This window comes from Streptococcus sp. A23, assembly GCF_043674155.1.
GTDB classification, from domain to species: Bacteria; Bacillota; Bacilli; order Lactobacillales; family Streptococcaceae; genus Streptococcus; species Streptococcus suis_V.
The window spans coordinates 57,672-114,860 of sequence record NZ_JBIMJP010000004.1 but is presented as its reverse complement, the minus strand read 5'-3'; the positions used below and the strand labels follow the sequence as shown (position 1 = coordinate 114,860).

Genomic DNA, 57,189 nt, shown 5'->3' with positions numbered 1-57,189 from the left:
CAAAGGACTGGTTGCTTGATGTTTTTTCCTGCACCCGGTCCTCTTTTTTCAAAGAATAGACTTCTGGCAAATCTGCTAAAATATAGCTTTCTTGGCGCAAACGGTCAGCTAGATTGGCCAGAAGATCGCCAGTCACTTCCTTGTGAGGAGTAGGATGGACAGTTGGAACTTTTTTAGGCTTGCTTCCGATAAAATCATCCTTCAAATAGCTAGCTGAACGTTTCTTTTTAATATCTTCTTTGGCTACTTCCCTGGCTAACTGCCCCTGGGTCTTCCGCTCCGCATGCTGGACCGGTCTGTGAAGATTTCGGTCCCGTCTGGAATAATGCGACCTCTTGGTAGCAAATAAAGGGGGCAAGAGCTCGTCTTCCGTCTGCTCTGGAACAGGCTTCACCGCTGGTTCCTGACTGCCACTGACTTCAAACACCTTGTCCTGATAAGGTCCCTTAATATTTGAAATCAAATCGCTCTCCTCATAGAGAAGCATCTGAGGGCTGGCCTCAATCAGGGGCTCATTGTCTGAAATGATGGGAAATCGAGTTTCTTCTCTTATCATAGCACATTCCTTTCAACTACTCATTATATCATAAAGGCACAGGGTTTTACCACACAAGAGGAAGTCTGCTTCAGATTGTCAGCCTTATTCTGTGATACCAAGAATGTCACGAATATCTTCAACCGTCAGACTTGAGCGACTTTCTTCGCCGTCCAGCACCGTCTTGACTAGATTTTTCTTACTTTCCTGCAGGGCAAGGATTTTTTCTTCAATCGTTCCCCTAGTAATCAATCGATAGCATTCGACCGTTTCTGTCTGCCCCATTCGGTGGGCCCGACTAATGGCCTGGGATTCCACCGCAGGATTCCACCAGAGGTCAACCAAAATGACTGTATCGGCACCGGTCAGGTTGAGCCCCACGCCACCTGCCTTGAGGGAAATGAGGAAGGCATCGCGGCTACCTGCGTTAAAGGCCTGGGTCATTTCTTGGCGCTGACTAGCAGGGGTCGAGCCGGTCAATTTGTAAGAGGTCAGGCCCAACTCATCCAGCTGCTGCTCAATCTTATCCAGCATTGTTCTAAACTGTGAAAAAATCAATACCCGATGCTCACCCTCTTTAAGCTGTTGCAGGAGCTCGCTCAGGCTATTGAGCTTACCACTTTCTCTGGTAAAATCATCCATAAAGAGGCTGGGAGTGTCACAAATTTGGCGGAGACGGGTAATGCCTGATAGGATTTCAATCTTATTGCGGTTAATCTGGGCATCATCTGCTCCCAACACCTTGGACTGCATTTGCTGGAGTTGCCCCAGATAGATGACCTTTTGCTCATCTGTCAATTCATTTAGGACATTGACCTCAATCAAATCTGGCAATTCATCCAGAACCTCTTCCTTATGCCGTCTGAGGACAAAGGGCTGGATCATACGGGCAATTTCCTGGGAAGTCATCTTGCTAAATTCCTGCTTACCTGGCAGGAGGCCTGGTAGGACAATCTGGAAAATAGACCAAAGCTCAGTCAGGTGATTTTCAATAGGCGTACCAGACAGGGCAAAACAATTCCCTACCTCAAACTCTCTCAGAAGCTGGGCAATTTTTGACTGGGAATTTTTCATGACCTGGGCTTCATCCAAAATCAAATAATCAAATTGCTCTTCTTTATAGAGGTCAAAATCCTGTCTGAAGGATGGGTAGGAAGTCACATAGACCTGATGGTCCTCATTGATAAGCTTTTCCCGGTGGTCCTTATTGCCATAGACCACTGCCACTTCCAAGTCCGGCGCAAATTTGGCACATTCTTCCTGCCAGTTATAAATCAAACTAGATGGAGCCAAAATCAAAACCTTGGAACTTGACTTCAGATGGCCTGACAGGAAGGCAATAGTTTGCAGGGTCTTCCCTAGACCCATATCATCTGCCAGAATGCCCCCGAAACCATAATGGTTGAGCATGGAAAGCCATTTGACGCCTGTCTCTTGGTAATCCCGTAGTTGCTGATTAAGGGGCTGTTGGGGAAGAGGAAAGGTATCTGGTGCCGCCAAATGAGCCGCCATGGTTTGAAATTCTTCCGAAAAATGAACCTGGTCCAAGCCTGACAATTGCTGAGCCAATCGGAAACCATTCAAGGCATCCAAATGAAGGGTCTGCCCCTTTCCAAATTTAGCTCGGAGATTGGTCAGAGTCTGGCTGATGCGCAAGGCCTCTTCGTCGAAGACCAGCAACTTGCCACTTGGGCTGGTATAGTGGTCCTCCTGGTTTAAGAGGGCCTGGATGGCCTGATCCACCTCGGATTGATCAATGCCTGTCAAGTCAAAGGAAATGTCCAACAAGGAACCATTTTTCACGATTTCAAGACTTGGCTTGGCCTGAATAAGATTATTTTCTAACTGCTGGTCCAGGTAAACCTTACCCATTTTTTCCAACAGGGCTAGATGTTCCTTGTAGAAGGTATACCATTCGGTCTGGACCAAGGGCTGGCGGTAGGCCAGGAATTTCCCATGAAAGCCTGCTAGCTTGATCGCCTGGTGGACAGCTTCCAGATGTTGAAAATGACTTGTAAAAGGTAGTAAGTCCAGCTCCTCTTGCGAGGCAACCTTGCGACCTGAAAAATCCAAGACCAGCTGCAGGGTCAAGCGACCACTTGCCTCCATGCCCAGATGGAATTCCGGCTGAAAATCCTCAATGGCAAAGCGTTTGGGTGCCTTGACTTTCCCCAATTTTTGCAGTTCCAATAAACTAAGGGCCAATTTGCCCTGATCTTGAAAATCCACTTGAACCTTGCGTAGGCCTGATTCAGTCGGAACCAGATCATTGATCCGCATCAGCAGATTTTCCTGCTGGTGATTCAGGCTATAGATAGTACCATGTTTGAGTAGGTAACTTCCATAAAAGAGCTGGCGGACAGGCTCTTCATGAATCACCATTTCAATCATATCCATATGAACCGTTACTTCAAAACAAAAGAGACCGTCTTCTGGCGTTAGGTGTTTAATGGTCAACTGTGAGTAGCTGGTCTGCTGGTGGGTCAGTTGAAATTCATCCAAGTCCCCCAGTAATTCCAGCCCCTCCTCAAAGTGAGACTTGGGCAGGCGAAAATGACGACCGAAATGAACCAAGACTTCCGAGTCCAGGCGGGCTTTTTCAGGCACCAGGACCCATAAAAATTCCAGAAGAGCCTGACTTGCCGGGTCAAAATGATCAAAGGACACATGCTCAAAGTATTTTTTACCGATTTGATACTGGCCATTGGTTTTGACCACCTTCAAAAAGGCCCCAATATCGCGAATAATATAGTAACGCTGGTCTGGCAAACGACCGATTTTGAGGGTCCAGTCAATCTGGCGGTCATAGGCCAATAACTGCCCCTCCACCGCCAATTGGTATTGGATACCCAAATCAAGCGGAAGCGGTAAAATTTCATCCAAAAACAAGCCGTCAAAGTAGGTTCGCCTAGCGGTCTCCTTCTGATGGCTGCCCTCCTCCTTGAGGGTCTGACCAGCCTTATCATTCTTCAAAAAATACTCCGTAGCAGCCAAATGCTGGCAGTAGCCCTTGTTTTGAAATAGCAGACAGCTACAATTAAGCTCACTATCGTCATCGCTATAGGAAAACAACTCCCCGGCAATTTCCAGCGTCATCTTTCCCAGCTCGCTCTCAACGACTCTCAACTGACCCGATTCGTATAAATCAATTCCTTCCTGGCGAGTCCGCCCCGGCATCATCCTACTCATCCATGCTCCTATTCAACATTCATTCCTAACAAATATTATCTCCCTATTATAGCATAATTGAAACCGAATTTCCCTCCCCAGGCATCAAAAAAACACCAGCTCAAGCTGATGCTTTCTATTTCCTCTTCCAATAATAGTTGGTTGCGCGACACATCCTGACCAGGTATTTGCCCAGTCGCCAAAGCGAAAAGAGCGCAAGCCCAAGGAGGAAGGTAGCAAGAATCATATGGCCCAGATGAAAGTCTTTCAGCAGCTTAGCTAGGCTAAAGAAACTGATAAAAGCAAGCAAGCCGACCAGGACCAGATGAAACAAGATTCCGAGCCAGCCCAACCAGTAACGACTGCCAAAGGGCGCCTGTTTTTCTGGCTCAAAAACTGGCAATTCCAAGAGCCACCCTCCAATTAATTCTGCTAAAAACTGCATAGCTAGTCCTTTCGTCACCCGTCATGGCAAAAGAGAGAAGGTTGCCCTCCTCTCCTATTCGTTTATATAAGAAACAGTATTTACAAGTAAGGTAGATTTAGATGAGAGATAGTTTTTTTTACAAATCAAGACCGTTTTTTGATGGAATACTGACTGTATTTCGAGAAAAACGAACGATGAGTGGCAGAAAACTAGCCTTAGCTAAAGATACTGAACTGTGAATACAAGTTCTGAGAATTACTGACGCACTTCCAAGAGTCCCAAATCGCCATCTTCACGTTTGTAAAGGACATTGGTAGTACCATCATTGGCATCTGTGTAGATAAAGAAGTCATGTCCAAGCAATTCCAATTGAAGAACCGCCTCTTCCATATCCATTGGTTTCAAGTCTACCTGCTTAGTACGAACTACTTTTACTTCTTCTTCAGCTTGCTCTACCAACTCGTCTGTAAAGACTTGACCAGTAGCCACTTTTTGACGGTGTTTGCGCTCGATTTTTGTCTTATTACGACGGATTTGACGTTCAATCTTGTCTACGACAAGGTCGATTGAGCCATACATTTCTTGTGAAATGTCTTCTGCACGTAGGGTTACACCACCAACAGGGATAGTCACTTCAACCTTAGCACGCTTGTCACGGTAAACCTTCAAGTTTACCTTGGCATTCAACTCTTGGTCTGCACTAAAGTACTTCTCAATCTTAGCAACTTTCTCTTCTACATAGGCACGGAGTGCATCTGTAACTTCAAGGTTTTCTCCACGAATACTGAATTTAATCATATTAGTACCTCTTTCTTGGCTTTCGCCTTTCTTCACTATCATTATAACACATTTATAAAATATTGCAACCGTTTTCTCAACGTGAAAGTGAAAATGTTTTGATTTCTTTCTGACCAGTTTTCATGAAAAGTCCCACAGCAAGCTGGATTGTGGCACCTGTTGTGTAAATATCGTCAACTAAAATTATTTTCTCTGGAAGCTCATCTTCCTCCAACAAATAAAAGACCTGTTCCGCATCAAGACGCTCCTCCCGACTTTTTGAAGACTGTTTCTGGCTATCAATTTTGCCCAAGAGCTCTTTATATGGAAGACCAGCTGCATCAAGTAGCCCCGTCACCTGATTGAAGCCTCGCTCCTCCAACCTCTCTGGACTAAGGGGAATGGGAACCAAGGTATAGTCCGAATAAGCTGACAGGGCTGCCTTGATTTGCTGGGAAAAGATCTGTCTGAGCAGATAGTCCCCTTGAAACTTGTACTTGCTGAAATAATCTGCCATGGCTGGATTGTATTGGAAAATGGCCCTGTGGTCAATGTGTTTGCCCCTGGCCTGCCAGTGCCGACAATCACTGCAGATATCGGAAGTTCCTGACTTATAACACGACGGACAGTGGAGCTCTGCTATTTCCTTAAAAGAAGCCTGACAGCTGGAACAAATCCCTAGCTTCTCCTGCTGGAAAAAGAGGATAGAGCTAAATGTGGTGCGGGTTCGCAGGCTTTCCGCACAGAGTAGGCAGTTAGACATAGCCGGCCTCCTTATTCATAAATTTGATTTCAGCGATTGCTTTTTCAATGGCACGGGTCGAACCCTCATGAAAAAAGAGGAGCAAGCCTGTGGGACGATCCATGGACCGTCCGACTCGACCTCCAATCTGCACCAAACTGGACGACGTATAGAGATAGTGGTTGGCCTGGACTACCATGACATCAACCATGGGAAAGGTCACACCTCGCTCCAGAATCGTTGTTGAAACCAGGATGGTAATGGTGCGGTCGCGAAAACCTTGAACAATCTCCAGTCGATTTTCCGTCTGACTAGAAACAAAACCGATTTTCTCATCAGGAAATTCTCGCTCCAAAATCGCTACAAATTCCTGGCCTTTGGAAATTTCTGGCAGAAAAATCAGCAAGGGAAAACTTGTTTTTCGCTGGTTTCTGATAGCTTTCTTGAGCTTGACAACCAGCTTGTCCTTTTTCAGGCTCTGGTCAAATTGGCTGAACCAGACCTTTTCTGGCACAATCAAGGGATTGCCGTGAAAGCGTCTGGGCAAACTGAGCCGTTCTAATTGGCCGGATTTTACCTTCCTATCCAGCTCATCCGTCGAGGTCGCTGTCAGGAAAACCTGGAGCCCGTCTGCTTTGACGGCATTGTCTACTGCCCGGTAGAGCATGGGATTGTCCGCATAGGGAAAGGCATCCACCTCATCGATTAAGACCAAATCAAAGGCCTGGTAGAACTTGAGCAACTGGTGGGTGGTAGCGACCACAAGCGGCGTCCGAAAATAAGGATCCGACTGGCCATGAAGGAGACTGATGGGAACAGCGAAATCTTGTTGCAGCCGCTTATAAAGCTCGATACAGACATCAATTCTGGGACTGGCCAGACAAACTGCTCCGCCCTGGTCAATGACTTGCGCTACTGCATGGTAAATCATCTCCGTCTTTCCAGCCCCCGTCACGGCATGAACCAAGGTCGGCCGCCTTTTTTCAATATTGGCACAGAGCCCGTTTGAAATCTTCTGCTGCCAATCAGTCAGCTGACCAGACCACTTGAGACAGGCATTTTCTGGGAAATCCTGCTGGGGAAAATAATAGAGTTCCTCATCTGACCGCACCCTGCCTAGCAGGATGCATTCTCGGCAATAGTAGGCCCCGTTTGGCAAACGATGGCGATCCGAAAATGCAGTCGAACAACGAAAACAAACGCCCCCCTCTGTCATGCTAGGTAAGGTCTGAGCTGCTTGGCGCTCTTCAGCCGTCAATTGATACTTGGTAAACAGTCGTCCATAATAATTTTCTAATTCTTTCATCACTTATTTATTCGGAAATTTTTGTCAGTTTTTGGAAAAACGTGTATAATTTTGGTATGAAAGAATTTAAGACCATTAAAGAAGACGGTATTGTCGAAGAAGAGATTAAGAAATCCCGCTTTATTTGCTTTATGAAACGGGTGACAACCGAGGAAGAGGCCAGAGAATTTATCAACGGTATTAAGAAAGAGCACTACAAGGCCAACCATAACTGCTCTGCCTTTATCCTTGGCGAAAATATGGAAATCAAGCGATCATCGGACGACGGCGAGCCTTCTGGTACAGCGGGTGTTCCCATGCTGACAGTGCTGGAAAATCATGAACTGACCAATGTCGCAGCGGTTGTGACCCGCTATTTTGGAGGTATCAAATTGGGTGCCGGTGGGCTGATTCGGGCTTATGCTGGAGCCGTGTCCAAGGCCGTCAAGGAAATCGGCGTTGTTGAAGTCAAGGAGCAAAAAGGCATTTCTATCACCCTTTCCTATGCCCAGTACCAGGAATTTGCCAACTGGCGGGCTGAGTTGGGACTGGAAGAACACGATACCCAATTTACAACGGAAGTTCAAACCATGATCTATGTTGACAAGGAACTGGTTGCGCCGACTCTGACTAGTCTGACCGAATTTTACCATGGCAAGGTCACAAGCCAAGAGACTGAGCCAAGAATTGTCGAAGTTTCTGTTCATTAAAAAAAGCTATCATAACGATAGTTTTTTTATATTATACATTGGCTGGGACTTGGTATATACTAGAAGTAACTATATTTGGAGGTATTAGCAATGGCTATTTATCAATCGATTACAGAACTTGTCGGAAAAACACCGATTATCAAACTCAATAACATTGTCCCTGAAGGTGCTGCGGATGTCTATGTCAAACTGGAGGCCTTCAACCCTGGTTCTTCTGTCAAAGACCGCATTGCTCTGGCAATGATTGAAGATGCTGAAAAGGCCGGCACTATCAAGCCTGGTGATACGATTGTTGAGCCTACAAGCGGAAATACTGGTATCGGTTTGGCTTGGGTTGGAGCTGCAAAAGGTTACAAGGTCATCATCGTCATGCCTGAAACCATGAGCATTGAGCGTCGTAAAATTATCCAAGCCTACGGAGCTGAGCTAGTTCTCACACCAGGTAGCGAGGGGATGAAGGGTGCCATTGCCAAGGCCAATGAAATCGCTGAAGCACAAAATGGCTGGGTACCTTTCCAATTTGCCAACCCGTCCAATCCAAAAGTTCATGAAGATACAACAGGACAAGAAATTTTGGAGGACTTTGGACCAACTGGTCTGGATGCATTTGTGTCAGGCGTGGGTACTGGTGGTACCGTCAGCGGTGTCTCTCATGTCCTTAAGGCAGCCAATCCCGATGTAAAAATTTACGCTGTGGAAGCAGATGAGTCTGCCGTCCTCTCTGGTGAAGCACCTGGTCCGCACAAGATTCAAGGAATTTCAGCTGGCTTCATCCCAGACACCCTGGATACCGCTGCCTACGATAGCATTGTCCGCGTCAAATCAGATGATGCTCTGACAACCGGCCGCGCTATCGGCGGACAGGAAGGTTTCCTGGTCGGTATTTCTTCTGGCGCTGCTATTCATGCTGCGATTGAAGTCGCTAAGGAACTAGGAGCTGGCAAAAAAGTCTTGGCTATCCTGGCTGACAACGGTGAACGCTATCTGTCAACTACCCTCTATGAGTTTGAAAACTAATATACCAAAAGAGCCTGGATTTCCAAGCTCTTTTTACTATTGGAAAGCTAGACTAGCAACTAGTCTAGACCTTTCCTTCTTTCATTTCCTTCAAATACTCCTTGGATTCGGCAATCCAGGTTGGGAGGGCCTTGGCCAGAGGCTCAAAGCCAATCTTATAGCGGTCGTTGGTAAAGCGGTGGTGTCTTGGGATTTTTTGGCGTTCTTCTTCCAAGGTCCGCATAGATAGACTAGCCTTGTGCGAATATTCATCATAGTCAACGACTTGGACCAGAACTTCCTGGCCCATTTTAATAAAATGGTGGATATTATCAACAAAGCCTGTCTTGATTTCAGAAATATGGATAAGCCCAATCTGACCGTTCTCTAATTCAACAAAGGCACCGTAGGGCTGAATGCCCGTCACTTTTCCTTTGACTTTATCACCAATATTCATCTTAGTCCTCGATTTCAATACTTTCGATGACAACATCTTCATGCGGACGGTCTGAACCATCTGTCTCTACAGACGCAATGGTATCCAATACCCTATAAGATTCTTGATCCATCAAATGTCCAAAGACCGTGTGGCGTTGATCCAGGTGCGGTGTTCCCCCATTTTCAGCATAAAGAGCCGCAATTTCCTTAGGCCAGCCACCGCGCTCCAATTCCTTGACATTGTAAGGGAAATTCTGGTTCTGCACGATGAAAAATTGACTGCCATTGGTATTGGGACCTGCATTGGCCATAGAAAGAGCACCACGCAGGTTGAAGGCCTCCATAGAAAATTCATCCTCAAAGGACTCACCGTAGATAGACTCACCGCCCATACCTGTACCAGTCGGGTCGCCACCTTGAATCATGAAATCCTCGATAATACGATGGAAAATAATGCCGTCATAGTAACCATCTTTTGACAGGGCAACAAAGTTCGCCACTGTTTTTGGTGCAATTTCTGGGAAGAGCTTGATGGTCATGCTACCGTGATTGGTCTTGATGCGGGCAACTGGTCCCTCTACATTTTCCAAGTCTAATTGTGGGAAGTATTTTTCTTTTTCTACCAAACCTAATTTCTCCAAGGCATCAAAAATGCCGTCTTCTTCTACTGTTTTTGTAATATAATCTGCATGTTTTTGCAGTTCTGGGTGGGAATGCCCCATGGCAATACTGATGCCAGCATATTGGAAGAGCTCGATGTCATTAAGACCATCGCCAAAGACCAAGACATTTTCTGGTTTGAGACCAAGCTTTTCAACGATTGCGGCTACCCCTGCTGCCTTAGAGGCAGACTTGAGGACAATGTCTGATGAAATGGCATGCCAACGGACACTGCGTAAGTCACTCTGCAATTCCTCCGGTAAGACCACTTCCTGACCTTCCTGCTCAAAGGTCCACATTTGGTAAATATCCTGGCCCTTGTAAAAATCAGGGTCTGTCTCCAGATTATCATAAATGGGGTCAATGGCCTGACTAATCCGCTGGTCACGGAAGGACAGAGTGGCTTTTTCGGCGCTCATAACCCCATAGTCAATCCCCACTTGCTTGGTCCAAGCAATATATTTCTCAATCAAATCCGGTGCAATCGGAGCCTTACGAATGACATTGCCTTTGGCATCTTCTACATAAGAGCCGTTTATCATAGCAAAGTAATCCGGCTGCAAGGCCTGGATTTCTGGCACAACACCATATTTGGCCCGACCAGAGGCAATCCCTATCAAGATGCCTTTTGCTTTCAGTGATGCAAAGACCGTCGGAATAGTGTCCGGAATAAATCCAGTCTCCACCAAGCGCAAGGTATCATCAATATCGAAAAATACCAACTTAATCTTCTTGGCCTTGTATTTTAATTTTGCGTCCATCTATTCTCCCCCACTTTTGTTTTTCATTGAGTATGACTGCCTACCATTATATCACTAATCTTCATCCTGTGCCACCAGTCCATGTTGAAAGGCATAGACGACAGCCTGGGTCCGGTCGCTGACAGCTAGTTTAGACAGGATATTGGAAACATGGGTTTTCACCGTTTTGAGGGAAATGAAGGATTCATCCGCAATCCGCTGATTATCATAGCCCTTGGCAAGCAGGGCCAAAATCTCCCGTTCACGTACGGTCAAATCATCATGCAGGTCTGGATAACGCTTGTGGTGCTCGACCTTCTTCTCCACTTCTGTTTCAATGGCAAATTCCCCACGCGCCACCTTGCGAATGGCAGAGAGAATCTCGTCTGCACTAGAGGTTTTGAGCATATAGCCCTTGGCACCAGCCTCAAGAACTGGATAGATTTTTTCATTGTCCAAATAAGAAGTCAAAATCACAATCTTGACATCCGACCATTCCTTCAAGAGGGCCAGAGTCGCCTCTACCCCTGTCATCTTGGGCATGACCAGGTCCATAACAACCACATCTGGACGCAAATCCAGTGCCTTAGCCAAGCCTTCCTCGCCATCGCTGGCTTCTGCGACAACCTCCACATCAGCCTGTAAATTTAAATAACTTTTCAATCCTAGTCGGACCATCTCGTGGTCATCAACCAGCATCACTCGAATCGTCTTCATCTTCTTTTCCTTTCAGTAGTGGGATACGAATATCAATGGCAACCCCCTTGTTAGGAGCCGTCCGAATCTTGATAGTCCCTGCCATATCTTCCACCCGCTCGCGGATGTTTTGGAGGCCATAGCTGAGCTCCCCATCATCTTCCTGCTGGAAACCAATGCCATCATCTGTCATTTTAAGCTGTAATTCTGTCTCCTTCTGAATCAAGTAGACATCCAGTTGCTTGGCCTTGGCATGGCGCAAGGTATTGGAAATAATCTCCTGGGCAATGCGGAAGAGGTGCTCTTCTATCAGCTTAGGCAATTCTTCCACTTCATGCTGGAAGTGGACCTGGATACTACTCTTGTCGCTGACTTCCCGCAGAATCACATCAAAACCTTCAACCAGGGTCTTACCTTCCAGCTCACTAGGTCGTAAGTGCAGGAGCAAAATCCGCAAATCCCGCTGGGCCGACTCAATCATGTCCTTGACCAAGACCAGCTGCTCTTGCAGGGTTTCTTTCGGTATGGTGGACAGATTTGATGCCAGACCTGATAAAATCATGCTGGTCGCAAAGAGTTCCTGGCTGACCGTATCATGCAGGTCACGGGCAATTCGCTTGCGCTCCCCCTCGACAATTGCTTCCCGTTTGACTAGGTCCTGGTTGTCAATCAATTGGACCTGCCTGGTCAAACTGCGCATTTTCTCAGATAGGTGTAGGAGCAGTTGGTCCTCGTCGCTATCAACCCTAATGGGCTGGTGATTGCTGATTTGCTTAATCTTCATTCTCATGGTCTGCGTGGATAGGAAACTGACCGTCTGAACTAAGATAGATAGAAAGATTGTCAAGAGTATCAGGAGCGAAATCAAGGTCACATAGAGCTGGTCATTGGCCGTCCAAAAGGACATGTCAAATAAGGAATAGCCCAACAAGGGAAGGACTGAGGCAAGGATGACGATAACAATCAGCCCGGCATACCAAATGAGAAAAAATAGCGTTCCTTTCTTCATCATACCCGCACGACCTCCACATCGCCATAGAGGCTATTGATGACAACCTTGACCCGCTTATTGGCAGAAGAATAGTCAGGGGTCGCAATCGAAAAACTCTCATTTCGCAAATCCCAATGTGCATCGCCTAAAAAATAGACACGTCCATACAGACTAGAGGCAGACAGGGATAGCTCGACATCAATAGGAATGATAATTTTAGTCTTACCAAAAGTCTTACGGATAACAACCACATTATCCCGACCAATTAGAACCGTCTGATCCAGGTCAACAACGTCATTGCCAAACAGGCGGATAATATTGATATCCTCAAAACCATACTGGTCCTGGGAATGATCTTTATGACCAAACCACTGGGACTTTTGATGCTGGGATTGAATATGCTGGTCCCCCAGAACTATCTGGGAATACTGGTACTGCTTCTCATAGCGTGAAAAGAAATTAACCAAAATATAGACCACCATCAGCAAAACACCGATAATGAAATAAATATTGAGGAAAAAGACTAAAAATATGAGAGAAAGGGCCGTTGTTAGTAGGGCATTAAGCCCCTTTCTGCCTGTGATATACCAGAATAGAATTAGTATCACTGCGATTAGGAGAAGAGTCCGTGCCGTCTCACTGGCTAGGGTATCAAAAAAGGCCAGCGTAAACAAAATACTCTCTATCAGTATAAAAAATTGGATTTTTTTCATGTAAGGATCCTCTCCCAATATTCTAACAGATTTTAGCAGGATTTGTCTCCTACCCGGGTAGGAATTTTAAGAAAAAAGAGAGGACAATGCCCCTCTTAGTCTGAATTATTTGATGAAGACGTACTAGTCGTCGTTGATTCTTCTGTCGAGCTAGTGCTGCTACTGCTGGACTCTGGTGTCACAGTAGGAATGGATACATAAATTGTGACAGAGTCAGTAATAGGTTGACCTGGCAGAGGACTTTGTCCTACGACCAGATTTCGCTCACTAGTCGAATAACTCGAATCTTCCACGCGCTCAATACTTTTAATTCCCAAAGCTTCCAGCTGTTTTCTAGCATCTGAGTAGGAAGTCGTCAAGATACCAAAATCTGGCATGAGTGGTCGTTGACCTTTTGAAACAATGAGAACCAGGCTAGAACCCTTAGAAACACTGGTATTGGCTGCAGGGTCTGTTCCGATTACCTGACCAGCTTCTAAGTAGTCGCTGTATTCTTCCTTGGTCGAAGAAACCTTCAAACCGACAGCTTCTAGGGCATGGGTAGCATCATTCACACTACGTCCAGATACATCCGGTACATCAACTGGCTCAGCCCCTCTGGAAACAACCAAGACAACGGTTGAACCTTTTGGCTGACTGGTCTCCCATTCTGGCTTAGTCCGAATCACCCGGCCCTGTTTAACCTTCTCGCTATACTCTTCTTCCACTTCCACTTTGAAGCCAAGAGCCTCTAGTTTTTCCTGGGCTTTTGCCAATTCATCACCAGACAAATCAGGAATGTTGACACCTTCTTCCATGGCAATGACAATATTGACACGGGAACCTTCTTTGCGCTTGGAATTAGCAGCAGGTGTTGTCCGAATAACTTGACCTTCTGCGACTTCCGTCGAAGCTTCATTGGTCACCGTACCCACGCGCAATCCGGCTGTCTCAATCTCCTCCGTCGCAACTTCCAAGGTTTGCCCCACAACATTCGGCACTGTCACTGTGGCTGGAGTGTTAAAAAGAATGGCGAAGAAGGCCGCCAAGAGAAGGCCAATAGCAATCATCAACACCTTATAGCGGGTACGAATCCTCTTTTTTGCCTTGGGCTTCTTGGCTGATGACGTCGGCTTAGTTTTTGGAGCAACTGCTACTGGAGCTGGTGAAGACTCCACTGGTGTATCTACTTTTTTCTCTGAAGCAACCTGGGATAATTTAGGCAGGGTTTTTGAATCCACCTTGTTTTCATCCAACACCACCCGCTGCTCATTGCGGCGATTGTAGGACAAGGCTGAAGCCATATCCGTGTACATTTCCGCAATGGACTTGTAGCGGTCTGTCAATTTCTTGGCTGTTGCTTTTAAGACAACATTTTCCAGAGCCTGCGGTACGTTTGGATTGGCCTCGCGGACAGATGGCATGGGCTTTTGAAAATGCTGGAGAGCAATGGTTACAGCGCTATCGCCATCAAAAGGAATTCGTCCTGTCAACATCTCAAAGAGAATGACCCCCATGGCATAAATATCACTTTGCACTGTAGCCTTGGACCCCCGCGCCTGTTCTGGCGAGAGATAGTGAACCGAGCCCAACATCGAATTTGTCTGGGTCAAACTGGTCTCTGCAAAGGCAACCGCAATCCCGAAATCCGTTACCTTGGCCACGCCATCTTGCGTTAGAAGGACGTTCTGAGGTTTCAAATCCCTATGGATAATACCGCGGGTGTGGGCCATACGGATAGCCAGCAAGATTTGCCCCATGATACGGACCGCATCATCATTATCCAAGGGTGAATTTTCCTGGATATAGCGCTTCAAGTCCAGGCCATTAACATATTCCATGGCCAGGTATTGCTGACCATCTTCCTCACCAATATCCGTAATCCGTACGATATTTGGGTGATTGAGATCAGCCATGGCTCTGGCTTCACGCTGAAAACGTTGAACAGCAATTTGATCTGTCTGGTAATTGGTCCGGAGAACTTTTACAGCAACCTCCTCACCATCCAAAATCAGATCCTTTGCCAGGTAGACATCAGCCATTCCTCCTCGGCCTATCTGCCGAATGACCCGATACCGACCGGCAAAAATCTTACCGATTTGGATCATTAGTTAGCCTCCTCCGTGATATGAAGGATGGCAACCGTGATATTGTCCAAACCGCCAGCATTATTAGCGAAACGAACCAGGGTCTCTGCCTTGCTTTCCAACGAAACATCACTCAAGAGGATATCGCGAATATCCTCTGTCGAGACCATATTGGTCAAGCCATCACTGTTGATTAACACGTAATCCCCAACTTCCAAGGTCTTCAAGGCAATATCTGGTTCAACCGGGTCCGCCTGACCAATGGACTGGGTCACAATATTCTTCTGAGGATGGTTCTGCGCCTCTTCTTCTGTCAATTGACCCGCTCGCATAAGAGCTCCAACCAAGGAATGGTCACTGGTCAAGCGTTCATATTCTTCATTATGAACGATACCGATTCTAGAGTCCCCGATATGGGCATAAATCATCTGATTGTCAATAACCACAACCGCTTCTAAGGTTGTTCCCATGCCCTTGTATTCTTCGGTCTGACCCAATTGATAAATCTTTTGATTTTCCTGCTCAATGATGTCAACCATCCATTCACGGACTTCGTTGAGGGTCATAATTTGAGTATCTACCCAGGCAGCACCAAGGTCTGTGGCTGTCATTTCACTAGCAATATGGCCTGCGCGATGACCTCCTAGTCCATCTGCTAGAATAATCAAATCAATTCCTGCTCGGTTGACATAACGATTGACATAATCCTGGTTATTTGATCGTTTTTGTCCAACATCTGTAAGTAATGCAATTTCCATAAGTTTCTTGTTGCTAAGCAACAGCCTCCTTTTCTAGAATCGTCTTCTCAGCTGACCAATGAAAAAGCCATCTGTCTGAAAAAGTTCAGGGGTAATCAGTATCATTCCATCTGTCACAATTGATGATTCTGGATGTGTTAATGCAACTTGTTCAAAATCAGGATGACTGTCTAAAAATTCTCGAAGAACTTCCTGATTTTCTTTTGCAATAATGGTACATGTGCTATAGGTTATTATACCACCTTTTTTAATGGTTTGGCAAACGCTGTCCAGTATCTGCAGCTGTATTTTTTTCAATGCTTCAAAATCCTGACCAGCCTTATTATAGCGAATGTCTGGCTTACGACGGATAAGCCCGATGCCGGAGCAGGGAGCATCCACCAAAATCTTGTCAAAACTATCTGGACCAAAGACTTCATGCACCCGACTGGCATCCAATTTTTGAGTTTCAATCTTATCGGAAAGGCCCAGGCGGTCCGCATTTTCCTGGATAAGAGCCAGCTTGTGGTCATATAAATCCAAGGCCACCACTTTCCCACTATCCAGGTAAGACGCCATGTGGCAGGTCTTACCACCAGGTGCCGCACAAGCATCCAGTACGACTTCATGGCCCTCAAGTTGCAAGGTCGGAGCCACCAGCTGGCTGGTCTCGTCCTGAATGGTCAAAAGACCGGACTTGAAAGCCTCCGTCCCAGCAAAATGTCCATGGGACTTGACTAGGCCAACAGGAGACAAGTGCGACCGCTCCGCTCCCAATGCTGCCTGCAAATCATCCAGACAGCTAGTATCTGTTACACGGACACTAGCCTTATTACGCTGGTGCAGGCTGGCAAAAATCTTCTCCGCCCTCTCATCACCATATTCCGCAACCAAGGTCTGAACCAGCCAGACTGGGACAGAATATTGAACTGACAAACGCTTGTTCTTCCGCTTAATACTAGCTGGGTCAGGCAGGTCCGCCTGGCTGATTTTCCGCAAGATGGCATTGACAAATTTGTCCGTTCCCTTGCTACGCTTGGCTAACTCCACCGCCTCATTGACCACGGCATGGACAGGCAATTTGTCCAAGTAAAGCAGCTGGTACAAGCTCAGCATGAGCAAGTAATAAACCCAGTTGTCCAGCTTGTCCCGGTCATCGATAAAGTGGGCCAGATACCATTCCAGCGTAATTTTTCGTGACACCGTACCATAGACCAATTCCGTAGCCAGCCCCTTGTCCTGGGCTGACAGGTTGGTTCCTTCCAAGGCCTTGTTGAGGGCGATATTGGAGTAGGCTCTCTGTTCAAAGACCTCTGTCAAGACCGCCAGAGCCAGTCCACGCGCTGTTTGCTTACTGTTCACCAAAGACATCTCCTACCTCAATCTCACGGCCAGCCCCATTCAAAAAGTCCGCAATCGTCATCTTGGGCTTGCCCGCTGGCTGAACGGTTTTTAGGGAAATAGCAGAGCTGCCACAGGCGATGACCAGTGTTTTCTTAGTCTTTTCAATGACCTGACCTGGTCTGCCAGACCCTTCCACTTCCAAAGCCTCCTGAATTTTAAAGCGCCCTCCCTGCCAATAGGTATGGGCAACCGGCCAAGGATACATACCACGAATCTGATTAAAAATCTGGCGGGCAGACTTGGCCCAGTCCAAAACTTCCTCCTCAGGCTGAATATTGGGCGAGAAGGTCACCTGTTCAGGGTCTTGTGCCACCGGCTTGATGTCGCCAGCCATATAACCCGGTAAGGTTTTCAAGAGCAGGTCACGACCGACCACCGCTAGTTTTTCAAAAAGGGTGCCGACATTATCTGTCTCTTCAATGGCAATGTTGTCGCTTGAAATCATGTCACCCGCATCCATTTCCTTGACCATTTCCATAATAGTCACTCCGACACGCTCATCTCCGTTGATAAGAGCATAATGAATGGGCGCGCCACCGCGGTACTTGGGCAAGAGCGAGGCATGGACATTGACCGCAAAGTCAACAGAGTCCAGCAGCTTGATCGGTAAAAATTGACCAAAGGCCGCTGTCACAATTCCGTCCGCTCCCAATTCCATAATGTCCGCCATTTCCTGGCTGCCTGATAATTTTTCCGGCTGGTAAACAGGCAAGTCGTACTCCAAGGCCACCTGCTTGACCGGTGTCATTTGGATGGTTTTCTTGCGCCCAACCGCTCGGTCAGGCTGGGTCACCACCGCCAAAACCTCATAGGAGCCCTCTGCCAAAATACCTTTCAAAACAGTCGCTGAAAACTCAGGCGTTCCCATAAAAATCAATTTTGTCATCTCTGCTCCTTCATCCTCTATTTAGTATCCCTTAATTATACCATTTTTATGGATAATTGCCTTAACTGGGACTTGAAATCTATATAGCAAAAAGGCTGGACACACCTGTCCAACCTCATATATTGTACCTCAAGAACAGATACTGTCAATGTTCAAAGAGTATCACATCATATTTTGCGGTTCATTATCAATCACCAGGCGCAAGTCCTGGTTGTCCCGCTCCTGGGTCCAGTCCAAAATCCGATTGAGGACCTGCTCCAGCTGCTCCTCCCGCCGGTACTTGAGAATGATTTGATAATGGTAAAGATTATGGGTACGGGCGATAGGCTTGGGCGTCGGCCCCAAAATCTGAATCTGCTCCGTCAAGTTCTCCCGCAAGAGCTGCACCGTCTCATAGGCCTTTTTGATGACAAGATCCTCCGACTTATGAGAAAAGGTCAAGCCCACCGTGAAATAGTAAGGCGGATAGCCCAGACTTTTCCGAATGCCCATCTCATACTGATAGAAGCCCTCGTAGTCCTGGTTCTTGGCAAAGGCAATGGCATAATGATTGGGATTATAGGTCTGGATAATGACCTCCCCCTCCTTGTCTGCCCGACCTGCTCGACCAGCCACCTGGGTCAATAATTGGAAGGTCCGCTCGGATGACCTGAAGTCTGGCAAATTCAGCGCCGTATCCGCATTGAGCACCCCTACCAAGGTCACATTTGGAAAGTCCAGTCCCTTGGCAATCATCTGGGTCCCCAGCAAGATATCTGCCTCCTGTCGACCAAATTTCTCCAAAAGGGCCTCATGGGCACCTTTTTTCTTGGTCGTGTCCACATCCATCCGAAGGATACGAGCATTCGGCAGCAATTCCTGCAACTCATCATAGGCCTTCTGGGTCCCCGTACCGTAGTAGCGAATGGCCCGACTCTGACAGTTAGGACAGACCTGGGGAATGGGCTTTTGAAAATTGCAATAGTGGCAATTCATAGACCGGCTGTCCATGTGTAGGGTCAAAGAAATATCACAGTTTGGACACTGGTCCACCGTCCCACAATCCCGACACATGACAAAGGAAGAATAGCCACGGCGATTGAGCATGAGGACCACCTGCTCCTTACGAGCCAGCTTTTCCTGGATTTTTTCTATCAAAACCGGCGTAAAATTACTAGCCTCATGCTGGCCGATATAATCTCTGAAATCAATGACCTGGACCTCTGGTATCCTGGCCTGCGGATTGGCTCGCTGATTGAGGACCAGCCTACCGTAAAGACCGCGACTGGCACGGGCACGAGTTTCTAGGCTTGGCGTAGCCGACCCCAAAACCAGGACAGCCTGGTTGTAGTCCGCCCGCAGCTTTGCCACGTCTCTGGCATGGTAGCGAGGATTGGAGTCCTGCTTATAGGTCGCCTCATGCTCCTCATCGATGATAATGGCTCCTAGATTTTTTAAGGGAGCAAAAATCGCCGACCTGGCACCGACCACCACCTGGGCCTCCCCCCGCTCAATCTTACGCCACTCGTCGTACTTCTCCCCGTCTGACAGGCCTGAGTGCAGGATGGCCACCTGCTGGCTGAAACGCGCGATAAAACGATTGGTCATCTGGGGCGTCAGCGAAATCTCCGGCACCAGCATGATAGCCGTCTTACCCATCTTGAGGACCTGGTCAATGACCTGCAGATAGACCTCTGTCTTGCCAGAGCCTGTCACCCCCTGCAGCAGATAGGTCTGGCTCTCCTGGCCGACCTTGGACAGGATTTCCTTGACCGCTATGGCCTGCTCTGGATTGAGGGAAAGCGCCTGGCTGACCCCTACCTTATCAAAGAGAGCTTGGGTCCGCGAGACCTCCTCCTCCCAGACTTCTATATAGGCATTTTCTTGGAAATAGCGGAGCGTATCAGCTGAAAAGTCCTTTTTCAAGCTGGCTAGAGGCTGTTCATCAGTATGTTCCAGTAAGTAGGCCTTCAAAGCCAGCCGTTTCTTGGCACGGGCGGGTATCTCTGCTTGCATGAGCTGGTCCCGATTTACCCGGTACCATTTTTCAGTCTTGATTTGCTTTTTGTCCTTGGCCACATAGTCGACCAAGATTTTGCCTGCCTGGGCAAGCCGCATGATGCGGGCCTGCTCAGACACATCCAGGTCTGAAAAACGGACCTGGTCCCTACCGCCAAACAGGCTTTCCTGCTCTGCTATTTCCAAACCAAGCCCAGGACGGAGAATTTTGTCATAGGTTGAGTTGAGGAGGCTGGGTAGCATAGCCTTGAGCAGGGTGATTTTGTAGGCGAATACCGTCTTGCGCATCTGGTCTGCCAGCCAAAATTGCTCCTTGTTGAGGACTGGCGAATAGTCCAGCACTTCCACAATGGGCTTGATGTCCTGGGTCCCCTCTGGCAATTCCTCAGTCAAGCCGACCACGATGCCCTGAATCAGCCGATTACCCTTTCCAAAGGGCACATGGACTCGGATACCAGGTACAATTCCCGCCTCAAATTCTTCAGACACTAGATAGGTATAGGCTTGGTCCGTCTGCATGAGCGGCACGTCTACGATAATCTGTGCGTACATAGATCCTCCTTTCGTGATGGTTTGGATAGGTTTCACTCTTTTATCAATGGTTCAATAAATACTTCAAAAGACTATCAAATGGAAAAGAAACCCGGATGGTCCCCCAGCCGAGTTTTGAATTTAGATTTTCTCGCCGTCTTCTTTTTCTTTGGCGATTTGTTCTTTGATTTTGCGCTCTTCTTCTTCAGCCAAGCGTTTTGCTTCTTCAGCCTTGCGACGAACAGCCTCACGTTTCGCTTCTGGGTCTGGATGGATGACCACATTGCCTGCCTCGATTTCTTCCAAGGCACGGAGGGTTGATTTTACAGAAGTAAATTCTTGCGTTGGCTTAGCGCCTGCCTCCAATTCGTGAGCACGCTTAGCCTCCAAAATAACCAATGAATACTTAGATGGTACCTTGTCCAACAAGGTATCAATAGACGGTTTTAACATCATAGGACTTATTCTCTTTTCTAACTTAAATATTTTTAATCATGTCGTTGTACTTGCCAATCACACGGTCCACACGGAAATGTTCCGCCTCAATCACGCGCTTGACCAATTCCGCTGCCTTTGGCACCTCATCATTGACAATGGCATAGTCATACTCACGCATGAGAGCAATCTCTTCCTTGGCACGCTCAATCCGCTTGGCAATAACCTCTTCCGAGTCTGTCCCACGACCGACCAAACGGTCTTTGAGCTCTTCCAAATCTGGCGGAGTTAGGAAAATAAAAACTGCATCTGGCACTTTTTTCTTGACCTGGAGGGCACCCTGGACCTCAATCTCAAGAAAGACATCGATTCCCTTGTCCAGGGTTTCATTGACATAGGTCAAGGGTGTACCGTAGTAGTTGCCAACATACTCAGCGTATTCCAGCATTTGTCCCTGACGAATCAACTCCTCAAACTCCTCTCGGCTCCGGAAATGATAATCAACCCCGTCCACCTCACCTGGACGCTGAGCCCGGGTCGTCATAGACACCGAATACTCAAATTTATTACCTGGATGGCTAAAAATTTCCTGCCGAACTGTTCCTTTCCCTACACCAGAAGGACCGGAAAATACGATGAGTAAGCCTCTTTCCTGCATGTTATCTCCTTTAAATCTTTCATTCTAGTGTAGCAAAATTCTCAGCAAATATCAACTGATTTTAAATCTGGAAACCAGATTTTTCCGGCTCTTGAAGAACAACAAAAAGAGCCGAAGCTCCTTCTGTCTTATTTTGCAATGTCAGTTGCTCGCGTCTCACGGATGACCGTAATCTTGATATTTCCTGGATAATCCAGATTATTTTCAATTTTCTCACGGACATCATGAGCCAGAATCGTAATCTTATCATCACTGATTCTATTTGGATGAACGATAATCCGAATCTCACGACCTGCCTGGATAGCATAAGCCTGCTTGATGCCGTCAAAGCTATGGGCAATTTCTTCCAGGTCTTGGAGACGCTTGATATAGGCCTCCATCGATTCACGACGGGAACCTGGACGGGCTGCACTGAGGGCATCCGCTGCAGCAACGATTACTGCAATGGTGCTGGTCGCTTCCACATCACCGTGGTGGCTGGCAACCGTATTGACAACCACTGGATGTTCCTTGTATTTCTTGGTCAATTCTGTACCAATCTCAACGTGGCTACCGTCCACCTCGCGGTCAATCGCCTTACCGACGTCATGCAAGAATCCAGCACGGCGGGCCAAATTAACATTCTCACCCAACTCTGCAGCCAAAATACCTGACAACTTGGCCACCTCAATCGAGTGACGGAGCACATTCTGACCGTAGGAGGTACGGAAATGCAGACGTCCCATAATCTTAATCAAGTCAGGATGCAGGTTAGGAGCGCCTACTTCATAGGCAGCCGCTTCACCATATTCACGGATGCGGTTATCCATCTCAACACGGTATTTCTCCACCAACTCCTCGATACGAGCCGGGTGGATACGACCGTCCTGAAGCAGAGTCTCCATGGTCATCCGCGCGATCTCCCGGCGAATCGGGTCAAAACCGGAAAGGACAACTACCTCAGGCGTATCATCAATGATAACGTCAATCCCTGTCAAGCTTTCAAAGGTACGGATGTTGCGACCTTCGCGACCGATAATTCGGCCCTTCATGGCATCATCCGGCAGATGAACCGAGGTAATAGTTTGTTCCGCAACATATTCACCCGAAATTCGCTGCATGGCCTGCGCTAGAAGGTCTTTGGCCATCTTATCAGACCGCTCTTTGACCTCTCGCTCAGCCTCCTTGATACGGGTTGCAATCTCGTGGGTCAATTTATCACGAGTCGCTGCAAGAATCTGCTCTTTGGCTTCTTCCTGGCTCAGCGAAGCAACGCGTTCCAACTCAAGAGCTTTCTGCTCTTCTAATTTCGCGACTTCTTGCTCACGCTCATCAATATGTTTAGTTTTATCTGTCAGGCTTTGTTCTTTTTGCTCCAAAGCCTTCTCTTTGTTTGTTAAATTATCATCTTTACGATCTAAGCTACTAGCACGTTCAGTCAATCGTGACTCAATTTGCTTTAATTCTTGTCGTTCTGACTTAAATTCATTTGCTACTTCTTCTCGATATTTACGAGCCTCTTCCTTGGCCTCCAAGAGTAATTCTTTTTTCAAGGTTTGGCGATCACGCTCAGCTGTTTTTAAAATAGCTTCAGCTTGATCTTCCGCACGACCACGAACATTACTTGCTTCTTGTTCAGCATTCAAAAGTGTCAATTCTGCAGTTTCTTTTGCAGCTTTCATCTTCAAAGAAATGGCAAAGTAACCAATTACTAAACCAATGAGAGCAGAAATCAAGGTCACTACAAGTGTAATGATATCCATCTTCCTACCTCTTTCAATTTTATTTTGCATTACACAAAATCTGAATCTATTTTACCATAATTTAAACGATTTCACAATTGCAAATTGACAAATATGGTATAATGTTTTCATCAACCCAAATGGAGGAAATTATGACCAAAGAAGTTATTGTAGAAAGTTTTGAACTGGACCACACTATCGTCAAAGCCCCGTATATCCGCTTGATTTCTGAGGAGATTGGACCAAAGGGTGATGTCATCACCAACTTTGATATTCGCCTCATCCAACCCAATGAAAATGCCATGGATACAGCGGGGTTGCACACCATTGAACACCTGCTGGCTAAGCTGATTCGCCAACGGATTGACGGACTCATAGACTGCTCACCTTTCGGTTGCCGAACCGGTTTTCACATGATTATGTGGGGCAAGCAAGATTCTGTCCAAATCGCTGAAGTCATTAAATCTAGTTTGGAAGAAATCGCAGACGGCATTAGCTGGGAAGATGTTCCTGGGACAACCATCGAGTCTTGTGGTAACTACAAGGACCACAGCCTCCATTCTGCCAAAGAATGGGCCAAACTAATCCTTTCTCAGGGCATTTCGATAGATGCCTTTGAACGAAAACCCATTTAAGGAGCTTGGTATGAAGAAAATCCTTCTTGTTGCTCTGGCACTGGCTAGCCTGATGATGCTGTCAGCTTGCGGTAACAAGACATTTTTTGACACCAACTATACCTTCAATTATGCCCAGGTCAAACTTCCCGATGGAAGCATCAAGACTGGTAAGGTCAAAGAGTGGACTGATTACAGCGATGGCGACCAATTGCAAATTCGCTTTGAAGACGGAACGACCTATCTCGTCCATTCCAGCCAGGCAGTTTTGTCTGTAGATGAAATTGAAACCACACCATAACATAAGAAAAAAGCGGTCTCCCGCTTTTTTCTTATGTTCCTAATAATCTAAGGCATCTGCATTTCCACGCGCATTTCCGACAAAGTAACCGGTCTTAGCATTGATAGAAAAGAGATAGGTGCCATCTGGTTTAAACATATTGTAGTAGCCATTACCATTGATGATATTGACCTTCTCCAAGATATACTGATTACCTGTGATATAGCCACGTTTTTGAGATGTTTCGACAATTTTTTCCAAAATACCTGGGTTAAAGGTCCAAGCAGGATTGTTAACGTCATCAATCATGGCTTGGTTATAAGGCACGCGGCTCAAGTGACGTTGCAAGGTCACACCAGGAGGAACTGGAATCCCGAATTGGGATGCTGCATTTTGCACTTCGGCAGGACTTGTTGACGCGCTGGCAAGCGCTGATGCTGCACTTGATTCTGCAGGAGCTGGTGCTGGGGTTCCAGCCTGGGCAGCTGGCGCTGCTTGTTCAGCCGGTGCGACCGCTCCAGCAACAGCCTGTTGGTTTTCCTCTTGTGATCGAGCAAAGTTTACAGCTGAAGTGATCGTCGCATCAACACCGCTGATTCCAGTCGCAACCGCTTCTAGAGTTGCTCCAGCCTTAACAGTCGCCGTGGTATCCAATTCGCCATCAACAAGAATCGGCTTATCAAATTGTTCATTGATGCCGTTGACAGCTGCGATAGCTTTTTCTAATTTATCATAGTTGGCCTTGGCTTCCTTATAAGCATCACTGTCTGGATCAATCTTGTCCAAGAGTGCCTTTAATTCCTCTAATTTACCAAATTCTGAATTCTTCAATTTAGACAAGCTCGAATCCGTAAAGAAGCTCTCGTACAGCTTGGTAAAGTCTGTAAACTCGGATGGAGTTGAGCTTGATGAGGTTGTACTAGAAGACTGTTTGGTCGAACTTGATGACGAAGTGCTAGAAGCTGTCTGACCTGCATTATTTTGGTTCATCCAGAAAAAGAGGGAAGCTAAAATAGCAATCAATGCCGCCAAGAGGGTTCCAAAAATCCAGAATCCTTTTTTCTTGGGCTTTTCTTCGGATCCATCTGTCAAATCAAAATAAGCGACTTCTTCTGCAGGAGTTTTTAGAGGCTCAACAACAGGGCTTGACTCAACTGGCTTCGGTTCTTCTTGTGAATGTGCTGCCACAGCTGCAGCTGCCGTTTCCAACTCATCCGAAGTCAAGCTAGCTGATTCAACCACCGGAATAACAGTCGAATCCTTGATGACAGGGATTGTTCTTGTCTCAAATTTTTGAGATTCAATCTCATCTCGGTGTTGCTTGATGTAGCGGTCTAAAAGGCCATCCGTATCGGTAATGCCAGCCTCAATTTCCTGCTGTTTTTGTGCTGCCTGACCGATGGTCATATCTTTTGCTGCTTCAAAGTCCAGAATCTGCTCGTCCTTAACTGGCTCTGCTTGTGCCTTCTCATGTTTCTTTGACATATCTACCTCACTTTATTTTATGAACGTTTTACTCGTTGACCAAAGAATTGATACAAGTCAACCTTCAGCGTACCATTGTATAATTTCCGTTTTTTATCTGCTTGTTTTCCAAACCGCTGCTCAAATTGCTCGTCGCTGGTCAAGATAAATTTAGACCATGTTTTCAAAGGCTCAAAGGTCTGCCCCATTTCTTGGTAGAGCTTGATAATGGCCTCATCATCCAACAAACGCTCACCGTAAGGTGGGTTTGAAATAATAACACCATTTATCTTGTCTGTATGCAAGTCCTGCAGGCGCATTTGCTTAAAGACAATATCTTGGTCTACTTCGGCCGCAAAGGCATTTTTCTTGGCCATTTCGACCATACGGGCATCGATGTCTGAACCGGCAATGTCCAAGACTAGGTCAGATTTAACCGCTGCCTGCGCATTTTTGCGAGCTTGTGCAACCAGCTCCTCATCAACCCAAGGCCATTCTTCAAAGGCAAAACTGCGTTTGAGCCCCGGAGCCATATTCTTAGCCAACATGGCCGCCTCAATACAGAAAGTGCCCGAACCACAAGTCGGATCAATCAAAGGCTTGTCTGGGTACCAGTTAGACAGCTGTAAAATGGCTGCCGCCATATTTTCCTTAATGGGCGCGCCACCTTTTTCAACGCGGTAGCCACGTTTGAAGAGGCTGGAACCCGTCGTGTCAATCAATACCGTGGCCACATCTTTCAGGATGGAGACTTCAATCTTAAACTCTGCCCCAACTTCCTGCAAGGGAACGCCTTCTGGACGCGAAAAATGCTTTTGCAACTTTTTCACGACAGCCTTTTTAGAAATGGCCTGTACACTCGGCTCATTGTGGAGCATGGATTTGACACATTTGGCTTTTGAAATAGGAAATTTACTGCCCAAGGGTAGATAGTTTTCCCAGTCCAAGGCAAAGACCCCCTGGAAGAGTTCCTCAAAGGTGCGTGCGGGAAAACTCCCCACGATAATTTTAATCCGGTCTGCCGAACGCAACCAAAGGTTGGTTTCAATGATAGATTTGACATCACCTTGGAAACGCACGCGCCCATTTTCAACCTGACAGTCGTAGCCCAGTTCTCGAATTTCACGACCAACGACCGCCTCTAAACCAGCCGCCGCTGTCGCAATCAATTCAAATTGTTTTTTCATCTTTTTCCTCTATAATAAAAGCTAGCAAAGCTAGCCACCTATTATGCAATTTTCTATAAGCCATGTTTTGTTCCAGTGGTACTAGGTCCTACCACCTTCGATAATCATCTGTCTACCGCTTACGCAGTCAGGATTTCTGTTCTACTCTGGGAGTACCGTTCCATCCATCCCATGCCCCGACCAAAGTTTGGGTTGCTAGCTTGAGGGGTTTACCGCGTTCCATTTTTTACGTTTCCATAAAAACTTCGTCACTGTGGCACTTTCAGGCCTACTCTGGCATATCCAAGGACGTAGCCATTTTAACCGCCGTAACGTCAAAGACGTCCCTAGGCTTATTGGTTCGCCTAGCACAAACACTACCAGCATTGCAGCTGGTGCTAGCATGGACTTTCCTCATGGTAGATTACTACCACGCGATTATCCGAAAATTACACATGTCTATCTACTACTCTTGGGCAATCTGTTTACCAAAGACTTCTTTCTCCAGACGATTGATGCGACGGAGAATATCAAAGTTTGTGGCTGAACTCATCCGCTCTGCACGGAAAGCTTCTGGCTCCTCTGCAACAGGGGCTGGTTGACGAGAAGTATTTGCCAGCTGGGCTTTAAGCCTAGCGATCTCGCCCTTCAATTCCTTTACAATGGCTTCATAGGCATCGTAATCCTTCATGATTTCATCAAGAAAATCATTGACCTCGTCTTGATCATAACCACGAAAACCAATCTTAAAATCCTGCTCAAAGATATCCTTTGTCGTCAACTTAATACTCGCCATCTGTCTCATCCTTTTCTTTAAACATCACTACTTCTATTATATTAAAAAAAATAAGGAAAAATCAAGCCAAATCACTCAGAATTAGAAAAATTTTCCGCTACTTCATTTAAATCATCAAAACTCAGTACCTTAACAGTATAATCTTCTTTGTTTACGATTGAAGTATAGAGATATTTCAAGTTTGTTTCATTTTCAGGATCATAGAATAAATAGGCTCCCTCCGTATGGTCCAACAAGAACTGGTTAATCAGCTTAAATTGCCCAGGATTTTCATAGCGAACATAGAGGTATTTAACAAAATCGACCTGCTTAAATCGGGCTAGCTTGACTTGGTTAGCTTCGTTCCAATTCTCTCCATGGCTTTCAAAGGAAAAAATGGTAGCTATCTGAAAGTCATAGCCTTCCTGCCTCAAATCCAACAAAACTTCCAAACACCAATACTCAAAGCCCAGATTTCCAGTCAGAATAAACCACTCTACCCCATCATTTTCTAAAAACTTGATCAGGTCTCTGCGAATAGCCTCTTTGATGATGACTAATTTTGTATCCTTATCTGAAAAAATTCCCAAATCAGTATGACGATAGCCTGTTACTAAAAGGCTCTTGATGTGCATTTCTTGTACTCTTTTCCCTAATTATGGTATAATATGCTGATATTATTTTATCAGTAAGGAGTTCTATGGTCAATTATCCTCATCAGATAAATAGGAAAATCACTAGAACAAAAAAAGATTCTGCAAAGGAAACGGTTAATTTTGCCAATCGTGGGATGTCCTTTGAAGCTGCTATCAATGAGAGCAATGCTTACTACCTTTCCCATGGAATTGCGGTCATTCATAAGAAACCGACCCCTGTCCAGATTGTCAAGGTAGACTACCCAAAACGAAGTCGGGCCAAAATTGTCGAAGCTTATTTCAGACAGGCCTCAACAACGGACTATTCCGGCGTTTTCAAGGGACATTACATTGACTTTGAAGCCAAGGAAACCCGTCAGAAGACCTCCATGCCCATGAAAAACTTTCATGCCCACCAGTTGGAACATATGCAGGAAGTTGTCAAGCAAGGCGGTATCTGCTTTGTCCTTCTACACTTTTCAGAATTAAAAGAATCTTACTTACTCCCGGCAAAAGAGCTGATAGATTACTATCAAGCTGTTCAGGGCAATAAATCCATGCCCTTGCACTATGTTCGCGAGCATGGCTATGCCTTTCAGTTAGGGACCCATCCCAGCGTCCCCTATCTGACTATTGTCGAAGAAAAACTATTAGGTGGTGACTCAGTTGAAAAATCCAACCCTTAAGAAAGCACTCTTGCTTATCACAAACGTCGGAATTATCGCATTCTTAACAACGGTAATTATCGGTGGTCTTGTGACCCTATTCCTTATCTTTACAGCTCCTAAACTGACAGAAGACTCTCTTACTGCGACCGTGTCGAGTAAGATTTATGACAAGGACGGGGCTCTAATTGCGGACTTGGGGGCAGAAAAACGTTCCAATGCTACTACTGCTGAAATTCCGACCGACTTGGTCAACGCTATCGTAGCCATTGAAGACCAGCGTTACTTCAACCACCGCGGTGTAGACGTCATTCGTATCGCTGGCTCCTTCCTCAATAATCTACGAGGAGGACGTCTTCAAGGGGGGTCGACACTGGATCAGCAGTTGATTAAGTTGACCTACTTCTCAACATCTGCCCAGGACCAAAATATTAAGCGGAAAATTCAAGAAGCTTGGTTAGCCTTGCAGCTAGAACGTAGAAATACCAAACAGGAAATATTAACTTACTACATCAATAAAGTAAATATGTCCAATGGGAATTATGGAATGAAGACAGCTGCTAATGCATTCTTTGGTAAGGAACTGAAAGATTTAACTCTTCCTCAATTAGCCTTACTTGCAGGTATGCCCCAGGCTCCTAACCAATACGACCCCTACACTCAGCCAGAAACTGCAAAAGCACGTCGGGACTTGGTTCTAGGAGAAATGTTAGAAGAAAAATACATTACGGCTGAACAGCACGAGCAGGCAGTCCTATCACCGGTGACAGACGGTCTCCAGCCCCTGTCAAATGCACCCGCCTATCCAGCCTACATGGACAACTACCTGAAAGAGGTTATCAATGAAGTCGAAGAAAAAACCGGCTACAATCTCTTAACCACAGGTATGGAGGTCTACACCAACGTTGACTCAGCTGCACAACAGCAATTATGGGATATCTACAATACGGATATGTATGTTGCCTATCCAGATCCAACCTTCCAGGTAGCTTCAACTGTTATCGATGTTACCAACGGACACGTCGTTGCCCAGCTCGGCGGGCGTAATCAAAACAGTAATTCTTCATTAGGTACCAACCAAGCCGTTGAAACCAACCGCGACTTTGGTTCTACTATGAAGCCAATTACAGACTACGCACCTGCTATTGAAGAGGGTATTTATAAATCGACTGCTGACACTATATTGGATGCGCCTTATAATTATCCCGGCACTACCACTCCAGTCAATAACTGGGATAATGCTTACTTCGGCAATGTGACCCTCAAAACAGCCATCCAATCTTCTCGTAATACCACTGCCATCAAGGCACTACAGGCTGTTGGTTTTGAAAATTCATTAAAATTCTTGAACAAGCTCGGTATCGACTACCCAGAAATGTTCTATTCTAATGCTATTTCCAGCAACACAACCAATCCTGATAAAAAATACGGTGCTAGTAGTGAAAAAATGGCCGCAGCCTATGCTGCCTTTGCTAACGGTGGTACCTACTACAAACCACAGTATGTCAACAAGATTGTCTACACCGACGGAACAACTACTGAGTTTGAACCTGAAGGCAGTCGTGCAATGAGCCCTGAAACAGCCTACATGATGGTCGATATGTTGAAGAGCGTATTGACATCTGGCCCAGGTACTAATGCTGCCATCTATGGCATTCCTCAAGCTGGTAAAACCGGTACTTCCAACTACCCAGACGATGAGATGAAGGAAATCATTGCCTCTACTCCTGGAGCAAGTTATAGTAGTATAGTTGTTCCTGACGAGAACTTCGTTGGCTTCTCTACTAAATACTCTATGGCTGTCTGGACAGGATACAGCAATCGTAAGATTCCAGTATTGGATAGTGGCATGCGTGTCGCAACCGATGTCTATCGGAATATGATGACTTATCTAAATCCTGTTGGAACTGCAGATTGGGAAATACCTGACGGTCTCTACCGTTATGGAAACAACGTCTACATAAACGGCTATACTGGTCCAGTTTATAACTACTATAGCTATAGCAGGACAACCAGTGAGACGAGCGAAGAGTCCTCAACGGAACCTACAACTAGTGAGGATACGAGTACTGAAAATTCTAGCGATGCTCAATCAACAGAAACTGGTTCCGAAACAGGCAATTCTTCTGAACAACCAACCACTCCATCTGCTGACTCACAAGGTCAGTAAGACTCAACCTTGAAAGGCAACTATCGCCTTCCAAGGTTTTTCTTTTGTTGAAAATTATGATAAGATAGGACTATGAAACCCGAAGTATTTTACAAGACCTTGGCAGACCAAGGAATCCAATTAACAGACCAGCAGAAAAACCAATTCCACCGCTACTTTGAACTCCTAGTAGAATGGAACGAAAAAATCAACCTGACAGCTATTACCCAGGAAGAGGACGTTTATCTCAAGCACTTTTATGATTCTATTGCACCAATCCTGCAGGGTCATATTCAAAATCAAGCACTCAAACTCTTGGACATCGGGGCTGGTGCAGGTTTTCCTAGCCTGCCCATGAAGATTATCTATCCTGAGCTGGACGTGACCATCATTGACTCCCTCAACAAACGAATCAATTTCCTGAACCTTCTGGCTGAGGAGCTGGGATTGGACAAGGTCCATTTCTACCATGGACGAGCAGAGGATTTTGCCCAGGACAAGCAATTCCGTGCCCAATTTGATATCGTGACCGCTCGTGCAGTAGCCCGCATGCAAATCCTATCAGAATTGACCATCCCCTATCTCAAGCTCAATGGCAAGCTGATTGCCCTCAAAGCATCCAGTGCCGAGGACGAATTGGCCCAGGCCAAAAATGCTCTCAACCTCTTGTTCGCAAAGGTCTTGGAGAATCATGATTATGAGCTGCCCAATGGCGACCCGCGTACCCTGACCATTGTCGAAAAGAAAAAGGAAACCCCGAATAAGTTTCCACGCAAGGCAGGCATGCCCAATAAACGACCACTATAAGAACCGGTATTCACAGCTCGGTGCCGGAGCACTTATCTACATGTACCTTACTTGTGAATACAATTTCAAAAACGAGTTTCGCAATCGAAACTCGTTTTTTCTTATCTTATGCCCAAGGGTTGTAAAACCTACCATCATTGATAAAGAATAGGCTAATCGTTACTAGAACCAGTAGAGCGATGATGGATAGGACCAGATAGTCCATTTTTTTCAGGGGCTGGTAGGTGTACCAGGTCCGCTTTTTATTTTTTCCGAAACGGCGCAATTCCATGGCAGTTGAAATGGTATCAATCCGACCAAGTGAGCTGAAAATCAAAGGGATAACCAAGGCCAGATTGCCCTTGATCCGGTCCATCAATTTGGCTTTCTTGGACAATTCCAGACCACGCGCCTCTTGAGACATGCGAATGGCATAAAATTCTTCCTGAATATCTGGTATGTAGCGCATGGTCAGACTAACAGCGTAGGCAACCTTATAGGGTACCCCGATTGTATTCAAGCTGGAGGCAAATTGACTAGGGTGGGTTGTCATCAAAAAGATAATGGCCAGAGGAACTGTACAAAAGTACTTGAGCAACAAATTCAGCAAGTAAAACAATTGCTGGCTAGTCACGGAGTATTGCCCCAAACCTTTGAAAAGGACAGTCTCCGCCCCATAGAGTTCGACCCCATACTTAGGCGCAAAGACATAGACCATGGTCGCATTCAGGAGGGCAAAAATGGTCGTGAAAATCAAAACGAAAGACACCTTCCTGTAATCAATGCCCGATAGCTTGAAAAGACTGAGGGAAAAGAGGGCGATGAAAATAATCAGACGCGTATCGTAGGTAATCATGGCCAAGATGGACACAATCAAGAAAAAGAGGAGCTTGCTGACAGCAGATAGTTCATAAATAAAGCCCCGTCCCTGCTGGTAGCCGATAAGTGCTTGCTGACTCATAGCCTTCTCCTTTCTTCCTGCATGTAGTAGTTGGTCAAGGCCAGAGGGTCCACTCCCATTCTCTGAGCCAAATGGAAAATAGAGGTCTCTTTCAAATTAGCCTGGTCAATGATAGCGGCATCCGAAAGGATTTCCGCTGGAGACTGGTCCGCAATAATCTGACCATCCACCACAACCAGGGCCCGGTCCGAATAATCCAGCATCAGCTGCATATCGTGGGTAATCATGACAATGGTATGACCTTGTCGATTGAGCTCGTCTAAGAAATCCATCATCTCACGGTAATGACGCTCATCCTGCCCAGCTGTTGGCTCATCCAGCAGAATAATTTCCGGCTCCAGCACCAAAATGGAGGCAATGGTCACCCGCTTCTTCTGACCGTAGGATAGGGCTGAAATCGGCCACTTACGGAATGAATAGAGACCACAAACTTCCAGAGCCTTGTGCACCCGCTTTTCGATTTCTTCTTGACCCACTCCACGCATTCTCAAACCGAGGGCCACTTCATCAAAAATCATAGTCTGGCTGATCATCTGATTGGGATTTTGCAGGACATAGCCAATCCGCTCGGCCCGTTCTTTGACCGAATCGTCCTTGATGGATTGCCCCTGCCAGATAAAGTCTCCTTCCACATCCAGAAAACCACAGAGAGCCTTGGCTAGGGTCGATTTTCCGGCTCCATTTTTCCCGATGATAGCCAGACGTTCCCCCTTATAGAAGGTGAAATGGATGTCCTTGAGGGCCTGTTTCTGCGGATAGGAGAAGTTCAGGTTTTTAACCTCTAGCAAGCTCGGCTTGGCAAGGACCTCTTCTCGGTCTAAGAGCAAATCCACTGATTGAAGTCCTGTCAAATCAAGACCAGACAGGCTTGATAAAGAATTTGCCTGCTCCAGAGAGTAGCCCATAGCCCGTAGGGTTGCCAAATAGAGTGGCTCGCGGATGCCATTTTCCACCAAGAGCTTGGTCTGCAAGAGTTGATCCGGCTGACCGTTGAATAGGATTTGTCCCTCATTGATGAGAACGATGCGGTCCACCTGTCTATAAAGAACATCTTCCAAGCGATGCTCGATGATAATGGTGGTCGCTCCCTCCTGCTGGTGCAGGCGATCAATCAAGTCAATGGTGTCCTGTCCAGACTTGGGATCCAGATTGGCCAGAGGTTCATCAAAGAGCAAAATCGGACTTTCATCAATCAGGACACCTGCCAGACTGACCCGTTGCTTCTGTCCACCAGACAGGTCCTGGGGACGGTGGTTGAGAAGCTGGTTTAATTCCAAACGATTGGACCAATCAGCCACTTTTTGCTGCATCAGTTCTTGAATTTCCATGTCATTTTCCAAGGCAAAGGCCAAATCCTCTGCCACAGACAGACCGATAAACTGACCGTCCGTATCCTGCAAAACAGTCGATACTAGCAGGGATTTTTCATAAATAGATAGGTCAAAAGCCTCCTGACCATCTATCAAGAGCTGGCCACTATGACTACCTTGGTAAATATTGGGAATAATGCCGTTAAGACATTGACCCAGTGTTGACTTACCAGAGCCCGAAGGTCCAACAATCAAGACTTTCTCACCTTTATATATACTTAAGTTGATATCCCTCAATGTCGGCTCCTGCTGGGCCTTGTATTGAAAGCTAAAATCCTTGAATTCAATGAGTTTTTCCATAGTACCTATTATACCAAAAAGATGACTGAAAATCGGCTAGAATTACTAAAAACTTCTGAATGTTCTGATTTTTTAACAACTTAGGGATAAAAAATAAGGGAATAATTTTAGTTTCCCTTACCAGAATGTAGACAAACTATACTTTGGAAAAATAAACTGAGTAGCTCTGCTAGCAAAATTAAAAAATTAGTCTCATTTTGCGAGCGAAGCGGGCCTACATCGAGACTTTCCGCTATGATGAAAATGCTTGAGACGTTGTCGTCTCAAGCATTCGGAGCTATTGAGACCTTAGGCTCAATGGCTAGGTATGGAATTCCGTAGGTAGCTCAAACAGTCTGGGAGACTGTATGAGGAGTAAACCCAGAAACAAGAAAGTTTACTACCGTCCGGCATCACCTCAGGAAAGTCCTAAAAGAGGCTTTGTCTACAAACTCATAAGGGAATTTGAGATCCCCTTACACATCTACTTATTTTGATAGTTGTAAAACCTTTGCTACTGCTTCATCCTCTTTCATTGCTTTCATGAAACGAGCCAGATTTGGGTATTCTGTCCACGGTTTTGGTGTTTTGACCGACCAAGTCGCCATAACAAAGGCATAGGGGTCGGCGACAGTACGTTGGTTGCGATACACATGGTCTGTATCGCCAATTAAGCCATCAAGGAAGGTCATGGAACGGTCAACCCGTTGATAGGCTGCTTGGACAACAGCGTCAAGTTCATCTGCTTTTTTAGAAACCGTGTAGCGGTTGGGACTGAAAATCGGCCAGAAGGATGGATGAAAATCTCCTGTCAAGAAGGCCATAATTTCATTAAATTCTGTCTGAGCTTGCAGGTCTGCATCTGGTCCCAACTGACTTTCTGGACTGCTTGCAGCAATATAATTCAAAACAGCATTGGCCTGAGTCACAATCTTATAATCTGGTACGTCCAAGGCCGGCACCATTCCCAAAGGATTGACTTTCAGATACTCTTCCGAACCCAGCTTAACTCGCTCAACCTCATAATCTAAACCGGACCACTCCAAGGAAATCCAACAGGCAAGAGCACAAGTACCCGGTGCATAATAGAGTTTCATAAACATTCCTCCTTCGCTTAGCTAAGTAGTATTCTAGCTCTATTATGGCACTTCTATTTGAGAAAATCTCTCCAGAAATTATTTTACATTCTCTTCAGCCAAAAAAGAATCATTGATTGGGTTCTGACGAATGAGTGGCGCACGCTTGATGTCCTCTATGGTTTGAGTACCAGCAAGTTGCATGACAATCTTGAGCTCTTTGTTCAAATGCTCGACAACACTTTGTGTTCCTTGAGCACCGCCTAGCGCAAGACCATAGACAATGGGACGACCGAGCGCCACAATATCGGCACCGTTAGCCAAGACTTTAAAGACATGAGACCCACGGCGAACACCGCTATCAAATACGATTGGCACACGTTTATTGACCCTATCAGCGATGGCGCGCAAGACATCAAAGGAAGCAGGACCGCCGTTTAATTGGAGACCCAAATACCTGCTGCGCCAGCTTGGATAGCAATTTCAGCAAGATAGGACCTGGCATAGGCATCCCTCCGTCCCTTGAAGAGAGTAAAATAGAGCTCCAGTTTCTCAACGGTAGTCAACCTACTTTTTACTCGCTCAAAGTAGGTTGCAAATGCGGTCGCTGATGATAGAATGCTCTTGAGTCCCCTGATATTGCAATAGATTCAAGAATTTTTCACTAGCATAATAAGGAAAACGAGCAAGATGCCTAGCCACCCTTCCCCTTGATTTTTCAATGTAGAAAGACATAGGGACCTCCTAATTTTAAAACTGCTATCAAACCTACTTCACTCTTTCAGCTGACATTTCAAGTACTCAATAGCCTCCTTGGTCAACCGTCTTGGTCCTCGGACTGCCTTGACACCCAGAGCCATCATCCTTTGACGAGGCAAGATGTCATCTGGCAACTGGGCTAGCAGCTCCACCTGCATGAGTTTCTTTTCTGTCGGAATATCTGACTCTCCGTGATTTTCTAGGTTCGCCCCCAAGACACGGCAGACATAGCGAATGGCCTGCACAGGTGCCGTCACGTAGATGGCTACGATGTCCCCAGCTTGAATGGTTGATTTTTGTGGCCAATAGACAATCTTATTTTCCGCAAACTCGGTATCAATATCATAGACCTTTGGATTGGCTGGAATAACCCAGTAATCAGGCCCTTGCTCCGCCTTGTAGGATTTCGGTCCCACCAAATAACGACTTTTCTCAAGGAGGGCAAACACCGTCTGGTCCTCCACCGTATCATCCAGCAAGACCGACACCCAGGTCTTTTTCGACATGTGGTAGGCTGGATAAACGCCCGACTGACTCAGCAGCTCTGCTATTTCCCGACCGTCAACCTTGAGATTGACAATCTCCACCTCTTCTTGAGAACCGCTCCCATCCAGCTTGTCCCTCGGAATCTGACTGACCAGGGCGTACCACTTGTTATTGTCGGGGTGGCGAAAAGCCCCATAGGTCGGCAACTTGGCAAAGGGATAGTCAGGAAGGTCGCCCCACTGCTCCTTGATGAGCTGGGCTATGCGGTTGCTTTGGTCTTTGGAAAATGGCAGAGCGACACAGCAGGCTTCCTCTATCCGAGCCAAAATGGACTGATAACTTTCTCTCACCTGACCCACAAAAGCCCCAGCTGGCGCAGTCACCAGATGGGCAGTATAGACCTCCTCCATCTCACAATCCCAAACATAGGACGACAGCTGACCAGCCTCATCCACCTCCACCACTGCCTCAAACTGCCCCTCCATGAAGACCTCACGGTAGATGTAATGATTGTTAGAGAGGATAAAACCGAAAGGGATGAGAGAGGGGAGGTGGATTTTTAGTTTGCTATTTACATTTGTCATTTTTTACCTTTTCTACTAACCCATCCAATCGCATCTGCTGGTGGATTTTCCGTATCAATCCAAATAAATTCGATACCGATTTCGCCATTTTTGAATTTGGTTAATCGAATACCATTTATTTCCAGAGATTCTAATTTCTTCCCTGTCAGTACTTCACGCTCAGCCAATTGAAAAACACCTCTCAGCAACCATTCACCAAGAATATCTTGCCTATCCACTGACTGAATAGCCTTGCCTGTTTCTTGATTGATGTAGGCTTCAATAGCATCTCCTGATGATAGAAAACGAAGCGTAAAAGTTCGTTCTTCTTTCGACAGTGCCAATTTTTTGCCTGTTTCATCAAATGTCCCAACATTGTGACCGAAAAAGTCTGGTCGAGCATCATGAAACTTCTTAGAATCAGGCAGTGGGATGTAAACTTCACTAACTGGACGGTAAACCAATTTCTCCAGTTTTTCAGACAATCTCTCAATCCCTGACTCTTGAGCAAAACTCATCAAGTCCGAGCGAATTTTCTTCATCTCTGCTTTTTCTTCTTTAGTGGACCACTTTTTCAATAAAATTTCTTCCAAGGAATAGGTCACAAATGCCAACTCTTCAGAAGTGAGTTGACTAGCAAACTCCTCTTGGATTTTTTGAATTCGAGTTAGTCTATCCTTTTTAGCTAATTTTGCTCCACCATTGAAAGCATTGAAGCCTGAATTTTCTTCAACATGACCATGCTTGTCTGTGATAACCCACGAAACTGTATCAAGAACTTGACTTTCTTTCTCAACCGTAGATAAAGTGTGGAGATTTTCAAAAATATAAAACGGATCTTCCACATAGTCCACATCCCATGTATCCACCACAATATCCTTGTTATGAAAAGTCATATGGAGCTGGCTATCTGCTGCAGTGTATTTGTAATCATGCTGGCCATCTGTAAAGGCAAAATTTGTCGGAGTTTTTAGACTGGTCGCTCCCTTAATCTGTAAATTTTCGACATCAATAGGAAGGTAACTGGTTTCCCCTACAAAAATTTGTGGCTTGGCTCCCTTCGCCGTCGGCATTAAGACATGGTAAACAGACTCCACCATTGAATCCGATGCAAAACCACGAATTTGTGCTTTTGAGGATTCAATCCGCTGGTTACGCAAGAGAGAAATTTCCTTGGCCAATTTCAAGTAAAGTGAATGATTATTTTTATTGGCCGTTTCTTTATCTGGAGCAATTATCGCATTAAACTTGATTTCTTGCAGAATTTCCGTCCAACTCTGCGAATCTTTCTTGAATTGGGCAACTTTTTGGTCACCTGACTGAATGCCGAAAGATTTGATTCCGACTAGATATTTATACTGATTGTCCACCATAACCGAGGCATCAAAGGAAGTGTTGGCAATATCTTCACCTATAGCTTGAAAGGCCCTCTGAAAGACTGTTTCTTGGAACTTGGAATTGATAATCGGAGCTACATAATTAAAGGTTTCATTTTCCTCATCTGATTCAGACTTTTGTGAAAAAGCCTCACTAAGACTTGCAAAATTGGTAATCAGTGTCCGATACTTTTCTTTCTGCTCTGCTTTTAATTTTTCCCACATAGACTCTACCTCATTTTCTAATCATAGTATAGCAAAAGAAGACTAGATTTTCACTAGTCCCCTTACTTAATTATTCGTAACAGCGATGCTGTAAAATTCCAAGTGACCGCCTTTTTTAACCAAGCGTAGATAGTCTTCGTCTGACAAAATTCCTAAACCGTCATTGTAGCTATCTAATTTAGCAATAGCCTCATCATAAGTCGCAACAAAGTCTTTTACATAAGACTGCCCTTCAAACTGACCATTCATCTTGGTATAGATAATCGCAACATTTCCTGTTCGCTCCAACTGTGATATACCTTTGGTAGTTTTCATAGCTTCAGCAATTTTATCTGCAATCCGCTTGATAACTGGTACAACAACGCTGTTTCCAGCCTGTTTATAGAGCTGGCCGTTGGATACACCTTCTGGAATTTTAAAGGTCTTGGGATAACCTTGAACGTTAAAAGTTTCTTTTGGTGTCAGCTTACGAATTTCTCCAGTGTCTGTCAAGATGAGGGGGACATTATGCCCACCTGTTCCCATATTAGCTGTCAGGGTTGGCACGACACCATTTTTATTTTCCCTTACATACTGGCGTCGCCACTGGTAAACCGTATCCTGGCTGGTAACAGACTCTTTCAACTGGTCAAAGAAAGGTTGTTTCCCTTGACGATAATAGTAATTCTCCTCTGGTTTTGCCCCAAAATCAATGACATCTTGAAGCCCAGTGGTCAGCTTAATTTCCTCTGGAAACTCAAATTTATCGTAGGCTTCCTTGTTGTCAAAGCCAACAATGTAGATCCGCTCGCGGTTCTGCGGGATGTTCCCGTAGTCTTTGCCGTTCAAGACCTTCCACTTGATAAAGTAGTTGTTCTCGGTCAAGGCTTCACGGATAACCTTGAAGGTATTGCCGTGGTCATGAGAAACCATGTTTTTCACATTCTCGACAAAAATCGCCTTGGGTTTCTTGGCTTCTATCATCCGAAGCAACTCAAAGAAAAGGTCACCACGGTCATCTTCAAATCCCTTGCGGTAGCCTGCGATACTAAAGGCCTGACAAGGAAAACCTCCGACAATTACATCGACTGTTTCCGAAGGAATTTCCTCTGGCAATACTGCGTGAATATCACGCCCGTCCAGATAAGTATCCGGGTAGTTCAACTGATAAGTCTGTCTGGCATACTTATCAAACTCGTTGGCATACACCACTCTGAACTCGTTGGTCTGCTCAAAACCCAACTCAATTCCACCAACACCAGAGAAGAACGCTGCAATAGCAAACTTCTCCTGCTGGCGTGAACTTACAGAATTTGTCATGTAAGCACCTGCTTTCTTTATTTATAATGAATTATCATAGATATTCAGAAACTCTGAAATCCTTGACGATGATACAGTCTGGCTAAGAAAAATATACTCAACCCCCTTTTTAGAATTTCCTGCACTATAATTTAATTGGTAAGGAAAATGTTCAAAGCTCGAATACATGTTCTGGATTTCTTCGTGAAAATCATAGGTAAGAATCCATTTATGTTTACTCATATACTCGTCAATTGTATCTCGTAATTCTAAATGATCTATATGTTCGTAGAAATTTGTATACAATTGCTTTCCTTTAACAAAATACGGAGGGTCAAAAAAAGTCAAAGAACGTTTTGTCCGTCTAATGTTATTTTTTATAAATTCAACGGCATCTAAATTGTACAAACTAATTCTATTTTTATTCTTAGCAATTGATTCAATTTTCTTAACCAGCACTTCCGTATTATATCGACAATTCATTTTATAATTTCCTGTTTGACTTCTACCACCGATAGGCCCTGCTTGAATAATACCTGAGCGATTCGTCCTATTAAGATAAAATGTGGAAAAACCTAGTGTCAGTAAGTCAACATTCTCTTTATTTTTTTGAACTTCTTGCTGCCTATCCCATTCTTCAATCGTAAATGTTGCTTCCTTCACTTTTTTTATAAAAGTTTCAGTATCATGTAAAATAGAATACCACATTGCATAAATAGCTCGGTCAAAATCATTTAACATTATTTTTTTAACATCATTATTCAGTAGCAATTTTAATGCTACTGCGGCTCCGCCACAAAATGGCTCTATATATGTATCTATGTCATTGCTCTTTACTAGATACTTAACATACTGATATGTTTTATTTTTTCCCCCAGGATAACGTAACGGGCTAAAATTATCCATTATTTACTCCTTCATATAATTTATCGAAAATGACTGAAAAATAACGTTTAAATTTCTGACCAATTGATTGAATATTAGTAATACTAACACTCGTTCCATAATCATGAATCAAACCATTTAATAACTCAATATCCATATCATGATTATTTAGAGCTTTTGCCTCTGTCTTCGAAAATCTCGTTGTTGTAACTAAATGATTTTTTACTGCTGAAACAAGTGGAGACAATTTGTCTTGCGGTTGTTTTAAGTTTAATAAATCTGAATAAGCTTTGGTACTATATTCAATTAGATTTCTCAAAAGAAATGCAATAATTATATGCTCTCCAATATCTGCTGATAAAACATTAAAACTTTGTAATTTTTTAATTACTTCACAAATTTTAAAATACTCGTGGTTAGATGATAATTTTGCTAGCGACTCATTATACCACTTGTTATTAAATAAAACTTGATATTCTTGACGAGGGGTACTCATTGCTACATTTAAAAATATAGGAAAAGATTTTTTGACTGTATCATATTCAGCATTAATGGTGTATATACCATTTTCAGAAATAGGATTAATGACGTTATTATCCAGTACAATATTATTTTGATGTGTACAACTAAATGAAATTCTATTATACTCAGAACTTTGTCTTGGTACTTCATTGTCATTTTCATCAAACAAAGTAACTTCTTCAGTTAAATTATGATTAATTTTATTTATAGTAACTGATTCCCTAGGAACAAAAAATTTATACTTAGTCTCTTTATTTTGTGTGACCGTATTATTGACAGTATTCTCGGGTTCTTTATTTTCTAATGGTCTATGTGTCCCACGATCCGTCTCTTCCTTATTGTCATTGTCTTCCGTAGTTACCGGTGTTTTACTTTGAGCACCCTCTGAATGTAGTACTCCTTTATTATTACATTCCTTATATTCTTTAATTTTTTCCGCTAAATCAGGTATCTTTTCAACAACGTCTTTCCATTGATTCTTTTTAGCAAAGACTCGTGTATTTAATTTTTTATCAACCCAAACTGCTTTACCTAAAATCGCTAAAATTTCAAAGTAAATTACTTCGTTTTTAGAAACGATTTCAAGATTATCATTAAACTCAAGATCCAACTCTTGTTTTAAAGGGCTGAAAACTCTTGAAACTAAAACATCTGTATCCAATTGCGTTAATCTCTTTAAGCTAGATACATGGCTTTTTGTTGCATCATAAACAGACGTTAAAAATTTTAACTGCCGAATTGCATTTCTTACTGCTACTTTTCCTTCTGGGGTAATTATTTTAATCTTGTTTAAAGTTTCATCACTGGATAATCCTGTTTCTCTATATTGACTATAAAGATTATAATAGAATACTTTCTTATCTATTGAACTCCATGTTTTAATTCCTTCAACATGTTTTGCACTGATTTTAAAAAGTGCTTCATCTTTAATATCTCCAGTTACTATATCACAACTAACTTTAAAATTTTCTATATCCAATTTTAGTTGCTCAATTCTTTTACGTTCCGAGCTTTTTAATAAATATTGATACTGAAACAAAAGTTTTAACGAAGCAATTCTTCTATTACCTTCCAACACTGTGTATTGGTCCTTTTCATTTTTAAGGACAATAACACGCTCACCTATTGTATTATATCCGTTTTCCCCAATTTGAAATGCAAGTTCTTTAATCTGTTCAAATTGAACTAAATACTTGACTATTTCTTCTTCAGTATTAAAATCAAACATTGAAAACCTAGGATTATTAAAATCTAAATTAATTTCTAAAGGATTTAAAACAATAGTATCAAACATAAATAGCCCTCTCAAAGTTTTTGTTCCTATCCATTATACCACAAAACCCAGCCTTTTTAGGCTGGGCATTTTATCGCATTCTTCCTACTTAACCAGTTTTTTCATTTCTGCGATACGTTCCTGTGTCGCATCATATTTTGCTTGGTAGTCGGCTTGTTTTTCTTTTTCTTTTTCAACGACTTCTGGTTTGGCGTTGGCGATGAAGCGTTCATTGCTGAGTTTTTTGCCGACCATGTCTAGTTCTTTTTGCCATTTGGCAAGTTCTTTGTCCAGACGAGCCAACTCCTCTTCTACGTTGAGGAGGTCGGCTAGTGGCAAGAAGATTTCAGCACCGGTGATAACGGCTGACATGGCTAGTTCTGGTGCAGCAATGCTTGAGCTGATTTCCAACTGTTCTGGATTTGTAAAGCGTCGGATGTAGTTTTCATTTGCCTTGAAGAAGGTTTCAAGCTCAGCATCCGCTGTCTTAATCAAGATAGTAATCGGCTTAGATGGCGCAACGTTCACTTCTGCTCTGCTATTTCGCACCGAACGGATCAAGTCTTTGAGGCTTTCCACTCCCTTGTGAGCTTCTGCATTGTCAAAGGCTGGGTTGACCACAGGGTAAGCTGCCACCACGATAGAGCCCTCTGCATACTGGGCAAAGATTTCTTCCGTCACGAACGGCATGATTGGGTGGAGGAGGCGAAGGATTTGGTCCAGCGTGTAAAGAAGGACAGAGCGAGTCATGACTTTCTCAGCCTCGTTGTCGCTGTAAAGGACCTCCTTGGTCAGCTCGACATACCAATTGGCGAACTCTTCCCAGATGAAGTTGTAGAGGATGTGCCCAGCCACACCGAACTCGAACTTGTCGAAGTTTTCAGTGACCTTGGCAATGGTTTCGTTGAGGTTGTGGAGAATCCAGCGGTCCGTCACGTTACCAGCCTCACCAGTTGCGACTTTGGCTACATTCTCACGCGCCGCATCCAAGGTCAAGCCTTCATTGTTCATGAGGATGTAGCGGGAAATGTTCCAAATCTTGTTGATAAAGTTCCAAGACGCGTCCATCTTCTCATCAATGAAGCGAACATCTTGACCAGGGGCAGAGCCGTTTGACAAGAACCAACGCAAAGCGTCCGCACCGTATTTCTCGATGACATCCATGGGGTCGATCCCGTTTCCGAGCGACTTGGACATCTTGCGACCGTCTTTGTCACGGATCAAACCGTGGATCAGCACGTTCTTGAATGGCTGACGGCCGGTGAACTCAAGCGATTGGAAAATCATGCGTGACACCCAGAAAAAGATAATGTCGTAGCCCGTTACCAAGGTTGAGGTCGGGAAGTAACGCTGGAAGTCCGTCGCGTTTTCGTCAGGCCAGCCCATTGTTGAGAATGGCCAAAGGGCAGAGCTGAACCAAGTATCTAGGACATCCTCATCCTGTACCCAACCGTCACCTGCTGGAGCCTCTTCTCCGACGTACATTTCGCCAGATTCGTTATACCATGCTGGAATCTGATGCCCCCACCAAAGCTGACGCGAGATAACCCAGTCGTGTACATTTTCCATCCATTGAAGGAAGGTATCGTTGAAACGTGGCGGGTAAAATTCTACCTTGTCAGCTGTGTCTTGGTTGGCAATGGCATTCTTAGCCAACTGGTCCATCTTAACAAACCACTGGGTTGACAAGCGTGGCTCGACTACCACACCTGTACGCTCAGAGTGACCGACTGAATGCACACGGTTTTCGATTTCAACAAGGGCACCCAGCTCTTGCAACTTAGCAACCGTTGCCTTACGAGCTTCAAAGCGGTCCATACCTGCAAATTCACCTGCCAACTCGTTCATGGTACCGTCATCATTCATAACGTTGACTTGTGGCAGATTGTGGCGTTGACCTACGAGGAAGTCATTTGGATCGTGGGCAGGAGTGATTTTCACAACCCCTGTACCAAATTCTGGATCTGCGTGCTCATCCGCAACGATTGGGATTAACTTGTTAACGATTGGTAGGATAACATTTTTACCAATCAAGTCCTTGTAACGTGGGTCTTCTGGGTTAACCGCCACCGCAACGTCACCGAACATGGTTTCAGGACGGGTTGTCGCAACTTGAAGGGCACGAGAGCCATCTTCCAACATGTAATTCATGTGGTAGAAGGCACCTTCGACATCTTTGTGAATAACTTCGATATCAGAAAGGGCTGTGCGAGCTGCAGGGTCCCAGTTGATGATAAATTCGCCACGGTAGATCCAGCCTTTTTTGTAGAGTTCTACAAAGACCTTGCGAACGGCTTTCGACAAGCCTTCATCCAGCGTGAAGCGGTCACGTTGGTAGTCCAAAGACAGACCCAACTTACCCCATTGCTCACGAATGGTCGCTGCGTACTCATCCTTCCATTCCCAGACTTTGTCGAGGAACTTTTCACGACCCAAGTCATAACGGGTCACGCCTTGCTCACGCAAGCGTTCCTCAACCTTAGCCTGAGTAGCAATCCCCGCGTGGTCCATACCTGGAAGCCAGAGGGTGTCAAAGCCCTGCATGCGCTTTTGGCGGATAATAATATCTTGAAGGGTGGTATCCCAAGCGTGCCCCAGGTGCAACTTACCTGTTACGTTTGGTGGCGGAATGACGATTGAATAGGGCTTAGCCTCCGCATCGCCTGACGGCTTAAAGACATCTTGGTCCAACCAAGTTTGGTAACGACCAGCCTCAACCTCGGCTGGATTATATTTTGGTGATAATTCTTTTGACATTATTTTTTCTCCTTTAGTATTCTTTAAGAAAATTGGCATATACTATCCTCAAGCTAGAAATAGCAAAACTTTTACTGAATTACATTCAGTATCGTCATCCGTAAGAGCTAAAGCTCAAACGGATGGCATATCTTTTTCATATAATCTCCTAGAATTAGTCAGTCCTTTGGGCTGGCTATTTCGTTTCCCCCACCAACTCTATTTTTATCCCATCTGGATCTTCTAAATAGAGGGCGTAGTGGTCTGGTCCTCCTGCGTGGGGATAGCGGTCGTCGTAGAGCAATTTGACTCGTCTGGTCAAAAATTCCTTCCGCCATTGGTCAATCTCATCTGGTGTTCCCGCATGAAAGGCTAGATGATTGAGACCTGTACGGCAACGGTGATAACCTGGCTCTAGGAAATCCTCTGGCGTTTGGACAAAGACCAGGTACTGCTCTGGTCTTGACATAGGATTACTGTTTTCGCTTTGCTCAAACTGCATCAATGGCTCTAAACTCTCCTTCGTCGCTAGCGACTTGGAGTCATAAAGAGCCATAGAAAATCCCCCTTCCCACTCCTGATAGAGCGAGTAGCCCAGCTTGGTCAGGAGAAAGTCGTAAAATGCACGCGAGGTTTCCAAATTAGAAACGTAAATTTCAACATGATGTAGCATATTTCTCCTTTCCAAATGAAAATCCCTGCCTAGACTTGCTAGACAGGGACGAAATTATTCCGCGGTACCACCCTTGTTCAGATAGACTATAACTATCTGCACTTTGCTTATTCGATTCACATCCTCAGCAACCAGTTTTGACATTTGTGCGGATTTCTCAGTACCACCGCTTCCTGTGACAAATGGGGCTCAAAACACCTCTGATTGGCTTTATTGTAACAAATTGCACCTTGAAAAGCAAGGGATTTAAGCTTTCAAGTCAATTCCTTTTTCTTTCAACTGCTTAATGGTCGCTGGTCCGATTCCTTTAAGAGCCAAAAGATCCTTTTCTGTGTGGCTTGTAAAATCAGCTACAGATTGAATCCCAGCTTCATAGAAAGTTTCCAAACGTGCTGCCGCAATACCTTCCAACTCAGGAAGTGCCAAAAAGTCATCCAATGAAGCCGCTGAAGAAGTCACCTCTGCTACAACTTCTTTCACTTGTTCTACAGCCTTCTCTACCGCAGTTTCAGCTTTTTCAACTACAGTTTCAGCCTGATGTGCGACTGTCTCAACAGCTCCGCGAGCAGTGTCAAGACCGACACGCCCTGCTCGTCTCAAGTCTGCTAGTTGTTTTTTCAATAATTTTTTACGATTTACATTTTTCTTTGCCAAGATTTTTGTCCTCTCTTTAATAATGTTTTTGGCCAAATAAGCCATCTGGTAAATCATGGAAGCTCTTGCCAGCATGATAGTTAGCAAATTTTCCTTGGATAAAGCGATAAGCATCTAGCTTACTTTCGTAACGGATGTAGGCATCTGCAGCACGCTCATCCTTATCCTCTTCCAATACACGACGGCTTTCTTCTACCGCCATCTCGTTCACCATGACCTGAGTGTTGACCCAAGCCTCAAATTCTTTTAAAAATTCTTGTTCTTTTGTCATTTTATTCCTCTTTCGTCTGCTTCAATAGAAACACACCGATTTATTATACCACATTTTCCAAAAAAGACAAGAAGCCCTATCTGTACAACAGTTAGAGCTTCTCATTCTTACCATGTAAATTGATAAAAAGTTTGAGATAGGAATTCCTCATCTTTTTCCAATAAAATAGAACCAAAGCCATCTAGGTTGCAAGCATTTGGCAGTGCCTGGCATTCCAAGCTAAAGGCACCATGGTAGGCAGCCAAAGCTTCAACAGGATAATTGTAGGTGTAGATGACCACTGATGCCTGATTGGTTCGCACAGCAAGTGTAATCTGCCCATCTGGGCTGACAACCTCAACCGGAACCTCCACTTGCTCCAAAAGCCATGGATGGTCGTAACCTTTCACAAGGATATTCTGAGGGTGCTTGCTGTCAAAACCCTGAGCGAACCTTGCTCCTGCTCTAAAATCAAACGGCGTTCCCGTCACATCCTCTAAGACACCGGTTGGCAGATTATCCTCACCAAGCGGAGCATAGCGATTGGCAGCAATCCGAATCTTATGCTCAGCTACTGACTGCTGAAAATCCCCCGTTAAGTTGAAATAGATGTGATTGGTCGGATTGAAAATAGTATCTTTGCTAGACACCGCCCGATAATCTACCGTCAACTCATTCTGGTCTGTTAGACCATAAATAGCCTCAACCCTCACATCTCCTGGAAAACCATTGAAACCATCTTTTAGGAAAATCCCAAAGGTCACTTGATTTCTCTCATGGTCTAGCTCAACATCCCAATACTGCTCATTTGCCGTGTCATCCCCACCATGCAAGGTCCGACCTGGTTCATTTTCTGTGAAACGGTAGCGTGTTCCCTTTATCTCAGCCTGGGCACCTGAAATCCGTCCAGCAACTGGAACAATAGTAGAACCAGGATACAAATCTGTCTTGCGGTAATCAACATCTGACCCTGCCGCCAAACTAATATTTCGTAAACCACCATTTTCTTCTACTGGCAGAAGCACTTCCACCACTCTGGCACCAAAATCTGTCAGAGTAACCTGCATACCATTTTTATTTTTCAAGCAATAGAGCTTCGCTTTTTCACCAAATGTTTTTACTTCAATCATTGCTTTTCCTCACGAAAACAAAGGAGGGGAGGCAATCAACTTGCTTCCCCTCAGGATACTTAAAGCCTTTCTAAATAGATGACTAACTTGTATATCTTATTTTAAGGTGACCAGTTGAAACAGTTCACTTGAACTTTCCACGCTCTCCTATTTCTAGGCTCGGGCTGAAACAGTCACTTCCCTGACTGTACCTCGCTCTCTTGTTTTCAAGCTCGGGCTGAAAAACTCCACTGGAGTTTTTCACTCATCTTCATCACTTGTTAATAGGCTATTGACGTGGACAAGGTTGCTTGTACCGAATTCCACATAGTCAACTGCTTCACCTAGCAGGACACCGTTCAAGAAACCGATAACCATTGGCATGTTCATACCTGCATAGAGGTCAAACTGTCCGCCTTCAATCAATTTTCGTGATACGACATTGGCTGGTGTACCGCCTAACAAATCTGCGAAGACAACGAAGTCATCTAGATTAGCAATTGTTTCTTCAAATTTTTTCTGGAAGTCTTCTGGCCCTTCTTCTGGTAAAAGCGCTACTGTATAGATATCCTCCTGGGGACCCATAATCATCTCAGTAGATTTCTTCAACTCTTCACAGAAGAGACCGTGACTTACTAAAATTAAATTCTTAGCCATATCTTACGCCATACCGAATACGAAGTGACCGATAGCAGAAAGTCCAACTGCAAGTGCGATGATAATCAAGATAGCTTTAGTAGAAGTCATGCCCTTACGGCCAAGCAACCAGAATACAAATCCTGTGAAGATTGCTGGAACCAAACGTGGGAAGATTGTGTTCAACAAGTCTTGAACATCAATCACTTTTTCACCAACAGTTGGAGCCCAAGAAACTTCAAAGTTGATCATTGTTGCAATCAAAGCACCCAACATGAACACACCGAGTACTGAAGCTGCATCAACAAGAGCAGTCAAACGGTCGCGCATGGTTGTGATCAGTTTAGTACCTTCTTTATAGGCAATTTCCAATTGTTTCCAACGGAAGATGTCATAAACAACTGCTACAGCCACCCAGAGGAAGATACCAACTGGTGAACCTTGGCTAGCCATAGTCGCTGCAACAGTACCCATGATTGCTGGAACCAATGAACCAAAGATTGAGTCACCGATTGGTGCAAATGGACCCATCAAACCAGTCTTGATACCGTTAACCGCATCTTTAGAAGCAACACCGTCGCTTTCTTCCAAAGCCAAATCAATACCTGTGATGATGGTATGGAAGAATGGTGAAGTATTGAAGAATTGCGTATGCAATTTCATCATTTCTTTCAATTCCGGTGTGCCGTCTCCGTACATTTTACGAAGCTGTGGCAAGATCATGTAAAGGTAACCTGAACCTTGCATGCGCTCGTAGTTCCAACCAAGCTGGAAGGTAAACAAGCTACGTTTGTTAATCTGATTAAAATCTTCTTTTGTTAGTTTGTAATTAGATTTCGTCATCGTCAATTTCCCCACTTTCTGAATTTGATGGAGCAACTACTGCTACTTTTTGGCTGTTGATGTAGTGTAAAACTGAAAGGAAGATACCAATAATTGCAATACCAATCATTGACAAGCCTTTGAAGTTGTTTACAAATGTTACACCTGAATCTTCAGGAAGTGTACCAACGATGCCAGCTACAGCGCCACCCAATGCAGATACGTTACCGTAAAGAACAGTCAACATAGCTGTAAGGGCAAAACCAACTGCCAAGTAGTGAAGGTTGCGTTTAAGTGGAAGGTAGTGAAGAAGGATAGCGAAACCAAGACCTGGAAGCATACGTGCTGCAAGAGTCAAACCGTTAGCAATCCATTGATATTCTTTGATAGCTTGTACCATTGTATCTACGAATTCACCACCGAATGCAAGTGCTAGCCAAACAGGAAGTGCACGAGAGAGTGCCCATGGGATAGCACCGAGAAGGTAGTTACGTTCGATTGCTGCGTAATCAAATTTTTCAACAGCTGCATCCACACGGTGTGCGAAGTAAGTAGTTGAGAAACGACCAGCAATATCTGTATAGACAAGGAGTGCTGCTACTGGAACCGCGATTGTTGCTACAGCTAATTCTGGATCAATACCTTGTGATACTGAGAAGGCTGTTGCAAGAACTGCACCAGAAGTTGCGTCGATACGAGATGCACCACCGAAAGTACCCACGCCGAGTACCATCAATTGAAGAGACGCTCCGATTGTCAAACCAGTTGCCAAATCACCCATGATCAAACCAGAGATGAAACCCGCAAATACAGGTGAACCTGCTGACGATACAATTGTCAACTCATCACAGATCTGATAAGCAGAGTAGAGCGTTAGAAGTAATATTTGCCACCATTGCATAATAGTGATCCTCCTTTAAAATTTTTCAAAAATATCCAAAGTTTATCTGACTTTATCCAAGAGTGGCATAAAGTCTTTTGGTGTATCGCCCGGTACCATTTGAGCAAATAATTTTACTCCCTTAGCAGCCAAGGCATCAAAATCAGCAATATCTTTATCTACAACATTGATAGAACGTGTTACAGAGCGAGTTTCTGGTGATTGAGACATATTTCCTACGTTCAATTCTGCCAATTCAACTCCATATTCAACCAAACGAAGGAAGTTTTCTGGGCGACGTGCAACAATCAAGAGACGTTGACTGTCATACTTACCTTCCTTGATGTTGTTAGCTGCTTTTTCGATAGGTAAAATGGATAATTTTACACCAGGTGGGCAAGCTAATTTCAATCCTTGTTTTTCAATGTCGTTTTGAGCAACAGCATCGTCAATAACCATGATACGACCGATATTTAATTTGGTAGTCCATAGGTTAGCAACCTGACCGTGGATCAAACGACCATCAATACGTGTAGCAATAATTGCCATACTAGTTCTCCTTTTAGATTTCTTTATAGATGGGTTCTTGTGAAAAGCTTATCTTCTCTCTATATCTTCCTTCCGTCTCGAAGACGATAATCTCATTCTCTCCTTTCTTTAAGTATCCTTTCGGAAGATAGAGATAGAGGATTGGGCCTTTTTCCCAAAACCGACCAATATTAACATTGTTTACAAATACTACACCCTTACCAAATCCTGTCATGTCCAGGTAGGTGTCTGCCAGTTCATCCACTTCAAATCGGTAGCGGTAAAAGGCTGGTTGCCCTTCCTTCCACTCCTTGGTAAAATCTACCGTTTCTACAGATTCTAGGGGGAGAGGATAGGTTTGCCAATTGCCGATAAAGTGAAGATCAGCTATCGCGCCCCGACCAATACCTTTGGACTGGGTTGGTGCGGTTAGCTTGTGACCATAATTGACACGTCCCATATTTTCGACCAGGATTGAAATGTCGGTGTGCTGATTCTGCAAATCCAGCTCAATATCCTCACCGATTTCCGTCTGATACTGGGTTGTGACCAGATGGCCATCTGCATAGACCTGTATCCTGTCACGTGCATCAATAACTCTAAACCGTTCCGCCTCATCCTTATCCTTTTCAAGGGTAGTCTGGTAGAGAATGTAGCCTGTATTCTGACCCAACTCTTCCATATTTTGTGGATAGAAGCTAGATAGGGAACCGCTTACATTTTCTAGTGTCCCAAAGAGACTAACTTTTGCCTCTAATTCCACCGATGGGTAGGCTTTGGCTGCTTTAATGAGTGGTTCAGCATAGTTCGATTCTGGATAGGCTTCCTTCATCAAGGATTGAATAGCATAGAATTTCTTAGTAGGATTCCCCGCCTCATCCAAGATGGCATCGTAGTCATAGGAAGTTACCTGTGGTAAATCAATCTGACCCCGGGCCGAACAGCCGTTCATAAAGCCGAAGTTAGTCCCTCCATGGAACATGTAAAGATTGATAGACCCAAGCTGGATACAATCCATGACAGACTGGGCAAGCTCATCTGGATCCCGGCGAATAATCTCATCTCCCCAGCGATTGAACCATCCATCCCAAAATTCCATACACATGAGTGGCCACTTCTTATCGTATTCATCGAAGAAATCTTGCATCATAGCAAAGTTTTCTGCAGCCTTGGAACCAAAGTTTCCTGTGACCAAAATATCATCGTCTATCAGGGTACCAGCTCTCAAAGTGGCTCTCCATGGACCATCCGATGTGAAAAAGGGAGCTGTCAGGCCATGCTTTCTCATCAAATCTGCTACTGCTCTCAGGTATTCCTTGTCCTCACCGTAGGAACCATATTCATTTTCCACTTGGAACATGAGAATGTTTCCACCTTGTGAGAGTTGGTGCTTGGCCAATTTCGGAAGAAGAGAAGCGTAATATTCATCTAAATGCCTCAGATAAGTTGCATCGTGCGAACGTATCCGAAGCTCCTCCGTCATCAACCAAGCGGGGAGACCTCCCCATTCCCACTCTGCGCAAATATAGGGGGAAGGACGAACAATAGCATATAGCCCTAAATCCTGAGCAATGCTTAGAAATCGTTCGATATCTAAGATTCCTTCGTAGTTGAACTGACCTTTCTGAGGCTCGTGCCAGTTCCAGGGGACGTAGGTTTCAACTGTATTAAAACCCAGGGCCTTTAAATTGTACAAAGAGTGATACCAATCATCAGGGTGAACCCGAAAATAATGAATTGCACCAGAAAGAATTTTGAAAGACTTCTGATCCAAATAGAACTGATCCTTTATTTCAAATTTCTGCATTTATTTTGCCTCCGATGTCACTGCATCCCTTTGTTATCAATATATTAACACAAATTACTGGTTATGTCCAGTAGTTTTTTTGAAAAAATGTAAAATTTTTTAAATTTTTTTCAAAGCCTATTTTTGAAAGAAATTTGTGCATTTTTGAGCAATTTTGAGCATTTCCAGTTTTCAATTTTAAAGATATTTAGTATAATGAAAGTTAAAGGGAAGTATTAGGAAAAAGAAAGGAAACCTACTATGAAAGTACCTAAGTATCAATTAGTTCAAAACGATCTTCGTCAGCAAATTATTTCAGGAAAATTTGAGAATGGCGATAAGTTTTACACCGAAGCTGAGTTAACCAAGCTATTTAACGTAAGTTCTATCACTGTTATCCGTGCAGTCAATGAATTGGTTAAGGACGGCTACCTCGTTCGCCAACAGGGTAAAGGAACCTTCGTTTCTCGTTCTCGCAAAGGAAAGCTTGTTGAGTTTTCTGATATCGAGATTTTCCCTATCGGCAACGACACTGTCACAGTGCTGGGTTGTGAAAAAGGAAATGAAGCTCATATTCTTGAAAAGCTTCAATTGGATAGCAATGACTTCTATTACAAGATTTCTCGCGTGCGTACAACAGATGGTCAACCTTATATTTACCACCAGTCTTACATCCCTGCTCGATATATTCAACAGCCTCAAGCAGATCTCTCGCATTTCCAATCGCTCTATCAACGATTTAAGCTAGACTTCAATATCCACATGTCTGAGGAACCTTATGTGGAAACCAATGAAATTGTTTTCCCTTCACCTAAGGATGTCAAGGAACAGTTGAAGCTTCAGGCAAAAGAACCAAGCATTCTTCAAATCCGCACTACACATAAGAGTGGCAGCAATGAAGTAATTGAATATGTAGAGACTTATAAACACTGGAAATACTATAAGATTGAAATTTCTGCCAACAAGCGCTAAAAATCGGCAAACACCATGGAAAACCATGGTGTTTTTGTCTACTCTGATGCTTCAACCTATACAAAAAAATTAGATAGACTGCTCTACCCAATTTTTCATGTTATGATTAGAGTTCAGTTTCCGAAGTCTGGTCTTCTTCAACTGCTTCGACAACTGATTCTATTACGACGTCCGCAATGTCCATTTCAATATCTTCAGACACAATCACTGCATCTTCGACATCTTCTTCATCAACTGTTGGCGCATGGACTGTCTTAGACTTGATTGATTCAAACAAATCCTTAGACTTCTCTTTGCCTGTCTGCACCAGGTCCTCGACCGTCAATTCACCTGTTTCCAGTTGAGACTTGACCTCTGTAAATTTATCCGTGGCTTGCTTGCCCAAATCCTGAGCCTTAGAGACTAGGTCGGCATTGATTTCTTCATGGTTTTCCTTGTAGTCATTAGCAAAAGAAATCACCTTATCCTTTACTGCCTTCCCTGTTTTGGTGGCCAGAAAAGCTGCTGCTGCCGCTCCACCTGCTGCACCCAGTAAGAGGCTTGTGACGATACTAGATTTTTTTACCATTTTTTGCTCCTTTCTTTCCTAAGAGAGATGATACTGTTGTAAGGGCAGAGAGGGCTCCGCCTGCTTTAGCCGTTGATTTGCCCGCTGACTTGGCCTTGACTGTCAAATCACGCGCCGAGGCATTGAGGTCGGACACTGAAGTCGACAAGTCTGCCACTGCCACAAAGAGCGGGTCGAGAGTTGACACCTTGCCATTGACATCGTCGACCAGGACATTGGTCTTGGCTAGGATTTCATTGGCCTGAAAGAGGGTCACATTGACATCACTGGTCAAGACCTTAATGGTTTGCTGGGCCTCATCTGTCACCTTGCCGACTTTTTGCAAGAGCAGGACCAGGTAGATAGCCACTGCCGCAATGGACAAGGCAATGATCAATACTGAAATTTCGATTAACATATATTCTCCTTTTTAGGATTGATAATAGGGAACTGTAGATTTTCTTCTCCGCACCAGGACCATGCTGATACCGACTAGGATAAGTAGTCCCGACAGCCATTGGGACACTCGAATGCCCAAGAACATGAGACTATCTGTCCGCATGCCTTCAATCAAGAGACGACCGCAGCCATACCAGATCAGGTAAAAGGCGGTAATTTCTCCCTGCTTGAGGAATTTCGGTCTTCTACGCAAGACACAGATGAGAGCAAAACCAAGGATATTCCAGACAGATTCAAAGAGGAAGGTCGGCTGACGATAGGCACCATCGATAAACATCTGGTCTCGAATAAAGCTTGGTAGGTAGTCCAAGTTGGCTACCTCTGCACCATAGGCCTCCTGGTTAAAGAAATTGCCCCAGCGGCCAATAGCCTGTGCCAGCATAACCGATGGTGCTACCACATCCAGGAAGTCCAGGGTCTCGATAAACCGGTATCTGGTAAAGAAATAGAGGACCAAGGCACCAGTTATCAGACCACCATAGATAGCAATCCCACCATTCCAAATGGCAATGACATCCAGCAAGTTGTCCTTATACTGGTCCCAGGAAAAGACGACATAGTAAATGCGAGCCCCAATGATTGAAATAGGAAAAGCCCAGAGGATAAAATCCAGGATATCATCTGAAGAAATTTTCTTTCTAGGTGCCTCTTTCGATGCCAAATACACACCTAGAATCAAGCCTGTCAAAATACAGATTGCATACCAGCGGATCTCCAGAGGCCCTAATTGAATAGCAATTGGCCCCATACTAGACCTCTTCCTTGTTTGTTTCGATCAAGTTGGTCAAGCGTTCTTCAAACATCTTGGTCGCATCAAAGCCCATCTGCTTGGCACGGTAGTTCATAGCAGCTGCTTCAATCACGACAGAGATGTTTCGACCAGTTTTGACAGGGATACGGATTTGCGGAATTTCAACACCTGCAATCTCGATGGTGTCGCCTGAATTGCCCAGACGGTCAAAGACCTTGCCTGTTTCATAATTTTCCAGATAAACCGCCAACTGAACCTCTGATGAATCCTTAACGGCACTCGCACCATAGAGACTCATGATATCAATGATACCGACCCCACGGATTTCCAATAGGTGGCGCAGAATTTCTGCTGGCTCACCCCACAGAGTCACATCATCCTTAGCAAAAATATCCACACGGTCATCCGCTACCAGGCGATGACCACGCTTAACCAATTCCAAACCAGTTTCACTCTTACCGATACCAGAATCTCCCTGGATGAGAACACCCATGCCATAAATATCCATGAGAACTCCGTGAACACTGGTCCGTTGGGCCAAACGACTATCTAGGAAAGAAGATAATTCCCCAGACAAACGACTGGTCGCTGTCTTGCTACGGCAGATCGCAATTTTCTTTTCCTTGGCCGCCTTGTACATCTCCTCAGGAATTTCCAAATCACGGGCTACGATAATCACCGGCGTTTCCGGCTGAAACATCTGCGACAGGACCTGATAGCGGTTATGGGCTGTCATGGCCATCATATAAGACCACTCCTTCATCCCCATGAGCTGAATCCGCTCTGGAGCGTAATAGTCAAAATAGCCCGTCATCTCCAAGCCTGGACGCGTAATATCAGCTGTTGTAATTTCCTTACGCAACAACTCTTCTGTACTATACGCAGGCTCAATCCGCAGATTATCTACCAAATCTTTTACATATACTGTCATGCATTCCCTCTCTTTCGCTTCTGAAATTGTATCCACAAGTACGGTACCTTTAAATAAAAAATCGTTTTTTCACATCAAAGCCGTTTTTGCTGCAATACTGACTGTATTTCGAGAAAAACAAGCCTTATCTCAGGTACCGAGCTGTGAATACGGTTCTCAGTATATTATACCATAAGCAACACTAATTGGTAACAAATAAGAAAAAGTTTGGAAGAAAGCTCCCAAACTCTGTTCTTAAAACCAGTTTTTCCGAATTTTTTCAGCATCCTTGATTTTTCGTGGGCCCATTCCATAACGCTCAGCATCCTGCTCTTCCTTGTAGGGAAGAAAATAGGCACCTGCTATATAGAGGACCAAGGTTAGCAAGGAAGCTCTACCGATCAATAGACTGGCTAAGAATAAGCCACGAACCAGCCAGACTTCCCAGCCCAGCTTGTGGGCTAGGCCAGCCAGTACACCAGCTAAGACTTTTCCCTGTTTGCATTTATATAATTCAATCGACATCTTTTATTCCTTTCACATAAAAGGCACTTTGACCAGTCTGAGCACGGATA

Annotated in this window: 57 protein-coding genes, 1 other RNA gene and 1 pseudogene (2 of these 59 running past the window's edge); 8 read left to right on the top strand and 51 right to left on the bottom strand. The window is 44.7% G+C overall.

All coding sequences use genetic code 11. The features are described from left to right. The 6 genes from ACHBIE_RS03695 to ACHBIE_RS03670 form a co-directional block, all read right to left on the bottom strand. Nucleotides 1–556: the 5' portion of a hypothetical protein gene (locus tag ACHBIE_RS03695; RefSeq protein WP_105123456.1), read on the bottom strand. 104 nt of this gene lie to the left of the window's left edge; 556 of the gene's 660 nt are visible here — the first part of the coding sequence; the start codon lies at nt 554–556; the stop codon falls past the left edge of the window. Between the two features lie 84 nt (nt 557–640). Continuing rightward, nucleotides 641–3,724, bottom strand: a complete 3,084-nt coding sequence (locus tag ACHBIE_RS03690) for a DEAD/DEAH box helicase (RefSeq protein ID WP_394732736.1) — start codon at nt 3,722–3,724, stop codon at nt 641–643. Nucleotides 3,725–3,839: 115 nt separating this feature from the next. After that, a complete protein-coding gene (locus ACHBIE_RS03685; RefSeq protein WP_105161269.1) occupies nt 3,840–4,166 on the bottom strand; it encodes a hypothetical protein in 327 nt (108 codons plus the stop codon). A gap of 219 nt (nt 4,167–4,385) precedes the next feature. Then, entirely contained in the window at nt 4,386–4,928 is a 543-nt protein-coding gene (gene hpf / locus ACHBIE_RS03680) for a ribosome hibernation-promoting factor, HPF/YfiA family (RefSeq protein ID WP_105111237.1), read from the bottom strand. 76 nt (nt 4,929–5,004) lie between these two features. Further along, nucleotides 5,005–5,670: a ComF family protein gene (locus ACHBIE_RS03675; protein ID WP_105123454.1), complete on the bottom strand. Its 666-nt coding sequence runs from the start codon at nt 5,668–5,670 to the stop codon at nt 5,005–5,007. After that, nucleotides 5,663–6,955, bottom strand: coding sequence for a DEAD/DEAH box helicase (locus ACHBIE_RS03670; protein ID WP_105111235.1), 1,293 nt, complete (start codon nt 6,953–6,955; stop codon nt 5,663–5,665). The genes ACHBIE_RS03675 and ACHBIE_RS03670 overlap by 8 nt, the downstream gene beginning before the upstream one ends. Nucleotides 6,956–7,011: 56 nt before the next feature. Here ACHBIE_RS03670 and ACHBIE_RS03665 point away from each other — a divergent pair, with 56 nt between their 5' ends. Next, nucleotides 7,012–7,644, top strand: a complete 633-nt coding sequence (locus ACHBIE_RS03665; protein ID WP_105123556.1) for a YigZ family protein — start codon at nt 7,012–7,014, stop codon at nt 7,642–7,644. Nucleotides 7,645–7,734: 90 nt separating this feature from the next. Beyond that, the gene (gene cysK / locus ACHBIE_RS03660; RefSeq protein ID WP_105111234.1) at nt 7,735–8,661 is read left to right on the top strand and encodes a cysteine synthase A; all 927 of its coding nucleotides are present in this window, start codon (nt 7,735–7,737) and stop codon (nt 8,659–8,661) included. A 64-nt stretch (nt 8,662–8,725) separates the two neighbouring features. Here cysK and ACHBIE_RS03655 read toward each other — a convergent pair whose 3' ends face one another. From ACHBIE_RS03655 to ACHBIE_RS03595, 13 genes are all read right to left on the bottom strand, one after another. Next, nucleotides 8,726–9,097, bottom strand: a complete 372-nt coding sequence (locus ACHBIE_RS03655) for a S1 RNA-binding domain-containing protein (protein WP_105111233.1) — start codon at nt 9,095–9,097, stop codon at nt 8,726–8,728. A gap of 1 nt (nt 9,098) precedes the next feature. Next, the gene (locus ACHBIE_RS03650; protein ID WP_105111232.1) at nt 9,099–10,499 is read right to left on the bottom strand and encodes a bifunctional Cof-type HAD-IIB family hydrolase/peptidylprolyl isomerase; all 1,401 of its coding nucleotides are present in this window, start codon (nt 10,497–10,499) and stop codon (nt 9,099–9,101) included. A 54-nt stretch (nt 10,500–10,553) separates the two neighbouring features. Beyond that, complete coding sequence (locus ACHBIE_RS03645) at nt 10,554–11,195, bottom strand: response regulator transcription factor (protein ID WP_105111231.1); 642 nt, start codon at nt 11,193–11,195, stop codon at nt 10,554–10,556. After that, a complete protein-coding gene (locus ACHBIE_RS03640; RefSeq protein ID WP_105123555.1) occupies nt 11,167–12,183 on the bottom strand; it encodes a sensor histidine kinase in 1,017 nt (338 codons plus the stop codon). The genes ACHBIE_RS03645 and ACHBIE_RS03640 overlap by 29 nt, the downstream gene beginning before the upstream one ends. After that, nucleotides 12,183–12,878: a cell wall-active antibiotics response protein LiaF gene (liaF, locus tag ACHBIE_RS03635; RefSeq protein WP_105123453.1), complete on the bottom strand. Its 696-nt coding sequence runs from the start codon at nt 12,876–12,878 to the stop codon at nt 12,183–12,185. The genes ACHBIE_RS03640 and liaF overlap by 1 nt, the downstream gene beginning before the upstream one ends. Nucleotides 12,879–12,973: 95 nt before the next feature. Continuing rightward, on the bottom strand, nt 12,974–14,965 hold the full coding sequence (gene pknB, locus ACHBIE_RS03630; protein ID WP_105123452.1) for a Stk1 family PASTA domain-containing Ser/Thr kinase: 1,992 nt from the start codon (nt 14,963–14,965) through the stop codon (nt 12,974–12,976). After that, on the bottom strand, nt 14,965–15,702 hold the full coding sequence (locus ACHBIE_RS03625) for a Stp1/IreP family PP2C-type Ser/Thr phosphatase (RefSeq protein ID WP_105111228.1): 738 nt from the start codon (nt 15,700–15,702) through the stop codon (nt 14,965–14,967). The genes pknB and ACHBIE_RS03625 overlap by 1 nt, the downstream gene beginning before the upstream one ends. A 33-nt stretch (nt 15,703–15,735) precedes the next feature. After that, the gene (rsmB, locus tag ACHBIE_RS03620; RefSeq protein ID WP_105123451.1) at nt 15,736–17,052 is read right to left on the bottom strand and encodes a 16S rRNA (cytosine(967)-C(5))-methyltransferase RsmB; all 1,317 of its coding nucleotides are present in this window, start codon (nt 17,050–17,052) and stop codon (nt 15,736–15,738) included. Next, on the bottom strand, nt 17,033–17,971 hold the full coding sequence (fmt, locus tag ACHBIE_RS03615) for a methionyl-tRNA formyltransferase (protein WP_105123450.1): 939 nt from the start codon (nt 17,969–17,971) through the stop codon (nt 17,033–17,035). The genes rsmB and fmt overlap by 20 nt, the downstream gene beginning before the upstream one ends. 162 nt (nt 17,972–18,133) lie before the next feature. After that, nucleotides 18,134–20,521, bottom strand: a complete 2,388-nt coding sequence (locus ACHBIE_RS03610; RefSeq protein WP_394732735.1) for a primosomal protein N' — start codon at nt 20,519–20,521, stop codon at nt 18,134–18,136. Between the two features lie 120 nt (nt 20,522–20,641). Next, complete coding sequence (gene rpoZ / locus ACHBIE_RS03605; RefSeq protein ID WP_105111224.1) at nt 20,642–20,956, bottom strand: DNA-directed RNA polymerase subunit omega; 315 nt, start codon at nt 20,954–20,956, stop codon at nt 20,642–20,644. Nucleotides 20,957–20,978: 22 nt separating this feature from the next. Then, nucleotides 20,979–21,593 (bottom strand): guanylate kinase, encoded by a 615-nt coding sequence (gene gmk, locus ACHBIE_RS03600; RefSeq protein WP_105111223.1) that lies wholly within the window; start codon nt 21,591–21,593, stop codon nt 20,979–20,981. 128 nt (nt 21,594–21,721) lie between these two features. Then, nucleotides 21,722–23,335, bottom strand: a complete 1,614-nt coding sequence (locus ACHBIE_RS03595; protein ID WP_170242891.1) for a ribonuclease Y — start codon at nt 23,333–23,335, stop codon at nt 21,722–21,724. A 131-nt stretch (nt 23,336–23,466) separates the two neighbouring features. On the opposite strand from ACHBIE_RS03595, the gene ACHBIE_RS03590 reads away from it, so the two are divergent. Next, nucleotides 23,467–23,949 (top strand): S-ribosylhomocysteine lyase, encoded by a 483-nt coding sequence (locus tag ACHBIE_RS03590; RefSeq protein ID WP_105111221.1) that lies wholly within the window; start codon nt 23,467–23,469, stop codon nt 23,947–23,949. 10 nt (nt 23,950–23,959) lie between these two features. Beyond that, entirely contained in the window at nt 23,960–24,229 is a 270-nt protein-coding gene (locus ACHBIE_RS03585; protein WP_394732734.1) for a hypothetical protein, read from the top strand. Between the two features lie 39 nt (nt 24,230–24,268). On the opposite strand, the gene ACHBIE_RS03580 is transcribed toward ACHBIE_RS03585, so the two are convergent. The 5 genes from ACHBIE_RS03580 to ACHBIE_RS03560 form a co-directional block, all read right to left on the bottom strand. Continuing rightward, nucleotides 24,269–25,693, bottom strand: coding sequence for a cell division site-positioning protein MapZ family protein (locus ACHBIE_RS03580; RefSeq protein ID WP_105111219.1), 1,425 nt, complete (start codon nt 25,691–25,693; stop codon nt 24,269–24,271). 17 nt (nt 25,694–25,710) lie between these two features. Next, nucleotides 25,711–26,859 carry a class I SAM-dependent RNA methyltransferase gene (locus tag ACHBIE_RS03575; RefSeq protein ID WP_394732733.1) on the bottom strand — a complete coding sequence of 383 codons (1,149 nt, stop codon included), beginning with the start codon at nt 26,857–26,859 and terminating at the stop codon, nt 25,711–25,713. Between the two features lie 51 nt (nt 26,860–26,910). Continuing rightward, nucleotides 26,911–27,288, bottom strand: an RNA gene (gene rnpB, locus ACHBIE_RS03570) — RNase P RNA component class B. A 16-nt stretch (nt 27,289–27,304) separates the two neighbouring features. Further along, complete coding sequence (gene gpsB / locus ACHBIE_RS03565) at nt 27,305–27,634, bottom strand: cell division regulator GpsB (protein WP_172022718.1); 330 nt, start codon at nt 27,632–27,634, stop codon at nt 27,305–27,307. A gap of 71 nt (nt 27,635–27,705) precedes the next feature. Beyond that, the gene (locus ACHBIE_RS03560) at nt 27,706–28,242 is read right to left on the bottom strand and encodes an SLOG family protein (RefSeq protein ID WP_172009498.1); all 537 of its coding nucleotides are present in this window, start codon (nt 28,240–28,242) and stop codon (nt 27,706–27,708) included. A 71-nt stretch (nt 28,243–28,313) separates the two neighbouring features. Here ACHBIE_RS03560 and recU point away from each other — a divergent pair, with 71 nt between their 5' ends. The 3 genes from recU to rsmG all read left to right on the top strand — a co-directional run bounded on the left by recU (nt 28,314) and on the right by rsmG (nt 31,869). Continuing rightward, on the top strand, nt 28,314–28,934 hold the full coding sequence (recU, locus tag ACHBIE_RS03555) for a Holliday junction resolvase RecU (protein WP_105111215.1): 621 nt from the start codon (nt 28,314–28,316) through the stop codon (nt 28,932–28,934). Nucleotides 28,935–28,965: 31 nt separating this feature from the next. Further along, nucleotides 28,966–31,083, top strand: coding sequence for a penicillin-binding protein PBP1A (pbp1a, locus tag ACHBIE_RS03550; RefSeq protein WP_394732755.1), 2,118 nt, complete (start codon nt 28,966–28,968; stop codon nt 31,081–31,083). A gap of 72 nt (nt 31,084–31,155) precedes the next feature. After that, nucleotides 31,156–31,869: a 16S rRNA (guanine(527)-N(7))-methyltransferase RsmG gene (rsmG, locus tag ACHBIE_RS03545; protein WP_394732732.1), complete on the top strand. Its 714-nt coding sequence runs from the start codon at nt 31,156–31,158 to the stop codon at nt 31,867–31,869. Between the two features lie 106 nt (nt 31,870–31,975). On the opposite strand, the gene ACHBIE_RS03540 is transcribed toward rsmG, so the two are convergent. The 21 genes and pseudogenes from ACHBIE_RS03540 to ACHBIE_RS03440 form a co-directional block, all read right to left on the bottom strand. Continuing rightward, the gene (locus ACHBIE_RS03540; protein ID WP_105111212.1) at nt 31,976–32,809 is read right to left on the bottom strand and encodes an energy-coupling factor transporter transmembrane protein EcfT; all 834 of its coding nucleotides are present in this window, start codon (nt 32,807–32,809) and stop codon (nt 31,976–31,978) included. Then, nucleotides 32,806–34,479, bottom strand: coding sequence for an ABC transporter ATP-binding protein (locus ACHBIE_RS03535; protein WP_394732731.1), 1,674 nt, complete (start codon nt 34,477–34,479; stop codon nt 32,806–32,808). Before ACHBIE_RS03535 ends, ACHBIE_RS03540 begins: the two co-directional genes overlap by 4 nt. A 467-nt stretch (nt 34,480–34,946) precedes the next feature. Then, nucleotides 34,947–35,555, bottom strand: coding sequence for a glutathione S-transferase family protein (locus ACHBIE_RS03530; protein WP_167785757.1), 609 nt, complete (start codon nt 35,553–35,555; stop codon nt 34,947–34,949). A 78-nt stretch (nt 35,556–35,633) separates the two neighbouring features. Further along, a pseudogene (locus tag ACHBIE_RS03525) lies at nt 35,634–35,996 on the bottom strand (alpha-hydroxy-acid oxidizing protein); the annotation flags it as partial. Next, nucleotides 35,972–36,100 (bottom strand): hypothetical protein, encoded by a 129-nt coding sequence (locus tag ACHBIE_RS03520; protein WP_394732730.1) that lies wholly within the window; start codon nt 36,098–36,100, stop codon nt 35,972–35,974. The pseudogene ACHBIE_RS03525 and the gene ACHBIE_RS03520, both read right to left, overlap by 25 nt. Nucleotides 36,101–36,116: 16 nt before the next feature. Continuing rightward, nucleotides 36,117–36,269, bottom strand: a complete 153-nt coding sequence (locus tag ACHBIE_RS03515) for a hypothetical protein (RefSeq protein WP_394732729.1) — start codon at nt 36,267–36,269, stop codon at nt 36,117–36,119. Between the two features lie 38 nt (nt 36,270–36,307). Next, complete coding sequence (locus tag ACHBIE_RS03510) at nt 36,308–37,363, bottom strand: MmcQ/YjbR family DNA-binding protein (protein ID WP_394732728.1); 1,056 nt, start codon at nt 37,361–37,363, stop codon at nt 36,308–36,310. Next, nucleotides 37,360–38,943, bottom strand: a complete 1,584-nt coding sequence (locus ACHBIE_RS03505) for a hypothetical protein (RefSeq protein ID WP_394732727.1) — start codon at nt 38,941–38,943, stop codon at nt 37,360–37,362. Before ACHBIE_RS03505 ends, ACHBIE_RS03510 begins: the two co-directional genes overlap by 4 nt. Nucleotides 38,944–39,009: 66 nt before the next feature. Then, on the bottom strand, nt 39,010–40,242 hold the full coding sequence (locus tag ACHBIE_RS03500) for a DNA cytosine methyltransferase (protein ID WP_394732726.1): 1,233 nt from the start codon (nt 40,240–40,242) through the stop codon (nt 39,010–39,012). A 21-nt stretch (nt 40,243–40,263) separates the two neighbouring features. Next, complete coding sequence (locus ACHBIE_RS03495) at nt 40,264–41,127, bottom strand: DNA adenine methylase (protein WP_394732725.1); 864 nt, start codon at nt 41,125–41,127, stop codon at nt 40,264–40,266. Then, nucleotides 41,120–42,922 carry a hypothetical protein gene (locus ACHBIE_RS03490; protein WP_394732724.1) on the bottom strand — a complete coding sequence of 601 codons (1,803 nt, stop codon included), beginning with the start codon at nt 42,920–42,922 and terminating at the stop codon, nt 41,120–41,122. The genes ACHBIE_RS03495 and ACHBIE_RS03490 overlap by 8 nt, the downstream gene beginning before the upstream one ends. An 84-nt stretch (nt 42,923–43,006) precedes the next feature. After that, nucleotides 43,007–45,658: a valine--tRNA ligase gene (locus ACHBIE_RS03485; protein ID WP_394732723.1), complete on the bottom strand. Its 2,652-nt coding sequence runs from the start codon at nt 45,656–45,658 to the stop codon at nt 43,007–43,009. Between the two features lie 175 nt (nt 45,659–45,833). After that, nucleotides 45,834–46,310: a VOC family protein gene (locus tag ACHBIE_RS03480; RefSeq protein ID WP_394732722.1), complete on the bottom strand. Its 477-nt coding sequence runs from the start codon at nt 46,308–46,310 to the stop codon at nt 45,834–45,836. Nucleotides 46,311–46,556: 246 nt separating this feature from the next. Beyond that, entirely contained in the window at nt 46,557–46,964 is a 408-nt protein-coding gene (locus tag ACHBIE_RS03475) for a helix-hairpin-helix domain-containing protein (RefSeq protein ID WP_394732721.1), read from the bottom strand. Nucleotides 46,965–46,980: 16 nt separating this feature from the next. Then, on the bottom strand, nt 46,981–47,235 hold the full coding sequence (locus tag ACHBIE_RS03470; RefSeq protein WP_105111201.1) for a DUF1912 family protein: 255 nt from the start codon (nt 47,233–47,235) through the stop codon (nt 46,981–46,983). Between the two features lie 107 nt (nt 47,236–47,342). Then, a complete protein-coding gene (locus tag ACHBIE_RS03465; RefSeq protein WP_394732720.1) occupies nt 47,343–48,344 on the bottom strand; it encodes an aldose epimerase family protein in 1,002 nt (333 codons plus the stop codon). Between the two features lie 240 nt (nt 48,345–48,584). Continuing rightward, nucleotides 48,585–48,980, bottom strand: a complete 396-nt coding sequence (locus tag ACHBIE_RS03460; protein WP_277942057.1) for a PTS sugar transporter subunit IIA — start codon at nt 48,978–48,980, stop codon at nt 48,585–48,587. A gap of 3 nt (nt 48,981–48,983) precedes the next feature. Continuing rightward, nucleotides 48,984–49,802, bottom strand: coding sequence for a PTS system mannose/fructose/sorbose family transporter subunit IID (locus tag ACHBIE_RS03455; RefSeq protein ID WP_394732719.1), 819 nt, complete (start codon nt 49,800–49,802; stop codon nt 48,984–48,986). Next, nucleotides 49,789–50,685, bottom strand: a complete 897-nt coding sequence (locus ACHBIE_RS03450) for a PTS mannose/fructose/sorbose/N-acetylgalactosamine transporter subunit IIC (protein ID WP_394732754.1) — start codon at nt 50,683–50,685, stop codon at nt 49,789–49,791. Before ACHBIE_RS03450 ends, ACHBIE_RS03455 begins: the two co-directional genes overlap by 14 nt. A 39-nt stretch (nt 50,686–50,724) precedes the next feature. Beyond that, on the bottom strand, nt 50,725–51,210 hold the full coding sequence (locus ACHBIE_RS03445; protein WP_394732718.1) for a PTS system mannose/fructose/N-acetylgalactosamine-transporter subunit IIB: 486 nt from the start codon (nt 51,208–51,210) through the stop codon (nt 50,725–50,727). A 13-nt stretch (nt 51,211–51,223) separates the two neighbouring features. Next, nucleotides 51,224–52,996 carry a beta-galactosidase family protein gene (locus tag ACHBIE_RS03440; protein ID WP_394732717.1) on the bottom strand — a complete coding sequence of 591 codons (1,773 nt, stop codon included), beginning with the start codon at nt 52,994–52,996 and terminating at the stop codon, nt 51,224–51,226. A 240-nt stretch (nt 52,997–53,236) separates the two neighbouring features. On the opposite strand from ACHBIE_RS03440, the gene ACHBIE_RS03435 reads away from it, so the two are divergent. Beyond that, complete coding sequence (locus ACHBIE_RS03435) at nt 53,237–53,947, top strand: GntR family transcriptional regulator (RefSeq protein WP_105111194.1); 711 nt, start codon at nt 53,237–53,239, stop codon at nt 53,945–53,947. Between the two features lie 106 nt (nt 53,948–54,053). Here ACHBIE_RS03435 and ACHBIE_RS03430 read toward each other — a convergent pair whose 3' ends face one another. The 6 genes from ACHBIE_RS03430 to ACHBIE_RS03405 form a co-directional block, all read right to left on the bottom strand. Next, nucleotides 54,054–54,515 (bottom strand): YtxH domain-containing protein, encoded by a 462-nt coding sequence (locus ACHBIE_RS03430; protein ID WP_105111193.1) that lies wholly within the window; start codon nt 54,513–54,515, stop codon nt 54,054–54,056. Beyond that, nucleotides 54,499–54,912, bottom strand: coding sequence for a DUF948 domain-containing protein (locus ACHBIE_RS03425; protein WP_105111192.1), 414 nt, complete (start codon nt 54,910–54,912; stop codon nt 54,499–54,501). Before ACHBIE_RS03425 ends, ACHBIE_RS03430 begins: the two co-directional genes overlap by 17 nt. A 12-nt stretch (nt 54,913–54,924) precedes the next feature. Next, nucleotides 54,925–55,701: a prolipoprotein diacylglyceryl transferase gene (lgt, locus tag ACHBIE_RS03420; protein ID WP_105111191.1), complete on the bottom strand. Its 777-nt coding sequence runs from the start codon at nt 55,699–55,701 to the stop codon at nt 54,925–54,927. A gap of 1 nt (nt 55,702) precedes the next feature. Further along, the gene (gene hprK, locus ACHBIE_RS03415) at nt 55,703–56,635 is read right to left on the bottom strand and encodes an HPr(Ser) kinase/phosphatase (protein ID WP_105111190.1); all 933 of its coding nucleotides are present in this window, start codon (nt 56,633–56,635) and stop codon (nt 55,703–55,705) included. Nucleotides 56,636–56,869: 234 nt separating this feature from the next. Continuing rightward, a complete protein-coding gene (locus ACHBIE_RS03410; protein WP_105111189.1) occupies nt 56,870–57,139 on the bottom strand; it encodes a PspC domain-containing protein in 270 nt (89 codons plus the stop codon). Then, nucleotides 57,129–57,189: the 3' portion of a hypothetical protein gene (locus tag ACHBIE_RS03405; RefSeq protein ID WP_172059510.1), read on the bottom strand. The gene runs 701 nt beyond the window's last position; the window shows 61 of its 762 coding nt (coding positions 702–762); its start codon lies off the right edge, out of view — the gene reads right to left on this strand; the stop codon is at nt 57,129–57,131. Before ACHBIE_RS03405 ends, ACHBIE_RS03410 begins: the two co-directional genes overlap by 11 nt.

What these genes read in the sequence shown, in the direction of transcription:
- ACHBIE_RS03490 (WP_394732724.1), bottom strand. Translation starts at nt 42,922, where the DNA reads ATGTTTGATACTATTGTTTTAAATCCTTTAGAAATTAATTTAGATTTT.
- ACHBIE_RS03655 (WP_105111233.1), bottom strand. Translation starts at nt 9,097, where the DNA reads ATGAATATTGGTGATAAAGTCAAAGGAAAAGTGACGGGCATTCAGCCC.
- pknB (WP_105123452.1), bottom strand. Translation starts at nt 14,965, where the DNA reads ATGATCCAAATCGGTAAGATTTTTGCCGGTCGGTATCGGGTCATTCGG.
- ACHBIE_RS03530 (WP_167785757.1), bottom strand. Translation starts at nt 35,555, where the DNA reads ATGAAACTCTATTATGCACCGGGTACTTGTGCTCTTGCCTGTTGGATT.
- liaF (WP_105123453.1), bottom strand. Translation starts at nt 12,878, where the DNA reads ATGAAAAAAATCCAATTTTTTATACTGATAGAGAGTATTTTGTTTACG.
- fmt (WP_105123450.1), bottom strand. Translation starts at nt 17,971, where the DNA reads ATGACAAAATTGATTTTTATGGGAACGCCTGAGTTTTCAGCGACTGTT.
- ACHBIE_RS03430 (WP_105111193.1), bottom strand. Translation starts at nt 54,515, where the DNA reads ATGGTAAAAAAATCTAGTATCGTCACAAGCCTCTTACTGGGTGCAGCA.
- ACHBIE_RS03645 (WP_105111231.1), bottom strand. Translation starts at nt 11,195, where the DNA reads ATGAAGACGATTCGAGTGATGCTGGTTGATGACCACGAGATGGTCCGA.
- ACHBIE_RS03690 (WP_394732736.1), bottom strand. Translation starts at nt 3,724, where the DNA reads ATGAGTAGGATGATGCCGGGGCGGACTCGCCAGGAAGGAATTGATTTA.
- ACHBIE_RS03480 (WP_394732722.1), bottom strand. Translation starts at nt 46,310, where the DNA reads ATGCTACATCATGTTGAAATTTACGTTTCTAATTTGGAAACCTCGCGT.
- ACHBIE_RS03650 (WP_105111232.1), bottom strand. Translation starts at nt 10,499, where the DNA reads ATGGACGCAAAATTAAAATACAAGGCCAAGAAGATTAAGTTGGTATTT.
- ACHBIE_RS03445 (WP_394732718.1), bottom strand. Translation starts at nt 51,210, where the DNA reads ATGGCAATTATTGCTACACGTATTGATGGTCGTTTGATCCACGGTCAG.
- ACHBIE_RS03675 (WP_105123454.1), bottom strand. Translation starts at nt 5,670, where the DNA reads ATGTCTAACTGCCTACTCTGTGCGGAAAGCCTGCGAACCCGCACCACA.
- ACHBIE_RS03505 (WP_394732727.1), bottom strand. Translation starts at nt 38,943, where the DNA reads ATGTGGGAAAAATTAAAAGCAGAGCAGAAAGAAAAGTATCGGACACTG.
- ACHBIE_RS03485 (WP_394732723.1), bottom strand. Translation starts at nt 45,658, where the DNA reads ATGTCAAAAGAATTATCACCAAAATATAATCCAGCCGAGGTTGAGGCT.
- ACHBIE_RS03625 (WP_105111228.1), bottom strand. Translation starts at nt 15,702, where the DNA reads ATGGAAATTGCATTACTTACAGATGTTGGACAAAAACGATCAAATAAC.
- ACHBIE_RS03610 (WP_394732735.1), bottom strand. Translation starts at nt 20,521, where the DNA reads ATGTACGCACAGATTATCGTAGACGTGCCGCTCATGCAGACGGACCAA.
- ACHBIE_RS03670 (WP_105111235.1), bottom strand. Translation starts at nt 6,955, where the DNA reads ATGAAAGAATTAGAAAATTATTATGGACGACTGTTTACCAAGTATCAA.
- ACHBIE_RS03540 (WP_105111212.1), bottom strand. Translation starts at nt 32,809, where the DNA reads ATGAGTCAGCAAGCACTTATCGGCTACCAGCAGGGACGGGGCTTTATT.
- ACHBIE_RS03590 (WP_105111221.1), top strand. Translation starts at nt 23,467, where the DNA reads ATGACCAAAGAAGTTATTGTAGAAAGTTTTGAACTGGACCACACTATC.
- lgt (WP_105111191.1), bottom strand. Translation starts at nt 55,701, where the DNA reads ATGGGGCCAATTGCTATTCAATTAGGGCCTCTGGAGATCCGCTGGTAT.
- ACHBIE_RS03410 (WP_105111189.1), bottom strand. Translation starts at nt 57,139, where the DNA reads ATGTCGATTGAATTATATAAATGCAAACAGGGAAAAGTCTTAGCTGGT.
- ACHBIE_RS03665 (WP_105123556.1), top strand. Translation starts at nt 7,012, where the DNA reads ATGAAAGAATTTAAGACCATTAAAGAAGACGGTATTGTCGAAGAAGAG.
- hprK (WP_105111190.1), bottom strand. Translation starts at nt 56,635, where the DNA reads ATGACAGTATATGTAAAAGATTTGGTAGATAATCTGCGGATTGAGCCT.
- ACHBIE_RS03500 (WP_394732726.1), bottom strand. Translation starts at nt 40,242, where the DNA reads ATGACAAATTCTGTAAGTTCACGCCAGCAGGAGAAGTTTGCTATTGCA.
- ACHBIE_RS03595 (WP_170242891.1), bottom strand. Translation starts at nt 23,335, where the DNA reads ATGGATATCATTACACTTGTAGTGACCTTGATTTCTGCTCTCATTGGT.
- ACHBIE_RS03575 (WP_394732733.1), bottom strand. Translation starts at nt 26,859, where the DNA reads ATGAAAAAACAATTTGAATTGATTGCGACAGCGGCGGCTGGTTTAGAG.
- gpsB (WP_172022718.1), bottom strand. Translation starts at nt 27,634, where the DNA reads ATGGCGAGTATTAAGTTGACGACAAAGGATATCTTTGAGCAGGATTTT.
- ACHBIE_RS03440 (WP_394732717.1), bottom strand. Translation starts at nt 52,996, where the DNA reads ATGCAGAAATTTGAAATAAAGGATCAGTTCTATTTGGATCAGAAGTCT.
- gmk (WP_105111223.1), bottom strand. Translation starts at nt 21,593, where the DNA reads ATGCAGGAAAGAGGCTTACTCATCGTATTTTCCGGTCCTTCTGGTGTA.
- ACHBIE_RS03495 (WP_394732725.1), bottom strand. Translation starts at nt 41,127, where the DNA reads ATGGATAATTTTAGCCCGTTACGTTATCCTGGGGGAAAAAATAAAACA.
- recU (WP_105111215.1), top strand. Translation starts at nt 28,314, where the DNA reads ATGGTCAATTATCCTCATCAGATAAATAGGAAAATCACTAGAACAAAA.
- ACHBIE_RS03460 (WP_277942057.1), bottom strand. Translation starts at nt 48,980, where the DNA reads ATGGCTAAGAATTTAATTTTAGTAAGTCACGGTCTCTTCTGTGAAGAG.
- rsmB (WP_105123451.1), bottom strand. Translation starts at nt 17,052, where the DNA reads ATGTCTTTGGTGAACAGTAAGCAAACAGCGCGTGGACTGGCTCTGGCG.
- ACHBIE_RS03640 (WP_105123555.1), bottom strand. Translation starts at nt 12,183, where the DNA reads ATGAAGAAAGGAACGCTATTTTTTCTCATTTGGTATGCCGGGCTGATT.
- hpf (WP_105111237.1), bottom strand. Translation starts at nt 4,928, where the DNA reads ATGATTAAATTCAGTATTCGTGGAGAAAACCTTGAAGTTACAGATGCA.
- ACHBIE_RS03435 (WP_105111194.1), top strand. Translation starts at nt 53,237, where the DNA reads ATGAAAGTACCTAAGTATCAATTAGTTCAAAACGATCTTCGTCAGCAA.
- cysK (WP_105111234.1), top strand. Translation starts at nt 7,735, where the DNA reads ATGGCTATTTATCAATCGATTACAGAACTTGTCGGAAAAACACCGATT.
- ACHBIE_RS03455 (WP_394732719.1), bottom strand. Translation starts at nt 49,802, where the DNA reads ATGACGAAATCTAATTACAAACTAACAAAAGAAGATTTTAATCAGATT.
- ACHBIE_RS03510 (WP_394732728.1), bottom strand. Translation starts at nt 37,363, where the DNA reads ATGACAAATGTAAATAGCAAACTAAAAATCCACCTCCCCTCTCTCATC.
- ACHBIE_RS03470 (WP_105111201.1), bottom strand. Translation starts at nt 47,235, where the DNA reads ATGACAAAAGAACAAGAATTTTTAAAAGAATTTGAGGCTTGGGTCAAC.
- ACHBIE_RS03425 (WP_105111192.1), bottom strand. Translation starts at nt 54,912, where the DNA reads ATGTTAATCGAAATTTCAGTATTGATCATTGCCTTGTCCATTGCGGCA.
- ACHBIE_RS03535 (WP_394732731.1), bottom strand. Translation starts at nt 34,479, where the DNA reads ATGGAAAAACTCATTGAATTCAAGGATTTTAGCTTTCAATACAAGGCC.
- rsmG (WP_394732732.1), top strand. Translation starts at nt 31,156, where the DNA reads ATGAAACCCGAAGTATTTTACAAGACCTTGGCAGACCAAGGAATCCAA.
- ACHBIE_RS03515 (WP_394732729.1), bottom strand. Translation starts at nt 36,269, where the DNA reads ATGTCTTTCTACATTGAAAAATCAAGGGGAAGGGTGGCTAGGCATCTT.
- ACHBIE_RS03465 (WP_394732720.1), bottom strand. Translation starts at nt 48,344, where the DNA reads ATGATTGAAGTAAAAACATTTGGTGAAAAAGCGAAGCTCTATTGCTTG.
- rpoZ (WP_105111224.1), bottom strand. Translation starts at nt 20,956, where the DNA reads ATGATGTTAAAACCGTCTATTGATACCTTGTTGGACAAGGTACCATCT.
- ACHBIE_RS03585 (WP_394732734.1), top strand. Translation starts at nt 23,960, where the DNA reads ATGAAGAAAATCCTTCTTGTTGCTCTGGCACTGGCTAGCCTGATGATG.
- ACHBIE_RS03580 (WP_105111219.1), bottom strand. Translation starts at nt 25,693, where the DNA reads ATGTCAAAGAAACATGAGAAGGCACAAGCAGAGCCAGTTAAGGACGAG.